This window comes from Pedobacter sp. (genome assembly GCF_965279535.1).
GTDB lineage: Bacteria > Bacteroidota > Bacteroidia > Sphingobacteriales > Sphingobacteriaceae > Pedobacter.
In genome coordinates, this window is the sequence record NZ_OZ257244.1 from 2,768,230 (window position 1) to 2,825,900 (window position 57,671).

The 57,671-nt window shown below is 37.5% G+C and carries 51 protein-coding genes and 1 pseudogene (1 of these 52 running past the window's edge); 9 read left to right on the plus strand and 43 right to left on the minus strand.

The genetic code is table 11. The annotated features are described in order from the left end of the window. Nucleotides 1-853 carry the 3' portion of an MFS transporter gene (locus ACQY77_RS11150; RefSeq protein ID WP_421942062.1) on the plus strand. It extends 587 nt beyond the left edge of the window, so the window shows 853 of its 1,440 coding nt (coding positions 588-1,440); its start codon lies beyond the left edge, outside the window; it ends in the stop codon at nucleotides 851-853. Between the two features lie 120 nt (nucleotides 854-973). Further along, nucleotides 974-2,599 (plus strand): NADP-dependent glyceraldehyde-3-phosphate dehydrogenase, encoded by a 1,626-nt coding sequence (locus ACQY77_RS11155; RefSeq protein ID WP_421942061.1) that lies wholly within the window; start codon nucleotides 974-976, stop codon nucleotides 2,597-2,599. A 167-nt stretch (nucleotides 2,600-2,766) separates the two neighbouring features. On the opposite strand, the gene ACQY77_RS11160 is transcribed toward ACQY77_RS11155, so the two are convergent. From ACQY77_RS11160 to ACQY77_RS11180, 5 genes are all read right to left on the minus strand, one after another. After that, nucleotides 2,767-3,507 carry a rhamnogalacturonan acetylesterase gene (locus tag ACQY77_RS11160; RefSeq protein ID WP_421942060.1) on the minus strand — a complete coding sequence of 247 codons (741 nt, stop codon included), beginning with the start codon at nucleotides 3,505-3,507 and terminating at the stop codon, nucleotides 2,767-2,769. 9 nt (nucleotides 3,508-3,516) lie between these two features. After that, nucleotides 3,517-4,536: a pectinesterase family protein gene (locus tag ACQY77_RS11165; protein WP_421942059.1), complete on the minus strand. Its 1,020-nt coding sequence runs from the start codon at nucleotides 4,534-4,536 to the stop codon at nucleotides 3,517-3,519. A 440-nt stretch (nucleotides 4,537-4,976) separates the two neighbouring features. After that, on the minus strand, nucleotides 4,977-6,542 hold the full coding sequence (locus tag ACQY77_RS11170) for a DUF4957 domain-containing protein (protein WP_421942058.1): 1,566 nt from the start codon (nucleotides 6,540-6,542) through the stop codon (nucleotides 4,977-4,979). 10 nt (nucleotides 6,543-6,552) lie between these two features. Continuing rightward, nucleotides 6,553-8,349: a RagB/SusD family nutrient uptake outer membrane protein gene (locus tag ACQY77_RS11175; protein WP_421942057.1), complete on the minus strand. Its 1,797-nt coding sequence runs from the start codon at nucleotides 8,347-8,349 to the stop codon at nucleotides 6,553-6,555. 22 nt (nucleotides 8,350-8,371) lie between these two features. Further along, complete coding sequence (locus tag ACQY77_RS11180; protein WP_421942056.1) at nucleotides 8,372-11,560, minus strand: SusC/RagA family TonB-linked outer membrane protein; 3,189 nt, start codon at nucleotides 11,558-11,560, stop codon at nucleotides 8,372-8,374. A gap of 264 nt (nucleotides 11,561-11,824) precedes the next feature. On the opposite strand from ACQY77_RS11180, the gene ACQY77_RS11185 reads away from it, so the two are divergent. Continuing rightward, nucleotides 11,825-12,859 (plus strand): LacI family DNA-binding transcriptional regulator, encoded by a 1,035-nt coding sequence (locus tag ACQY77_RS11185; protein WP_421942055.1) that lies wholly within the window; start codon nucleotides 11,825-11,827, stop codon nucleotides 12,857-12,859. A gap of 27 nt (nucleotides 12,860-12,886) precedes the next feature. On the opposite strand, the gene ACQY77_RS11190 is transcribed toward ACQY77_RS11185, so the two are convergent. Further along, the gene (locus ACQY77_RS11190) at nucleotides 12,887-13,117 is read right to left on the minus strand and encodes a hypothetical protein (protein WP_421942054.1); all 231 of its coding nucleotides are present in this window, start codon (nucleotides 13,115-13,117) and stop codon (nucleotides 12,887-12,889) included. A gap of 693 nt (nucleotides 13,118-13,810) precedes the next feature. Here ACQY77_RS11190 and ACQY77_RS11195 point away from each other — a divergent pair. After that, the gene (locus ACQY77_RS11195) at nucleotides 13,811-14,995 is read left to right on the plus strand and encodes a class I SAM-dependent rRNA methyltransferase (RefSeq protein ID WP_421942053.1); all 1,185 of its coding nucleotides are present in this window, start codon (nucleotides 13,811-13,813) and stop codon (nucleotides 14,993-14,995) included. Between the two features lie 143 nt (nucleotides 14,996-15,138). Here the strand turns inward: ACQY77_RS11195 and ACQY77_RS11200 are convergent, their stop codons facing one another. The 3 genes and pseudogenes from ACQY77_RS11200 to ACQY77_RS11210 form a co-directional block, all read right to left on the minus strand. Further along, nucleotides 15,139-15,390 carry a DUF6814 family protein gene (locus ACQY77_RS11200; protein WP_421942052.1) on the minus strand — a complete coding sequence of 84 codons (252 nt, stop codon included), beginning with the start codon at nucleotides 15,388-15,390 and terminating at the stop codon, nucleotides 15,139-15,141. A gap of 10 nt (nucleotides 15,391-15,400) precedes the next feature. Further along, a complete protein-coding gene (locus tag ACQY77_RS11205) occupies nucleotides 15,401-16,921 on the minus strand; it encodes an MFS transporter (RefSeq protein WP_421942051.1) in 1,521 nt (506 codons plus the stop codon). A 100-nt stretch (nucleotides 16,922-17,021) separates the two neighbouring features. After that, a pseudogene (locus tag ACQY77_RS11210) lies at nucleotides 17,022-17,653 on the minus strand (Pr6Pr family membrane protein). A 17-nt stretch (nucleotides 17,654-17,670) separates the two neighbouring features. On the opposite strand from ACQY77_RS11210, the gene ACQY77_RS11215 reads away from it, so the two are divergent. Then, nucleotides 17,671-18,630 carry a bestrophin family protein gene (locus ACQY77_RS11215; RefSeq protein ID WP_421942050.1) on the plus strand — a complete coding sequence of 320 codons (960 nt, stop codon included), beginning with the start codon at nucleotides 17,671-17,673 and terminating at the stop codon, nucleotides 18,628-18,630. 4 nt (nucleotides 18,631-18,634) lie between these two features. Here ACQY77_RS11215 and ACQY77_RS11220 read toward each other — a convergent pair whose 3' ends face one another. Next, nucleotides 18,635-19,423 carry a TerC family protein gene (locus ACQY77_RS11220; RefSeq protein WP_421942049.1) on the minus strand — a complete coding sequence of 263 codons (789 nt, stop codon included), beginning with the start codon at nucleotides 19,421-19,423 and terminating at the stop codon, nucleotides 18,635-18,637. Nucleotides 19,424-19,602: 179 nt separating this feature from the next. On the opposite strand from ACQY77_RS11220, the gene ACQY77_RS11225 reads away from it, so the two are divergent. Continuing rightward, nucleotides 19,603-23,013 (plus strand): glycosyltransferase, encoded by a 3,411-nt coding sequence (locus ACQY77_RS11225; RefSeq protein ID WP_421942048.1) that lies wholly within the window; start codon nucleotides 19,603-19,605, stop codon nucleotides 23,011-23,013. 126 nt (nucleotides 23,014-23,139) lie between these two features. Then, entirely contained in the window at nucleotides 23,140-23,640 is a 501-nt protein-coding gene (locus ACQY77_RS11230; RefSeq protein ID WP_421942047.1) for a hypothetical protein, read from the plus strand. Here ACQY77_RS11230 and ispF read toward each other — a convergent pair. Together ispF and porV are read right to left on the minus strand one after the other, a co-directional pair. Beyond that, nucleotides 23,637-24,116: a 2-C-methyl-D-erythritol 2,4-cyclodiphosphate synthase gene (ispF, locus tag ACQY77_RS11235; protein ID WP_421942046.1), complete on the minus strand. Its 480-nt coding sequence runs from the start codon at nucleotides 24,114-24,116 to the stop codon at nucleotides 23,637-23,639. The genes ACQY77_RS11230 and ispF overlap by 4 nt on opposite strands. Before the next feature lie 55 nt (nucleotides 24,117-24,171). Further along, nucleotides 24,172-25,362 carry a type IX secretion system outer membrane channel protein PorV gene (gene porV, locus ACQY77_RS11240; protein WP_421942045.1) on the minus strand — a complete coding sequence of 397 codons (1,191 nt, stop codon included), beginning with the start codon at nucleotides 25,360-25,362 and terminating at the stop codon, nucleotides 24,172-24,174. Nucleotides 25,363-25,999: 637 nt separating this feature from the next. Here porV and ACQY77_RS11245 point away from each other — a divergent pair. Then, entirely contained in the window at nucleotides 26,000-27,667 is a 1,668-nt protein-coding gene (locus ACQY77_RS11245; RefSeq protein WP_421942044.1) for an SUMF1/EgtB/PvdO family nonheme iron enzyme, read from the plus strand. Between the two features lie 183 nt (nucleotides 27,668-27,850). Here ACQY77_RS11245 and ACQY77_RS11250 read toward each other — a convergent pair whose 3' ends face one another. The 10 genes from ACQY77_RS11250 to ACQY77_RS11295 form a co-directional block, all read right to left on the minus strand. Next, nucleotides 27,851-28,351 (minus strand): biotin/lipoyl-containing protein, encoded by a 501-nt coding sequence (locus tag ACQY77_RS11250; protein WP_421942043.1) that lies wholly within the window; start codon nucleotides 28,349-28,351, stop codon nucleotides 27,851-27,853. Between the two features lie 2 nt (nucleotides 28,352-28,353). Next, nucleotides 28,354-28,938, minus strand: a complete 585-nt coding sequence (locus ACQY77_RS11255; RefSeq protein WP_421942042.1) for a DUF4159 domain-containing protein — start codon at nucleotides 28,936-28,938, stop codon at nucleotides 28,354-28,356. 130 nt (nucleotides 28,939-29,068) lie between these two features. Continuing rightward, nucleotides 29,069-29,773: a 16S rRNA (uracil(1498)-N(3))-methyltransferase gene (locus ACQY77_RS11260; protein ID WP_421942041.1), complete on the minus strand. Its 705-nt coding sequence runs from the start codon at nucleotides 29,771-29,773 to the stop codon at nucleotides 29,069-29,071. Nucleotides 29,774-29,781: 8 nt separating this feature from the next. Further along, entirely contained in the window at nucleotides 29,782-31,206 is a 1,425-nt protein-coding gene (locus ACQY77_RS11265; RefSeq protein WP_421942040.1) for a hemolysin family protein, read from the minus strand. Next, nucleotides 31,206-31,757, minus strand: a complete 552-nt coding sequence (locus ACQY77_RS11270) for an inorganic diphosphatase (protein ID WP_421942039.1) — start codon at nucleotides 31,755-31,757, stop codon at nucleotides 31,206-31,208. Before ACQY77_RS11270 ends, ACQY77_RS11265 begins: the two co-directional genes overlap by 1 nt. 8 nt (nucleotides 31,758-31,765) lie before the next feature. Further along, nucleotides 31,766-32,419, minus strand: coding sequence for a DedA family protein (locus tag ACQY77_RS11275; protein WP_421942038.1), 654 nt, complete (start codon nucleotides 32,417-32,419; stop codon nucleotides 31,766-31,768). A 288-nt stretch (nucleotides 32,420-32,707) separates the two neighbouring features. Continuing rightward, the gene (locus ACQY77_RS11280) at nucleotides 32,708-34,888 is read right to left on the minus strand and encodes a peptidase domain-containing ABC transporter (RefSeq protein ID WP_421942037.1); all 2,181 of its coding nucleotides are present in this window, start codon (nucleotides 34,886-34,888) and stop codon (nucleotides 32,708-32,710) included. Continuing rightward, nucleotides 34,885-35,349, minus strand: coding sequence for a hypothetical protein (locus tag ACQY77_RS11285; protein WP_428429903.1), 465 nt, complete (start codon nucleotides 35,347-35,349; stop codon nucleotides 34,885-34,887). The genes ACQY77_RS11280 and ACQY77_RS11285 overlap by 4 nt, the downstream gene beginning before the upstream one ends. A 37-nt stretch (nucleotides 35,350-35,386) precedes the next feature. Further along, nucleotides 35,387-36,652, minus strand: coding sequence for a radical SAM protein (locus ACQY77_RS11290; RefSeq protein ID WP_421942035.1), 1,266 nt, complete (start codon nucleotides 36,650-36,652; stop codon nucleotides 35,387-35,389). Between the two features lie 45 nt (nucleotides 36,653-36,697). Then, complete coding sequence (locus tag ACQY77_RS11295) at nucleotides 36,698-36,889, minus strand: hypothetical protein (protein ID WP_421942034.1); 192 nt, start codon at nucleotides 36,887-36,889, stop codon at nucleotides 36,698-36,700. 516 nt (nucleotides 36,890-37,405) lie between these two features. On the opposite strand from ACQY77_RS11295, the gene ACQY77_RS11300 reads away from it, so the two are divergent. After that, entirely contained in the window at nucleotides 37,406-38,101 is a 696-nt protein-coding gene (locus ACQY77_RS11300; protein ID WP_421942033.1) for a LytR/AlgR family response regulator transcription factor, read from the plus strand. Between the two features lie 18 nt (nucleotides 38,102-38,119). Here ACQY77_RS11300 and ACQY77_RS11305 read toward each other — a convergent pair whose 3' ends face one another. From ACQY77_RS11305 to ACQY77_RS11405, 21 genes are all read right to left on the minus strand, one after another. Continuing rightward, nucleotides 38,120-39,493 (minus strand): NADH-quinone oxidoreductase subunit N, encoded by a 1,374-nt coding sequence (locus ACQY77_RS11305; protein ID WP_421942032.1) that lies wholly within the window; start codon nucleotides 39,491-39,493, stop codon nucleotides 38,120-38,122. Nucleotides 39,494-39,496: 3 nt separating this feature from the next. Then, entirely contained in the window at nucleotides 39,497-40,960 is a 1,464-nt protein-coding gene (locus ACQY77_RS11310) for a complex I subunit 4 family protein (RefSeq protein ID WP_421942031.1), read from the minus strand. Nucleotides 40,961-40,980: 20 nt separating this feature from the next. Beyond that, nucleotides 40,981-42,873, minus strand: a complete 1,893-nt coding sequence (gene nuoL, locus ACQY77_RS11315; RefSeq protein ID WP_421942386.1) for an NADH-quinone oxidoreductase subunit L — start codon at nucleotides 42,871-42,873, stop codon at nucleotides 40,981-40,983. 19 nt (nucleotides 42,874-42,892) lie between these two features. After that, nucleotides 42,893-43,222 carry an NADH-quinone oxidoreductase subunit NuoK gene (gene nuoK / locus ACQY77_RS11320; RefSeq protein ID WP_090887400.1) on the minus strand — a complete coding sequence of 110 codons (330 nt, stop codon included), beginning with the start codon at nucleotides 43,220-43,222 and terminating at the stop codon, nucleotides 42,893-42,895. Then, complete coding sequence (locus ACQY77_RS11325; protein ID WP_421942030.1) at nucleotides 43,222-43,725, minus strand: NADH-quinone oxidoreductase subunit J; 504 nt, start codon at nucleotides 43,723-43,725, stop codon at nucleotides 43,222-43,224. The genes nuoK and ACQY77_RS11325 overlap by 1 nt, the downstream gene beginning before the upstream one ends. Nucleotides 43,726-43,832: 107 nt before the next feature. Further along, complete coding sequence (locus tag ACQY77_RS11330) at nucleotides 43,833-44,336, minus strand: NuoI/complex I 23 kDa subunit family protein (RefSeq protein WP_090887392.1); 504 nt, start codon at nucleotides 44,334-44,336, stop codon at nucleotides 43,833-43,835. A gap of 2 nt (nucleotides 44,337-44,338) precedes the next feature. After that, nucleotides 44,339-45,376, minus strand: a complete 1,038-nt coding sequence (gene nuoH, locus ACQY77_RS11335; protein ID WP_421942029.1) for an NADH-quinone oxidoreductase subunit NuoH — start codon at nucleotides 45,374-45,376, stop codon at nucleotides 44,339-44,341. Further along, nucleotides 45,376-46,386 (minus strand): 2Fe-2S iron-sulfur cluster-binding protein, encoded by a 1,011-nt coding sequence (locus ACQY77_RS11340; protein WP_421942028.1) that lies wholly within the window; start codon nucleotides 46,384-46,386, stop codon nucleotides 45,376-45,378. Before ACQY77_RS11340 ends, nuoH begins: the two co-directional genes overlap by 1 nt. A gap of 63 nt (nucleotides 46,387-46,449) precedes the next feature. Further along, nucleotides 46,450-46,701: a hypothetical protein gene (locus ACQY77_RS11345; RefSeq protein ID WP_421942027.1), complete on the minus strand. Its 252-nt coding sequence runs from the start codon at nucleotides 46,699-46,701 to the stop codon at nucleotides 46,450-46,452. 102 nt (nucleotides 46,702-46,803) lie between these two features. Continuing rightward, entirely contained in the window at nucleotides 46,804-48,171 is a 1,368-nt protein-coding gene (gene nuoF, locus ACQY77_RS11350) for an NADH-quinone oxidoreductase subunit NuoF (RefSeq protein WP_421942026.1), read from the minus strand. Between the two features lie 75 nt (nucleotides 48,172-48,246). Next, complete coding sequence (gene nuoE / locus ACQY77_RS11355) at nucleotides 48,247-48,762, minus strand: NADH-quinone oxidoreductase subunit NuoE (RefSeq protein ID WP_421942025.1); 516 nt, start codon at nucleotides 48,760-48,762, stop codon at nucleotides 48,247-48,249. Beyond that, the gene (locus ACQY77_RS11360; RefSeq protein ID WP_421942024.1) at nucleotides 48,755-49,969 is read right to left on the minus strand and encodes an NADH-quinone oxidoreductase subunit D; all 1,215 of its coding nucleotides are present in this window, start codon (nucleotides 49,967-49,969) and stop codon (nucleotides 48,755-48,757) included. Before ACQY77_RS11360 ends, nuoE begins: the two co-directional genes overlap by 8 nt. A 3-nt stretch (nucleotides 49,970-49,972) precedes the next feature. Further along, entirely contained in the window at nucleotides 49,973-50,473 is a 501-nt protein-coding gene (locus ACQY77_RS11365) for an NADH-quinone oxidoreductase subunit C (RefSeq protein ID WP_421942023.1), read from the minus strand. After that, on the minus strand, nucleotides 50,473-51,015 hold the full coding sequence (locus ACQY77_RS11370; RefSeq protein ID WP_090887371.1) for an NADH-quinone oxidoreductase subunit B: 543 nt from the start codon (nucleotides 51,013-51,015) through the stop codon (nucleotides 50,473-50,475). The genes ACQY77_RS11365 and ACQY77_RS11370 overlap by 1 nt, the downstream gene beginning before the upstream one ends. 205 nt (nucleotides 51,016-51,220) lie before the next feature. Then, complete coding sequence (locus ACQY77_RS11375) at nucleotides 51,221-51,592, minus strand: NADH-quinone oxidoreductase subunit A (RefSeq protein ID WP_421942022.1); 372 nt, start codon at nucleotides 51,590-51,592, stop codon at nucleotides 51,221-51,223. A gap of 81 nt (nucleotides 51,593-51,673) precedes the next feature. Continuing rightward, on the minus strand, nucleotides 51,674-53,392 hold the full coding sequence (locus ACQY77_RS11380) for a tetratricopeptide repeat protein (protein WP_421942021.1): 1,719 nt from the start codon (nucleotides 53,390-53,392) through the stop codon (nucleotides 51,674-51,676). Between the two features lie 147 nt (nucleotides 53,393-53,539). After that, complete coding sequence (locus ACQY77_RS11385) at nucleotides 53,540-54,448, minus strand: PstS family phosphate ABC transporter substrate-binding protein (protein ID WP_421942020.1); 909 nt, start codon at nucleotides 54,446-54,448, stop codon at nucleotides 53,540-53,542. A gap of 242 nt (nucleotides 54,449-54,690) precedes the next feature. Then, on the minus strand, nucleotides 54,691-55,512 hold the full coding sequence (locus ACQY77_RS11390; protein WP_421942019.1) for an energy transducer TonB: 822 nt from the start codon (nucleotides 55,510-55,512) through the stop codon (nucleotides 54,691-54,693). Between the two features lie 18 nt (nucleotides 55,513-55,530). Beyond that, a complete protein-coding gene (locus ACQY77_RS11395) occupies nucleotides 55,531-56,037 on the minus strand; it encodes an ExbD/TolR family protein (protein WP_421942018.1) in 507 nt (168 codons plus the stop codon). Between the two features lie 3 nt (nucleotides 56,038-56,040). Further along, entirely contained in the window at nucleotides 56,041-56,655 is a 615-nt protein-coding gene (locus tag ACQY77_RS11400; RefSeq protein WP_090887353.1) for a biopolymer transporter ExbD, read from the minus strand. 77 nt (nucleotides 56,656-56,732) lie between these two features. Next, entirely contained in the window at nucleotides 56,733-57,563 is an 831-nt protein-coding gene (locus ACQY77_RS11405) for a MotA/TolQ/ExbB proton channel family protein (protein ID WP_421942017.1), read from the minus strand. Nucleotides 57,564-57,671 lie beyond the last annotated feature (108 nt).

Here is a 57,671-nt window from a genome sequence, read left to right on the forward strand (position 1 = left end):
AGCATATGGATGGGAAATGTCATTTATCATTATCGGCGCCTTAGGTTTTATCTGGATGGGACTTTGGGTATTTGTTTATAACAAACCTGAATTGCACCCAAGGGTGAGCCCGGAAGAGTTAGCTTATATTCAGCAGGATTTAATTGCCGATCGAAAGCTTGCCGACTATGTTGAAGAAACCAAAGAAAAAGTATCTTTCATTGATTGTTTCAAGTATAAACAAACCTGGGCTTTTGCTTTCGGTAAATTCATGACTGATGGTGTATGGTGGTTTTTCCTATTTTGGACGCCTGCTTACTTAAAGTCTGTATATGGAATGGATTCTACTCAAAGCGCATTACCATTATTTGTATTGTATGTAATTACCTTATTATCTATTATTGGTGGATGGTTACCAACCTACTTTGTCGACAAAAAAGGTATGAATCCTTATGAAGGCAGAATGAGAGCGATGTTAATTTTTGCTTTTTTCCCATTATTGGCTTTAGCCGCGCAACCTTTAGGCCATATCACCTACTGGATTCCGGTATTGATTATCGGTATTGCAGGAGCTGCCCACCAGGCTTGGTCGGCAAATATTTTCTCTACAGTTGGCGATATGTTCCCCAAAAAAGCCATCGCAACCATTACCGGAATTGGCGGTATGGCTGGTGGTATCGGCTCTTTTATCATTAATAAAGGATCTGGTGTCTTGTTTGATTATACCGGAAAAAATCAAATTGTATTTATGGGCTTTAAAGGAGAAGAAGCTGGATATTTTATCATTTTCTCTATCTGTGCTGTGTGTTACCTCATCGGTTGGACAGTAATGAAAGCGCTTGTACCAAAATATAAAGTAATCGAATTAAAATAATTAAATGGAGAGCAGGATTCTGTAAATAATGCAGATTCCTGCTCCCTTTGTGAAAAGCAACACAACCAATCTATACTTAAACTATAGACTTACAATTATAAACCCTAACTACTACTAAAATTGAGTACCACGTTAAACCTCGAAAGTATTTTCGTTGAAGAAAGCCAGATTCCAGATGAATTTAGGCTGAAAGAAGAGATCAACCAAAAGGAATTTCTCTCCAATGGAGAAATGAAACCCTGGGCTGGTCCATTTAATGAGGTTTTTTCCCCTGTATGTGTAAAAACTGCAGACGGATATAAACGTAAACGCATTGGAAGTTTCCCTGTATGTACAGAAAAGGAGTCTACTGAAGCATTAGAAGCCGCTGTAGCAGCTTATGACAATGGCCGCGGGCAATGGCCGACCATGAGTGTAGCCGACCGGATTACCTGCGTAGAAAATTTCACCCGTAAAATGATTGAGCAAAAAGAGATTGTTGCCAAATTAATTATGTGGGAAATTGGAAAATCGTATGCCGATTCAGTTAAAGAATTCGATCGTACGGTAGAATATATCTATGCGACTATTGATGCTTTAAAAGATATCGACAGGCAATCATCCCGTTTTGAAATAGAACAAGGAATTGTGGCTCAGGTAAGACGCTCTCCTTTGGGAGTGGTACTTTGCATGGGACCATTCAATTATCCATTAAACGAGACCTTTACTACGTTAATCCCTGCCTTGATAATGGGCAACACACTTTTATTCAAACCACCTAAGCACGGCACCTTATTGCACTATCCTTTATTGGAGGCATTTCGTTCCAGCTTCCCTAAAGGTGTTGTAAATACCATTTATGGTCGTGGCAATAGCATCGTTCCGGGGTTAATGAAGTCAGGTAAAATCAATGTACTTACTTTAATCGGTTCTAGTAAGGTGGCCAATGAGTTGAAGAAACTTCACCCTAAAGTGAATCGCTTAAGGGCTATTTTAGGTTTAGATGCTAAAAATGCAGCAATTATCACTAAAGATGCAGACCTGGATTTAGCTGTTTCTGAAACCGTTTTAGGCTCGCTATCTTTTAACGGACAACGTTGTACAGCAATCAAAATTGTTTACGTACACCGCAGTTTGGCTCAGGAGTTCTTAAAACGATTGTCAGCCGAAGTTGAAAAGCTTAAATTCGGCATGCCTTGGGAAAAGGGCGTAAACCTTACTCCACTACCAGAGCTAAATAAACCAGAATACCTAAAAGAATGCATTGATGATGCTGTTGCTCATGGTGCTAAAGTGGTGAATAAAAACGGGGGACAAACCTTTGAAACCTTTGTTTATCCTGCCATTATGTATCCGGTAAACAGCAACATGAAATTGTATCGTGAAGAACAATTTGGTCCGGTTATCCCAGTAGTTCCTTTTGATGATTTAGAAGAGCCTATTGAATACCTGATTGGTTCACCACACGGCCAGCAGGTAAGTATTTTCAGCAATAATGCTGCTGTAATTTCTTCTTTGATTGATCCCCTGGTTAATCAGGTGAGTCGTGTAAATATCAATTGCCAGTGTCAACGCGGACCAGATGCATTTCCATTTACCGGCAGAAAAGACAGTGCAGAAGGAACACTTTCAGTTGTAGACGCATTACGTTCTTTCTCCATTCGTTCTTTGGTAGCTACTAAATTTACTGATGACAATAAAAAACTGTTAAATGAAATCGTGAAAGGCGATGATTCTAACTTCTTAAGTACGAAGTATATTTTCTAAGGATAAGTAACCAAAAAAGGCCTGAAAATTTAAATTTTCGGGCCTTTTAGGTTTAAAGGATTATGTTTTGAATTAAGAACAGGAACATGCCTTTGCCTAATAAACAAATGCCTAATGACTAGTGCCTAATGACCAATAAACCATAAAATCAACGGGACGATAGATTTTTACTTTAAGTTCTTAGCGATTCCTAATTTCCTTTCTTTAATTCCTTTAACCACTAATCCTGCTATTTGCTTTGCACCCTCCGGGCTTAAATGTGTATCATCCTTTTTCCCTTTCGGATAATTTACATCACCAGAATCTACGTAATTAAATAATTTAACAGATGGCACGTCTCCTAAACGGCTTAGCAAGCTCTCTGTTTTTGCCAGCATATCAATTAGTGGCACCTTCAATGAATCGGCTACTTCCCTTGTCATTCGCGGGTAATCACCATGAGTATCTATTAAAACGCCATTTTTAAAATTTCTTCTTGCAATTGGTGTTAACAATACCGGTATAGCTTTTTTGCTCCTGGCCTCTTTTACATAGTTAATCAGGTTAACCTTGAACTCTGTAAGAGAAACTCCAACTTTTGGTTTGTCTACTTTCTCATCATTATGCCCAAACTCAATAAAAACATAATCACCGGCTTCGAGCTTCTCCATTATTGGATCCCACCTTTTTTCTGCACGAAAAGATTTGGTACTTCTTCCATTTAACGCCCGGTTATCTACAATTACATCGCTTTTAAAAAAAGACTGCAATGCCATGCCCCAACCTGTTTCCGGATAAGCTTTCGCTTCCTTATTGGCCGCTGTAGAATCTCCAATGATGTATACAGTGGTTTTCTTTTGAACGACTGTAAAAGAGAGTAAAAGAATTAACACGAAAAAGGCTAAAAAGGGATAAAAGTATTTTTTCATAATTGCTATCTATTCATTAATCAGCGGATTCCAATTGTCTGTGCCAGACAATATATTTTTAAGGTTGTAGTTTTTTGCTTCCCGATCAGTTAATTGTTTTGTCCAGGGCAATCTGGTTTGGGCTGATGCACCTAAACCGGTACTTTTATATTCTGCGTAGAAAACTGTTTTCTCCTTTTCGGGGAACATCAAGTCACCTTTCCAGGGATTCCATCCAGCAGGGACAATGTGTTTCCCTAAATTACAGTTTAGGAATACTGTTTTGGCATATGGCCTCCAGGGTCTTCCCAGAAATACTTGTTTTACAGCGCTATCTGCAACAATTTTACAGTTGAAAAAGCTAAAACCAAATTTTTGTCTGCTCGAGGTAGAAGCGGCTGTAATATAAGAATTGCTTAAACTTTTAACGGTACAATCCTGAAATACTGCTGTGGCGGTGCCAAAGATAAAATCGGTTGTCCCTTCGATAAAACAATCTTTATAAAACTGTCTGCTATTCTCCGTCGCTGCATATAAAGTATCCTGATTGCCCAGTAAAGTACAGTTTTTGGCCACAAACCGATCTCCTTCTACATGTAAAGCTACTGCTTGCCCCACTCTGCCAGAGGTGTTGATGATTGTTAAATTTTCCAATACTGCATCATTTCCCTGCACCAGAAACGTATAAGAGGTATAGGTGCTAAACTTCTCTAGTCCGAATACATCTTGAGGTGTTTTATTCGGCTTGCCGGAATAATCATTATTCGTGATTATCGTCCCGGTTTTGCTTTCCCCGATTAATGAAATTTTGGTCTTCCAGGAAGGAATAATTAACTTCTCATGGTAAGTACCATTTTTAATGTAAATCTTAACCTGCTTTTCACCTAAATCACGTACAGAATTAATGGCTTCCTGTATGGTTTTATAGTTTCCAGACCCATCTTGCGCCACAGTTAATTCGGGTGGGTACTTACTGTCCTGCGCCCAGCTGTTAGTAAGAGAAAAAGCAAGTATAAGGAGTATTAAAAAGCTAAAAAAGGATGATCTCATGGTTAACGAAAGGTAAAAACTATTTACTATAGATTATTAAAAAGGCTGCATTATAAATTCAATTTCGATTCAATCTGTCATGTTTAGCCCGTCGAAACGCCATAATAGTACTTAATAAAGTCCTTCGACAAGCTCAGGATGACAATTAATCTTTACAGTTTCTCAGTTAGTTTATCCATCTGACATTATAAATTCAATTTAATCTGTCACGTTGAGCCTGTCGAAACGCCCTAATAGCAACTTAATAAGGTCCTTCGACAAGCTCAGGATGACAATTAATCTTTACAGTTTCTCAGTTCTAATTAGTTTCTCCATCTGGCATCATAAATTCAATTTCGATTCAATCTGTCACGTTGAGCCCGTCGAAACGCCATAATAGCATTTAATCAGTTCCTTCGACTAGCTCATCACAATCAATCTTTACAGTTTCTCAGTTCTAATTAGTTTCTCCATCTGGCATCACCAATTCCATTTGCTTTTAAGGTACTTTCGCTAATGGTAAAATTACCGGTAGCAGGAGCAGTAAAGCCTGGATTCAATGTGGTAAATGTTCCGGTATCGTATTTAGCGCCAGCTGTTACACTTCCAGCCATATAGGTTGGAGCATTGTAATAGTTATTGGCCGTAAAATTGGCAGGAACAATAATGGTTGAAGCCTGATTGGTTAAAATACCTCCGGAATTAGCCACGATATTTTTAGAAAAATAGATTTCATGCTTAGCTAAACGAATATATAACAACCTGTTAGCCGCTCCGTTACACATACCATTAAGGGTATTATTAGATACCGTAATAATAGAAGTTACTGCCGGGAAATTGGTAGAACCTCCGGCGTCCATTCTAAAAAAGTCTCTTGCCAGTGCAGAGGCATATACCGTATTATTTGAAAAGGTTAAAGTTTTTGCAATTCCGGTTCTAAAATCAATAAAATCGCCACCATTACATTCGATATTACTGATGATATTCCCTTTCATATTAACCGATTCGATTAAGGTTTTCACATTTACATAGACTAAACCTTTAACATAGTTTTTGATGTTGCAGTTTTCGATATTTAGATTTCCATAGGCATTGTCTGAAGCTTCATCGTATATAATGGTTTGATTGCCTCCGATAGCTCCTGTACCATCAATTTCCAAATCTTTTAAGCCTAAACCTGCGTTTCCTTTTAACCTGACAATCATCCCCTTAATAATGGGCTTATCTGTAGGTTTTGCTCCTTTTAAGGAAATACTTGCTGCAACGGTGACATCTGCATTGATGTTGTACGTTCCGGGAAAAAGGGCAAATACATCACCGGCTTTGGCATTGGCCATTAAACTGGCCAGGTTATCTGTTGGATAAACGGCAATTGCCCCGCCTAAATCAAGTAAGGTTGTAAAAGTTATTGTACCCCTAACTTTTGTTGCATTTAACAATTTAGCAGTATAAGTCGTTTCTCCGGTTAAACCTGTAATTGTTGCTTCTCCGGCAGCAATTTCTGCTGCTGTAACGGTACGCGTAATATTACCTGGAGCTAGTGTTATGGTGGTTGCTACTTCTCCGGGAGTCCAGTTTAACACCACTGTATTTGCCGTTAATTTAGCCGCATTTATAGCCTGGAAAATTTGCTCGGCATCTGTTTTTGCTGTGGCTGTAATCCACTTAGAATCTGTTACACCTTCACCTATAGCTTTAACCCTGATGGCATACTGTGTATCACCACTTAATCCGGTAACGGTATAAGGGAGTTGTGCAAATGTGATATTTTCAATTTTCTTAACCGGATTTCCTGAAAAATCTGCCGTTTCAAAAACTTCTATTGTATAGGTTTTAGCATTATTTACCGCCTTCCAGGTTAATCGTACTCCGGTTTTGTTCACTACCGTTGCACTTAATCCTGTTGGAGAAAAAGCACGATCAACCTCAAGCTTTGTAATTTCTTCTAAATCACTATCCTTGCACCCTGAAAACCCCACTAAGGTTATCAGAAAGAAAATGTAACTCAATAATATATTTCTGTTCATAACCAGCGATTTATAAATTCAAATTTTTATTATTTAACATGCCGTTCGATGAGTCGATAAACACCTGCCAAATCGGCCAAACTTGTTGTGCGTTCGGATCTTTAACCGCTAATGCATCCCAAAAGGTCGAAGCATCACCGGAAGCAACCATGGTCCAGGCCTTATTCGAAGTATAACCTAGCGCAACACCTTGTGCATCGGTATCGCCAAAGTTTAATCCGTAAATCTCTACTGTTTCCCCGTTTGCTGCTGTTCTGTAGTAAATTTTCGCAGGGAGGTTGGCATACTTTCCTTGTCTGGCTTCCAATTGTTGTAATTTGGTTTTTGCCTCTGCTATTTTGGTATTGAGCAGATTCCAGCGAATCAAATCACCCTTTCTCAACATTTCGCCGGTAAATTCTAAAGCACGTTCATTAACAATTGCATTAAAAAATGCGGTTTTAGAAGCGGTTGCTGTAGCCATAAACGCAGTAACTTTTGCTGCATTATTAGGGAAAGCGCGATCGCGGATCATTTTCAAATATGGGGCTGCTGCAGCCGGACCATCTATTTCATTAATTGCCTCCGCAGCCATTAAAAGAATATCCGCATAACGCATGTACATCCAGTTTAAACCGTCGTCGTTAGTAGAAGTAACCCTTCTCTTCATCCACTCGTAGCGATATTTACCGAAGTATAAACGTCCTAAACTTGAAGGTACCTGATATCCACCTGTATCACCTGTTCCGCCATCCCATTCGTAAGGTACTATGCTAACATCTCTTCTTACATCCCCGGCTTCATATTCATACAGCATAATCGGATTCGGGCCATTCGTACCGCCTTTATTCTGGCCGGTATATTTATCTGTTTTTAAGTGCTTTACACCCAAATCAAAAATTACCCTCCCACGGCCTTCGCTAAATGGTATTTCCCAGATCGATTCCAATCCTGCCGCTCCTGCTTCCTCGTTTAATTTTCTAAATACTTCTTCGAAGCCCAATAATCTAAGCTTATTGCTGTTAATGATATCCAGGCACTCCTTTTTAGCAATGGCATACATTTTGGCCGGTGCCAGGTCAGGATCGGCACTCAAATGCACTGTTCCATCTAAACGTTGGGCATATCCGCCGGCAGCGAGTGCTAAACGTGCTCTTAATCCTTTAGAGAAAGCTTTGCTTACGCGTTCTACCTTAGCCGTTGTGGCGTTATCGTTTGGCCAGGGTAAATAGCCCGATGCCTCCTCTAAATCAGCCAATAGCTGTTTATAAATAACATCGCGGTCATTTCTTGGCAAATAGGTTGTTGCGGTAGTAATAGGCTCAAAACGTGCCGGCACATCACCCCATCCTCTAATTAAATCATTGTATAAGACCGCCCTTAAGGTTAATATTTCACCCAATATTTGAGCCATTTGAGGGTTACTTTCTATCTTACCGTATGTCCTGATTCCTCTTATCGCCAGATTAGCACGTTCAATGCCTTCATAAAACTTTGCCCAGGCATTGTTATCTGTATTCATTTGACCATTGTTAACATTAGCATTGTAGTTAGATAACCTTGATTTGTCATCATTAACAGCTTTTAAGCCATTATTTATTTCAGTATCATTATTAATGCCGTAAAAAACCAGGAAACGGCCACGATAGGAGTTAGTTTCTCCAAAAGACTGGATGATTCCGGCAATTGCCCCTTCTGCCAAACCTGGTGTAGAAAAAATCACCGATTCGTCCAAAGAAGATTTGGTAGGTGCATCAAGTGCCTTTTTACAGCTGGTCACGAAGGTGAACCCTGTAAGGATGAATAATGTATATATAATCTTTTTCATTGCTTTAAAATTAAATTGTAGTCTAAAAATTAACATTCAAACCAAATACAAACGATTTACTTTTCGGATAAGCAGAATAATCTACTCCCGGAGTGAGATTAGTTCGGCGTCTTGTTGAAACCTCAGGATCAAATCCTGTATAATCGGTAAGTAACCATAAGTTATAGCCGGAAGCATAAATTCTCAGTTTTTTCATCTTTAGCTTACTTGCAATTTTCTCTGGTAAGGTATATCCTAAAGTGATGGTTGATAATCTTAAGAATGAGCCGTCTTCTACTGCCCAATCGCTCAATACAAAGGTTTTCATATACGGCGACCACAATGTAGTACCGGCATTCATAGCTGCAAGTTCAGTTGGATCATTACTAATGGTACCATCAGCACGGAGGTTATTCCAACGATTACCGGAAGCCATAATGTCAATCATGTTTCTGGAGCTGTATTTACTGGTAGAAGTATATTCAATCTTGTTGGCATTGTAGATGTCATTTCCATAGCTCCAGTTAAAATAAGCACCAATATCGAAGCCATAAATTCTGGAGTTAACAGAGAAACCGCCTGTATGTAATGGATTAGCGTTACCAATTACCGTTCGGTCTGAAAGATCAATTTTTCCATCACCAGAAAGATCTTCGATTTTCATCGTACCCGGACGGATTGTTCCTAAGAAGGAAGTTCCATCTACTACTCCAGGTTTAAGTGTCCAGTTACCCGTGGCAGCATTGTAGCCTGTGAAATCGGAAACTTCGTATCTGCCTGCATTACGATAACCGTAAATCCGGCCCAATGGTGCACCTTCCTCTACTAAATAATCAACACCGATTTCTGTAGATGCCCAACCTGATGAGCCATTAATATTTTTAATAGAGCCTAAAGACACTACTTTGTTGCGGTTGAAGTTGATATTTCCGCTAAAACTTAAATCAAAATTGGTCTTTTTGATAGCAGTCCAGTTTAATGAAAGTTCTATACCTTTATTTTGCGTTTCGCCAATGTTACGATATTGAAAATCATACCCCGTACCCGCAACAGGGAACTGAAGAAGTAAATCTTTTGTTCTATTCCGATAAAGATCAACAGTACCAGAAAGCTTTGAGTCGAGTAGGGTAAAATCTATACCGATGTTGTTTGTAACGGTAGTTTCCCATTTTAAATCCGGATTGGCCATTGTTTTAGAGGCTGCCCAATAGTTATTAAAACCATTCACCCAGGTGGTAACCGAATTTTGAAAGGTTTGATTCATTTGTCCGGGAGGAATGTTGTTATTTCCAACACTGCCATAACTGGCTCTGATTTTTAAATCCGTAATCCAGGATTTGGTTCCTGACATAAATTTCTCCTGCGAGATTCTCCATGCTGCAGAAAATGCCGGAAAGTAACCCCATTGGTTCCCAGGCGAAAATTTGGATGAACCATCCGCCCTAAATGCAGCGCTGAAAAGGTATTTACCCTGATAATCATAATTTGCTCTACCAAAAAAGGAAAGCAGCTTGTCGTCAGGAGAAAAATTATTGTCGATAGAATTAGCCTTTCCCTGCGTTGACAGTACCCTTGCATCCTGAAAGCCAAATGATTTAGGGAAACCATGCACAACGCTGGTGAGGATTCCGTTTTCTGTTTTAATAAATTCCTGACCGATTAATGCATTCAAATTATGATCCTTGCCCAGGATTTTACCAAAACTGTAATTCAAGGTATTGGCATTTCTAAAACTATTTCTATTGGTATTGGCTAAAATGATGGCCGGAAGATTTTGGTTTTCTGCAGAAGGAACATTTCTCACATAATAAGTTGTTGTTCCGTAAAACCGATCCTGATCATTCCGATAACCATCGTAACCTACTTCCGATCGCAATCTTAAATTATCGATGATATCATAATTAATGGCACCGTTAATGTTATAAGTTTTACGTTGAATATACTGATCGTTATCAGAAATGGCAATCATAGGATTGTACAAATTGAACTCATCATCTGTTTCGGTGGTGGTGGTTAAACCCGGTACAGGAAATGAGGGGTATAACATGGCATTTTTCAACCTTGAATCTGCTGAAGAAACTTCATTTTGCTCATTTGCTCCACCCCCTTTGATTTTCGTATTGGAATATCTTAAACCAAAGTCAAGTGTAAGTTTATCATAAAGCTTGTGGTTAATTTTGAAGTTAACATTTTGTCTTTCGAAGCCTGACAATTGCATAATGGCCTTATCTTTTACAAAAGTATGGCTGAGGCTATACTTCGTTTTATCTCCACCACCGCTGATATTTATATTTTGGTTGAAGGTTGTACCTGTACGTCCAAAAATGATTTCCTGCCAATCGTTAGCCGGAACGTTATCGTATAAGTCAATATCCTGGTAATTGCCAAAGTACTGGGTATAATCATTCGGAGAATTGTCTAATAACGAACGCTCATACTGCCACCTTACGTAATCAGATGGAGTTAATAAATCTAGTTTATTAGCCAGATTTCTTACGCCTGTAAAAACATTATAAGCAATGGCTGTTTTGCCCGTTTTACTATTTTTCGTACTTACCAATACCACACCATTTGCGCCTCTGGATCCATAAATAGCTGTAGAAGAGGCGTCTTTTAAAATGTCGATAGATTCTATATCCTGTGGTGCAATATCTGCAATCGATGCTACAGGAAAACCGTCAACAATGTAAAGTGGTGAGTTATCGCCGGTAATTGAACCGCCTCCTCTAACCCTCACCACCAGGTCGGCATCCGGAGAACCTTCTGTGGAAGCAATGCTAATGCCGGCAACTCTTCCCTGGATCGCCTCCAATGCAGAAGAAACAGGTGCTGCCGCAATAACCTCCGAACTCACAGATGAAACTGCCCCAGTTAAATCCTTTTTCTTTACTACACCATAACCCACATTAACCGTAACTTCCTGCAAGGTGTTTACATCTTCATCCAAAGTAACATCTACTTTGTTCTGATCGCCAACAACTACGGTTTTGGTTTTGTACCCCATATAGGTAAAAACTAGGGCCCCTCCTTTTTGAGGGATTGATATTTTGTACACCCCATTGGCATCAGTGCTTGTTCCTGATTTGGAATCTTTAATGGTTACGCTAACACCTATCAGTGGCGTTCCATCTGATTTGTCCTTCACAACTCCTGTAAGTTGCCTGTTTTGGCCATAGGAAAGGGGAAGAAATGAAAAAGATAGAAATACTAATAAAAGTAAAACTCTGCTCATAATTAATTGTATTTAGGATAATTTGGTTACTTAAGAACATGCAACCGCTTGCATGGAGAATATAATTCTATTTCAGAATGTTATAATTAGTTAATATTTGGTTACGTTATTGTAACAATTTTACAAACTTAAAACCATTTGAAAACAGATTTAACTAAAAAACTGTGCAAACGTTCCCAAAAACGTAGATATGACAGTTATTAAATAAGCCTTTTTCAGGGCTTAAAAGAGATATTTTTTGTAACTTGTACGCAACTGCATAAAATGAGATTTGAGACATCTACCATAAAAGATATTGCTAAAGCGCTAGGACTTTCTACTTCTACAGTTTCCAGGGCTTTAAGAGACCGTTACGAAATTAGTGAAGAAACAAAAAAACTGGTTCTGGCTTATGCTGAAAAAGTTAACTACCGGGCTAATCCTATCGCGAGAAGCTTAAAAGAAAGAAGAAGTTACTCTATAGGCATTATTGTGAGTGAAATTGCTAATAACTTTTTTTCGCAAGTGATAAATGGCATAGAATCAATCGCATACAATAAAGATTACCATGTCATTATTTCCCAAAGTCATGAATCTTTTGAACAGGAAAAACTCAACGTTGAGCATTTAGCATCAAGATCTATTGATGGTTTACTGATTGCCTTATCGTCAGAAACTCAAAACATTGACTACCTACGGGATTTATATGCAAAAGGTTTACCCATAGTTTTCTTTGATCGTGTTCCCGAAAATTTCGAAACCCATAAAGTGATTGCCAATAACTTTAAAGGCTCATTCGATGCTACTGAGCACTTGATATTATCGGGTAAACGAACGATTGCCCATTTAACCAATTCTGAGAATTTATCTATCACCAAAGAACGTTTAAAAGGATATCAGGCAGCACTTGCTAAATACCATATTGATTTTAATACAGATTTGGTAAAATATTGTCAGCATGGCGGAATGCATAGTGAAGAGCTGGAAACTGCAGTAAAAGAATTGTTGCCCCTAAAACCCGATGGTATTTTTATTGCCAGTGACAGGTTAACAACAGGTTGTATTATGGCCCTCAAAAATACCAATCCTGAATTTGCCCATAAAATTGCAATAGCTGGCTTTACCAATTCTAATCTGGTTGAACTTTTCTCTCCATCGCTAACGTCAGTTAGGCAACCTGCTTTCGAAATGGGACAAGTGGCTACAGAGTTATTGATTTCCATGATTGAGGCCAAACGACCAGTGGTAGATTTTGAAACAAAGATTTTAGACACCGAATTGATTAAGATTCAAAAGGGTATATCAAATAAATTTCTTTAATAAGATACAGTTCCAACTGGAAACCATTTAATTTTTTAAGAGTGCATTTGCTTGATTTATTTTCTTTTGAATATTGTTGAAGTATTCTGCGTAATCGCTTAGCGCTGGATTAATCCAATTCATCAAGTCATCAATATCAACTAAAACACCACTTGCTTCAGAAAAATCAATATTACCAGCTCTAAAACATATCGGTTCGTTATGATAAATACGATTTCTCAATATTCTTATTCTTGATAATTTTTGTTCTAAAATCATGCGGTTAACATTGGGGGGGTATTTGGAAATGCATTAATCGAACAACCTTTTGTCACCTTATAATGAGCCTTTTCAAAAAAAGTAGTCCAAAATCCGAACGTTTGTTAAGATATCAATTTGCTAGCTGTTACTCTACCGCCTAGCAAGATTATTTTATGATGTATCTTAAGCACCTGATTCTTCATCGCAAATCTACCCCTTGATAATGATGAATCACTCATAAACCCTTTCTGTTCGTTAATAATCCAATCCGGATCGTGAAATGCACAGGCAATTTCATTATAAATTGTGTTTCGCAAGAAGGTTTCGAACAGATTTAATATGGGGTAAAAAGCTTCTGAAGCTCTGATATTTATCCGATACAATTTTTGAGCTTTAGTTTTAGAATTACCGCAAGCCCTTAAAAACCGGTTGAGACTAGGTTCTGAAATATAATATTCGAGTTGAGCATATCTCATCAAAGGTTTTGGTTTATTTTATATTTTATATAAATTTGTGATGTTATGCTTAGTAAAGCCTCTTCTCTTATGAAAACGTAACTAAGTAAAGTCTTAAAGCCCTGGTCGCATCCAGGGCTTTCTTGTTCTAAAAATATCACAATTATGCGACTAACATTGTAGATTTCATTTCCCTTTTTGTGTCCCGAATTATCTACAGTTGATTCCAAATGAAACTTATTCTTACCTTTGCGCAATGGTAGAAATCATTTTAAAAAGAGGCAAAGAGAAAGCAGCTATTCAAAGACATCCATGGGTATTTTCCGGCGCTTTGGAAAAAGTAAAAGGCAAACCTGAAGATGGTGATGTAGTAAAAGTATTTGCCTTTGATGGTGAGTTTTTAGCTTATGGCTATTTTAACGGAAACTCCCGTGTTGCCGTACGTCTTTTAGAATGGAATGAAGACCAGATTATTAATCAATCCTGGTATCAAAACCGATTAAACCAGGCCATTGCCGCAAGGGTTTCAATTTTGAACGAACAAACCAATACCTGCAGATTGGTTTTCAGTGAAGCAGATTTCTTACCCGGACTAATCGTTGATAAATATGCAGACTTCCTATCCTTACAGATTTTAAGTTCTGGAATAGAAAAGGTTAAAACTGATCTTGTAGAAATGCTTCGTATAGCACTGAACCCTAAGGGGATTTTTGATAAAAGTGATGCTACAGCACGAGGCCATGAAGGTTTACCAATCGAAAATGGCTTGCTTTGGGGTGAAAATCCACCTGAATTTTTAGAAGTAAAGGAAAATGGTATCATTTACCATATCAATATCGCTGAAGGGCAAAAATCAGGCTTTTACTGCGATCAACGTGATAACAGAAAAATCCTCGCAAGCTACACTACGGATAAAAAAGTATTAGATTGCTTTAGCTATAGCGGAGGTTTTAGCTTAAACAGCTTAGCTAACCAGGCCAAACATGTTACGAGCGTAGACAGTTCTGCTTTAGCGATAGAAACGCTGAAACAAAACATTGTGCTTAACCACTTTGACAATGAAAAGGTTACTACCATTCAGTCTGATGTGAATAAACAACTAAGAGCCTTTGCTGCAGCAGGCGAATCCTTTGATGTCATTGTTTTAGATCCACCTAAATATGCACCCTCACGCTCTGCATTAGATCGTGCAGCACGCGCCTACAAAGACCTGAACCGCCTGGGCATGTTGTTGCTCGAAAAAGGAGGGTTACTGGCAACATTCTCCTGCTCAGGGGCTGTAGATATTGAAACCTTCAAGCAAATCATTGCCTGGGCTGCCTTAGATGCAGGTAAAGAAGTACAAATCATCAAGCAGTTTTGCCAACCTGAAGATCATCCGATTCGAATTTCCTTTTCAGAAGGAGAGTATTTGAAAGGATTACTCTTAAGGGTACTGTAGGTGCAAATAAAATAATATTTCTCCCGCAGATGTCGCAGATTCTTTAACCATTTATCTTTTCTAATTTCAAGCATAAAAATCGGCGTTAATCTGTTAAATCTGCGGGAGCTAAACACTCATGCTACGCAGGGCTGAGAACTTCACTAAAGTTCTTCTGAACGCTCTGGTAATCGCTCATACTCACCCTTCCAGGCATAAAAACCAAAAATCATTAAACCAAGACTAATTGGGAAAAAGATAAAAAGAATGATGCCCCATTGTAAAATGGTATTAGTTCTTTCAATAGAAGTATGCGTTAACCCTACTTTCTCAATGGCTTGAATAACTAAAAAGGTCATCGCTAAGGGGCCTAAAACCATCCATACCAATCCTAAAAATTTCTTTATCGTATTCATATCTATAACCTTAATCGTTAATATTTTCGTCTCTTTTATTAGAGAGGTAAACCGTACCTATAATTAAACTCAAAGCTGCAATCCCGATTGGATACCATAGTCCGGATAGTGGAGTGGAGCCCGAAAAACTCGCGATTAGTGTGGCAATAAAAGGCACTAATCCTCCAAACACACCGTTACCAATATGGTAGGGAAGTGACATAGAAGTATATCTGATCTTAGTTGGAAATAACTCCACCAAAAACGCGGCAATAGGCCCGTAAACCATAGTCACCAATAAAATCTGGAAAAAGATTAATCCGATAAACTTCCAGAAAACAGGCTTACTTAACACTTTATCTTTAATAATTTCTTTTGCAGGGGCAATTCCTTTTGCAATAGATAAAGTATCCTGCTGCACTTTAACAAAAGATGAGCCGTCTTTTAAAACGAACTTAGTAGATGTGGTTCTCAAACTATCCAGGCTCTGATGGATCAAAACGGTATGAACACCAGGTGTTGAGGAAACAATTTCTGTTTGGCTTATTGATGTAAAATCGGTATCATCCAAAAAAGTCTGATAGATTGGCCGATAGAAGATTATACCTAAAAGCATTCCGGTAAGCATAATCCACTTTCTGCCAATTTTATCACTCCAGGCACCAAAAACAACAAAAAATGGCGTTGCAAATGCAATTCCCCAAAGTAAAATGTATCGGGAATCATTAAAATCGAGCTTACAGGTATTTTCTAAGAAGGACTGTGCATAAAACTGACCGGTATACCAGATTACACCTTGCCCCATAGTAGCACCAAACAGCGCAAGCAATACCATCTTAAAGTTCGCTTTGTTATTAAAACTTTCCTTTAAAGGATTTTTGGATACTTTACCTTCCGATTTCAACTTAGAAAACATGGGCGATTCATGCATCTTCATCCGGATATAGATGGATACCACCACCAATAAAATAGAAAGTAAGAATGGAATCCTCCAGCCCCAATCGGCAAAAGTATCTGCACCAAGCACGTTTTTAGTAATGACAATAATCCCCAGTGAGAGAAACAAACCTAAAGTAGCGGTTGTCTGAATCCAACTGGTAAAAAAACCTCTTCTGTTTTTAGGGGCATGCTCAGCTACATAGGTTGCTGCCCCGCCATATTCACCACCTAAAGCTAAACCTTGTATCAATCGAAGAACCAACACTAAAATCGGAGCTGCATATCCGATTGTTTTATAGGATGGGATAAGACCGATCAAAAAAGTAGAGCCTCCCATGAGTACTAGCGTTAACAAGAAGGTATATTTCCTTCCAATCAAATCGCCAAGTCGACCAAAAACCAGCGCACCAAAAGGCCTTACAATAAAGCCGGCGGCAAAAATAGCCAGGGTATTAATTAATGCAGAAGCCCCTGCATCTTCCGGAAATAACTTGGAGCCAATGATAACGGCAAGGCTTCCAAAAATGTAAAAATCGTACCATTCAATTAATGTACCCAGGGAAGAGGCACCGATAACTTTGAAAATATTGTTCTTAGGTAATGTTTCACTCATAAGAAATTGGGATATTTGGTTTTCCGAATATAACTGATTTAAAACGTATTAAAAACGTTTATCACGAAATCTTCTTAAAAACACCTCCCCATTTCATTCATTACTTGGGATTATTGATCTTCTGACCTATCCAAACAAAGAACAATGAGCTTAACCAAAAGAGAAAGGAGAGTACCAGACAATTCATAGCCGTGTTGAGATAGCCCAGTTCATTTACATTTAAAAAAGGATATGGGTAAGTATTCATCAATACACCTCTAATCAAAGCGAACACCATATAAATAAAAGGATATAAGAGCCAGGGGTAAACATGCTTGTATTTTAATTCAGATTTATTCACATAAATGATCCAAAAGACTAAAAAACCACTGGATTAATAACGTGGAGCAGCTCATTGGCAACAACCCACCATCCAGTTAAATTTACAATGCCCCTTAACACTATATTGTATACCAAACCAACAATTACGATGTAAACCGTTAGCGCAGTTAGCGAACCCGGCTTAACAAGAAAATTTATTGCCCGGCTCCCTGAGAAAAATAATAATACGCCCAAAGCAATGCCGCAAATAATATTGGTAAGCACAGTAAAATACATTAAAAATCCATCCAGCGATTTTATCCAGTTATATTGATGATTTTGAAAAACCAATACAAACTGGAGTATAATGCCAAACCAAAAAAGAAGAAAGGACACCGGAAGAAATATTTTATACAAGATTGGTGATTTCATAAGTTTTTACAATTGCGATGATTAAATTTAAGGAGTTTAAAACATTTTTGGCTTCAGTTTGTATTTTCATCTCTAAAAAACAATTTATGCTTCTTGTTCAGAATATACGTTTAAGTAGAATTTTAAGAAATACCTGGCATGTAGATTTAATTATGATTGCCTCTTGTACCGCTTCTTACCTGGTTCGGGAATATCTAATTGCACATCATTTTGAAATCCCCTCTATCATTCCTACCCTCTTAGGTACTGCTATCGCATTTTTTATCGGTTTTAACAACAACCAGGCTTATGACAGGTGGTGGGAGGCAAGAAAAGTTTGGGGTGCATTGGTAAACGACTCCCGCTCTTTTACCCGTGCATTACTCAACTACGTTGATGGTGAAGAGGACACCGTAAAGCAAATGGTTTTCCGCCACATTGCTTTTTTGTATGCCTTAAAAGCCAATTTACGCGGTACCGTAGACGAGATTTACATTAAATATCTTTCGCAGGAAGATTTAAAAGAAATAGAAAACCACAACAACACGCATAATGCAATCTTAAACATTCAATCACGAGATTTGCAAAAACTATCTAAATCCAGTTCTGTAGATGGATTCAGGTTTATAGAGATAAATGAAATGCTTGTTCGATTCTCTGATTCGATGGGGATGAGCGAAAGGATCAAGAATACAATCTTCCCCACAACATATAGCTATTTAACAAAAGTATTTATCTGGCTTTTTGTTGTAACTTTTACCTTGGTAATCAGCCAGTCTGCAGGCATATACTCAATCTTTTTAGGTTGGTTAATTGGTTTTGTATTTGTTTCTACTCAAATTAACGGTATGAGTTTAGTTAACCCTTTTGAAAATAATTCGGCGGGCGTACCACTAAATCAGATTACCCGAACCATCGAAATCAACCTTTTGCAAATGCTGGGTGAAACCGATATTCCCGAGCCGGTAAAACCAATAAATGACGAATATGTACTCTAATTATCTATTTTTTTTCTTCTGATTCCATACGGGGTTCATTCAGCTTAACCACATTCTTTAACTGACGCTTTCTGAAAATCATGTTCAAAACTTCAACTGCAACCGAGAATGCCATACCGAAGTAGATGTAGTTTTTTAAGTGCATTTCATGTGCAGCTCTTGAATCCCAACCCTCTATAACTAAACTTAGGCCAATCATCACTAAAAAGGATAAAGCCAGCATCTTTAATGTAGGGTGTTGATGAATAAAACCCGCAATTTTAGGACTAAAAGTAAACATGATGAACATGGCAATTACAACTGCAACGATCATTACTTCAACATGTTTTGCAGTACCTCCGGCAGTAATTATACTATCAAAGGAGAAAACCGCATCAATAAGCATAATCTGAAAAACAGCTTGTCCAAAACCCAGCGGTTTTTTGCTGTTTGTATTTATTGTTGGGTCTTCACCTTCCAGTTTATGGTGAATTTCCATGACAGATTTATAGATCAGAAATAGTCCCCCCAAAAGCATCACTAAACTCGCTAAATCAAAACCTTTCCCAAACCAGCTTTCAGGAATAATAAATTTACCTTTTTGAGATAACAACCAGCTTAAGCCAAATAGCATCAAACAACGGGAAGCAATACCCGTAAGCATCCAAATCACACGCGCTGTTTTTTGCGATTTCTGCTGCACCCGATTAAGAATAATACTAACGAAAATTACATTATCTATACCGAGAACAATTTCTAAAAGGGTTAAAGTAAATAAGGATATCCAGGCCTCTGCGCTTGTTAGTAATTCCATAAAAGTTATAATCTGATAAAGCGAAGATATAAAAACGCCATAAATAAAAAATTCTTAAACACCAGAATACTAAAGAACCCATAAATATTCACAGCTAGCTGGATTTAAGCCATTTAATTAAAATTTCACACAATCTTCATCTGCGTTTTCAAAGTTTGCAATATCAAATCAGAACGAAAATGTCCGGAAAACAAATATTTCAAACTGAAACCAAAACACGCTGGCAAGCATTTACCTGGGTAAGTCGTGCCTTCTTCCTGGTTTTCATCACTGCCATTATATGCGTAGCCTTTACCTTATGGTCGGCACAAACGCCAAATCTTCCTTTTATTAATACCAATAGCCCCTTAACCCAAAAGCAACTCGAAAAACTTAAAAAATCTCAGTCCTATAAAGCCTTCACCATTGCGAAATCTAAGCTTCAAAAAATCAAGAAAGACAAGGAAAAAAGGGTTCTTCTGCATCGTGGCGATAGCAAGCGGATTAATATGGCTTTTTATGTGAGCTGGGCAGGTACTGCAGGAAAATCTCTTGCTGATTTAAAACGAAATATTGCGCATTTAGACATGGTTGCTACCGAATCCTTCTTCTTAAATGGCGATTCTATTATTGATAAAGCTGATACCGCAGCGCTTCAGGTTATACATAAAGCCCATAAATTGCCAATCGCAGTAGTTTCCAATTATAATCAGGATCATTGGGATGGCGCAGCAGTGAGCAGATTGCTCCATGACCTGCCTGCACAGGAAATGCTGATCTCCAACCTGCTTAAGCTGACTGAAAAACATCATTTTAAAGGTATAAACATTGATTTCGAAGAACTGAATTTAGAAAACAGGGCGGGTTTCAATGCCTTTATGAAAAATCTATATGCGCAGTTTCATGCCCGTAACCTTATCGTATCTCAGGACATTTCTCCAGAGAACGATGATTATAACCCGGCCATTCTACAAAATTATAATGACTATATCGTGCTTATGGCCTACGACCAGCATACCGATCAGAGTAATGCCGGAGACATCTCACACCAGGAATGGGTTGAAGATAAGCTGGATGATATTTGTAATGAAATGAATCCTAATAAGGTTATCCTAGCCCTCGCCTGCTATGGTTACGATTGGCCACAAAACAGCGTAGGCAAATCGGTAACCTATGAAGAAGCCATGACCACTGCCGTGAATTATAAAAGTCAGATTCACTACAACCCGATATCTGCCAATTTGCATTACAGTTATAAAGACGGCAGCAATATTTCACATCAGGTTTACTTTACCGATGCAGCTACTAATTTTAACCTTATCCGCAAAGCTGATGACTGGAATATTGCCGGGGTTGCCCTTTGGCGTTTAGGTTCAGAAGATAAACGTCTATGGAGTTTCATTTCGAACAACCTTAATTTAGATGCTTTGAAACAGAAGCCTGTTGATTTAAGAAAAATTTCAGCCCTAACGATGGGCGGTATCGCCTATATCGGTGATGGGGAAATTCTTGATCTTGTTTCCAGTCCGAAACCAGGTACTGCAAAAATTACCCTGGATAAAGATAATTTCAGTATTGCCGATCAGCAATATGTACGTATGCCCAGCCAGTATGTGATTAAAAGATTTGGAGAGGCCGATAAAAAAATTGCTTTGACCTTTGACGACGGGCCCGATCCAACCTACACACCCCAGGTAATCGATATTCTTAAAAAGGAAAAGGTGCCCGGTTGTTTCTTTGTAGTGGGCATTATGGCCGAAAAAAATATGGAACTGTTGAGGCAGGAATACAATGATGGCTACGAAATCGGCAATCATACCTTTTTTCATCCAGATATGTCGGCCATTGGCCCAAACCGGGTAAAATTTGAACTTAATGCTACGCGTAGGCTTATCGAAGCCGTAACCGGTCACAGTACAATATTATTCAGGGCACCTTTTAATGCAGATGCAGAACCTCAAAACATATCTGAAATTCTGCCAGTAGCACAAAGTCGTAAGGAAAATTACATTAACATCGGTGAATATATTGATCCGGAAGACTGGGAACCAGGAAAAACGGCAGATCAGATCTTTAATGAAGTGGTAAAACAGCAAAATAATGGTAACATTTTGCTGTTGCATGATGCGGGAGGAAACAGAGAAGCAACTGTAGCAGCATTGCCCCGAATTATTAAATTCTTTAAACAAAAAGGATATACCTTTACTACGGTAGGAGATTTAATGGGTAAAAATCGGGCCGAACTGATGCCTGCTGTAAAATCAACTGCCAACAGCGGTCTTATCGGTTCAGGTGATTTTTTCTTCATCAACTTCTTTTACTATGGCAACAGAGTATTAAATGTTATTTTCAGTGTAGCCATTGCTTTAGCCATTTTAAGAACTTTATTTATTGCCTACCTGGCTATTTTACAAAAGAGAAAAGCTAAAAAGAACGTCAATATCCTAATCAAAAATCCTTCAGCAAAGGTTAGTATTATTATCCCTGCCTACAATGAGGAGGTAACTGCTGTACAAACCATTAATAGTTTGTTAAATACAGATTATCCTGATTTCGAATTAATCTTTATTGATGATGGCTCTAAAGACCAAACATTTGCAAGGGTAGATGCTCAGTTTGGAAATCATCCGCAGGTTAAAATATTCAGTAAAGCCAATGGTGGCAAGGCATCAGCATTGAATTACGGAATTGCTCAGGCAACCGCCGATTACATCATCTGCATAGATGCAGATACACAGTTGAAATCGAATGCGGTAACTGAATTGATGCGTTATTTTTACGAACCTCAAATTGCGGCAGTTGCCGGTACCGTCAAAGTTGGCAATGCGCATAATATCTTAACCAAGTGGCAGTTGATAGAGTACATTACCGCTCAAAATATGGACAGGCGTGCCTTTGATCTCTTAGATACCATTACAGTTGTACCAGGAGCCATTGGTGCGTTTAGAAAAGAGATTGTAAATGCTGTAGGCGGTTTTAGTACAGACACATTGGCTGAAGATTGTGATTTAACCATGCGAATTTTAAGAGCGGGTTATACCGTTAAAAACTGCGATACAGCAGTAGCCTATACAGAAGCCCCTGAAACCGTCAATATGCTTTTAAAACAACGCTTCCGCTGGAGTTTCGGGGTAATACAAAGCTTCTGGAAAAACAGAAAAACACTCTTTAATAAAAAATATGGCTACTTTGGCATGATAGGTATGCCTAATATACTGGTGTATCAGATTATATTACCGCTATTTTCGCCGCTGGCCGATTTATTTATGTTGATTTCATTATTGAGTGGCCTGTTTTCGCTAAGCGCCATAAATAATTTAACATTAACAGGGTTTTCAGGTATTTTAAGTCTTCATAACGGTTTTGGCCAGGTGTTGTGCTATTATATTATTTTTATCCTGATAGATCTTCTTTTTGCAGCTGTAGCATTCAGCATGGAGAAAGAAAAGCTAAAAAGCCTGATTTACCTGTTACCTCAACGTTTCTTTTGGAGACAACTCATGTACCTTGTTTTATTCAGATCGTTTAGGAAGGCGATTAAAGGTGAGCTGGAAACATGGGGAACATTAAAGAGGACCGGAAATGTAAAGCAAGTAGCGGCATTACCATAATCAGAATTTATTTTCTGCAAATTTAAGTTGATTGGATTGTGGCGGCAGGCTGAATTAAATGCTCTCCTTAAATTTGCAGAATAATGCTGTTCATTATCAAACTATTGATCAATTAATTTAGTATTATTGTTTAAGAATAAGCCAATACTAACCAACGTTACGCTCATGAGGCATCCCACTACAAATCCCATTTCCTCGCAGCGCATCATAACTGTAGGGTTTATCGCCGGAACGCTTGACGGTGCAGCAGCAGTAATCATTCTCGCTAAGTTTAAATTCGCGGCAACTTTTAAGTACATTGCAAGTGCATTTTTTGGCAAAGCGGCTTTCGCTGGTGGAATGGAAATGATAATCGCAGGGATTTTCTTTCATTACCTTATTGCCTTTTCCTTCAGCTTATTTTATGCCATCCTGCTTAACAGATTGAGGTTTTTAAATACTAATAAACTAATCTACGGGATTTTATATGGCCTGTTCGTTTGGGTTATTATGAACCTGATTGTCGTTCCGCTAACCCTAATTCCATCAGTTAATTTTAATCTCGAAAAGGCTATAATAAATGCGGTAATCCTGATTTTTTGCATCGGTCTACCAATCTCTTTATTCCTCCCGAGATGGAAAAATTAAGCTTTTTCAATTAAACAAACTGCATAAGCCACTACACCTTCTTCTCGACCTATAAACCCCATCTGCTCATTGGTTGTCGCTTTTATGGAAATATCATCCGTAGAAATCCCGATAGCATCAGCAATATTTTGCTGCATTGCAGGAATATGGGGGTTAATTTTTGGGGCTTCTAAACAAAGCATTGCATCAATATTTCCAACGCTCCAGCCTTTCTCTGTTAAAAGTTTTACCGTCTCTTTTAATAAAATAAGACTACTAATCCCTTTCCACCTGTCGTCTGTGTTTTTAAAATGAAATCCTATATCGCGCAAATTCGCAGCACCTAGCAAGGCATCGCAAATGGCATGCAGCAATACATCAGCGTCAGAATGGCCATAAGCACCTTTATGATGTTCCAATGTTACTCCACCTACTACAAAAGGGTGCTGATCTTTCAGTTGATGCACATCAAACCCAAAGCCTACTCTTATTTTCATTTGTTTTTAATTAAAGGATGATTATTTGTTAATCTGAGAACAGCGGCCATTAAAACTACTTTTTAACCGCTGATTTTTCGCCAAAGTTAAACAAAAGACCAAAACGAAGGGTATTGGCTAAAGGACTGGTTTGCGCATTTGCCAATAAATAAGAGAAATCTATATTAAAAACGTTGTATTTTAAGCCTAAACCCAAAGTAAAGTAGCGACTATCGCCCTTCATCGGACTCTGGTAATTGTATCCTGCCCGCAGGGCAAATTGTTGATTATACCAATATTCTATGCCTGTCGAAATCCCAACTTCCTTAAGTTCTTCGCTAAAGCCTCCTGGTGCATCGCCAAATGAGCCAAAAATACCTGCAGGAACAGAGCGATTAGGATCTTTTCCACTAACGATTTGGCCGTTTGCATCATATATCGGTTGTGTGGGCACCAAGAGTTTATTAAAATCCAAAGCAAAAGTGAAGCTGCTATACTCATCGACAGCAATGGTAGATGCACCACCCAATTTAAAGTTAGTAGGTAAGAAGAAACTCGGGCCATCATCAGAATAACTCATCTTCGTTCCGATATTAGAGATGTTGGCTCCGGCAGATAGCACAGCTGGTTTTCCAAAGAAAGTTGTTGAGGTTTTGTATAATCCAGATACATCTACAGCAATTGCCTTGCCTCCCCGCACCTGTCCGGTTGAAGAAAACTGGCCTGAAGCCAGGTTAGAGTAAATATATCTTAACGATGAGCCTAAAGAAAACTCTTCACCAAAGCTCCTTGCAAAAGTTACATCAAAAGCCAGTTCATTTGGATTAGCTATACCTAAATCCTGCTGATTAACATCGGTAAGTTGAATAGAACCTAATGAGAAATATCGCAACGATGCGCCAATGGTATTCCGCTCATCCAATTTATAAAAGCCACTTAAATAAGCTAAATTGATATCAGGAACAAGACTCTTTAACCAGGGACTGTATGACACCGCAAAACCATATGGTTTTTCTAAAAAAGCCAGCTTAGATGGATTGATGCTTGCTGAATTAACATCACCGGTAATGGCTACGCCAGCATCGCCCATAGCGCCTGCACGGGCATCAGGCGTGATCAGCATGAAAGGAACGGCAGTAATGATATTGTTCGCCTCACTTCCATTGGTTTGTGTATTTCCGATTGTAACCTGGGCATTCGATTCGCCAAATACCAATGCCATAGAAATCGCAGAAAAAGCAAGTTTACTAATGTACTTGAAATTCATCCTTTAAGGTACGTAATTTTAGATTGTTGGTATTTAGCTCTCTTGAGATATGTTTTGTAAACGTAAAACCAAAAATTATATTTTACCAAATTACGAATTTTAAGAGTGTTTACTAATTAAACCTACGTTTTTTACATTACTCTAAAAATTCAAAAAACATAACCCATAAATAATGAGACACTTAATCTTTTTCGCATATCAAAACAACACATTATTTACTTTCAAAAATTTAACACCAGCCACTACACATACTGCATTAAATTTTATAGTTGGTTATGTTTAGTTTACATCATAATATATACTCAATTTATAAGTAAGATACTTATTCATATTGGTACGCACATATTAATGTGAAAATCATAAAATCGAATTAAAAAAATGTAAACGCATCCGCATTACATTCTTAAATAAATTTAACCCTCAAGACATTATACAGAAGCCTTCCTGCTATATACCTTATTTATAATATTTTAAGACTTCAATTAAAGAAAAATAAAACATACACAATACGTAATAAAATAATACGTTATGGTTCAAAAATATATTCAAATAATTGTTGCCCCGAAGCTTATAAATCATTTAAATTTGTGTAATTTTATCGTTGGATTACTAGTGGGCGATATTTCTCTTGCATTATATGAAAAAACTGATACTATATTCTTTTGCTTGTTTATCATTGGTGGGACTACTTTCGGGCTGTAGCTCAAAGGGTGGAAACAGTTCAAGTAAAACAGGAATCCCTTATGCGGATAAGAAAAACAAAACATCTGGAGCCTTTGCCGTGGCTACAAAGTACAAGCGTGCACCAGGACCTGGCTTAATTCCAATTGAAGGCGGTGTGCTTGTAGTTGGTGGTAGCGCCATTGAAGTGGCAGGTGTTGAACCAAACATTTATAATTATAAAAGACAGGTTACTGTACCTTCTTTTTATATGGATGAAACTGAAGTATCGAACACCGATTGGTTAGAATACTTACACTGGATCAGGTACAACTATCCTGAAGATCGCGAATATTATTACAATGAGCTTCCTGACACTTTAGTGTGGAGACGTGCGCTTTCTTACAATGAACCTTACGTAGATAACTACCTGAGACACCCTGCTTACCGTGATTATCCGGTTGTTGGTGTTACCTGGGAGCAGGCTTCACGCTATTGCGAATGGAGAACTTCAAGAGCCAATGAGTTTATTTTACGTGAGAAAGGTATCTTAACAGATTATAAAACTTTAGCTCAGGGTACTTCCGGCCGTGGAAACAACAATAACACCACTGCAGCGGCCACTCCAAAACCAGATAAACCTTTCAATACCGACGCCTATTTGAACGGTCAGTATAGCGATGTTGGTAAAAATGCCCCTATCGATTATAATGTTAAATCTGGTGCAGCCACCACTACTGCCGGAGCAACAGCAGCTCCTGCCAGAGGAGGTCAGCCCAGAAGAACCGCAACATTAGAAGACGGTGTAATCATGCAACCTTATCGCTTACCTACAGAAGCTGAATGGGAATACGCAGCATTGGGCTTAATTGGCAATACAGAATACGAAAACATCAATCAAAATAAAATCTATCCATGGAATGGTTTAGGTGTAAGCTCTGCAAGTAAAAAAACCAGAGGTTTAATTCAGGCCAACTTTAAAAGAGCTCCCGGAGATTACATGGGTGTTGGTGGTTCATTAAATGATAAGGGTGATTTAACCGTACCAGTGCTTTACTATAAACCAAACGATTTTGGTTTGTATAATATGGCTGGAAACGTTAACGAGTGGGTAAATGACGTTTACAGAACCGGAACATTTACTGATGCTGATGCCTTTAACCCTTATCGCGGTAACTATTTCACTAACAAACAGTTGGCAGATGCTCAAAATGGAAAAATTGCGCTTGATAAATACGGCAATCCAATTAAGGAGAATGCTTATTCTGGAAAAAAATTAACCTGGGCCGAAAAACAGGCATTGGCAAAAAGAGCTGATTCTATTTCTAAATCAACTGAGCCTGGCACCCCTGTTACGGCATATCAGGCGGATGAAAGGGGTCATAGAGACAGACAAAATAAATTATTAAATGATGAGGGTGTAAGCCTGGTTAACGATAAATCAAGGGTTTATAAAGGCGGTTCATGGAACGATATGGCTTACTGGTTAAACCCGGCAACACGTCGTTTCTTGCAACAAGATGATGCTTCAGCAGAAATAGGTTTCCGTTGTGCAATGACCATGCTTGGTGCTCCGGAAATCAGCACAGCCGGTAAAAGAAACTTTAAGCAAGCTTCGCCTAAAGCTTTCAATCCAAAACGCTAATAAAACTGATATCAAAAAAAGGCATCTTTCTGAAGGGAAAGATGCCTTTTTTGTTTAACCGTGTAAGAAATTTTAAATGGCTATTGTATTCATATCTCTCAAAAAATCATCTTAAGTCTGTCTGTATACCTGAAATACACCATCACTATGACCGCCGATAATGAATGAGCCTTGAATAATAGACTATTTAAATTGGATTAAAATCTGATTCTTTTCTACCTTATCACCCTGCTGAACAAATATCTTTTTCACAATGCCTGTGCTGGTTGATTTTAGAATATTCTCCATTTTCATGGCTTCCAATACCAATAAATTATCGCCCTTATTTACTTCCTGACCGGCAGATATCAGTACATTCAATACCAAACCTGGCATTGGCGCTTTGATCTCCAAAATTTTGTTAGTGGCTAAGCTATCAAGTCCTAATTGCTTTAAGAGCTGATCATATTGATCCTTAACTTCAATATGGTATATATTTCCATTTACTTTAATAATAGCGGTCTTCGCATTCGCATCAAAACCCACCAGCTCTGTATTAAAAGACTGGTTGTTATAGATAACATGAGTAGATCCTTCATTCAGTCTGCTAAAATCTACCTCGAGCTTTCTTCCGTCAACAGTAAGCTCTGGCTCATTCTGGGAGATTTCAAACTGAAATTGATTGTTAACTTTTACCTGATACATATTTATTGAGTTAAAGCATACTGAATCAAATTTGCACCCATTTTAAGGGCTTTAGATCGTGTTTCCGGCGTATCTTCAGGATAGGTGCCCAAATCTTCCCAACCATTCCCTAAATCGCATTCAAACGTGTAGTAACAAACTACCCTCCCTTTATAAATAAGAGCGAAACCTTGTGGCCGCTTACCATCATGCTCATGGATTTTGGGTAATCCGTTAGGAAACTTAAATTTTTGATTATATAACGCATGATTGGCTGGCAATTCAACGAAACTCAGCTCAGGGAATACCTTTTTCATTTGGGGCCTGATAAACTTATCCAGGCCATAGTTATCATCAATATGCAGGAAACCTCCACCAATCAAATATCTGCGCAAGTTACCTACTTCCTGATCGCTAAATACCACATTTCCATGTCCGGTCATGTACACAAAAGGATAGTTAAAAAGCTCTTTGCTCCCTACTTCAACAATGCTTTCTTCCGGATAGAAATTCGTTTTAAGGTTGGCGTTGCAAAATGCGATCAAGTTAGGGAGCGCCGTTCGATCCGCATACCAATCGCCACCACCATTATATTTAAGCTTAGCCATCCGATACGATGGAGCTGAAAAACTGTAGACTAAGCATAAAGCTACCAAACAAAGGCTTAAATACAAAAGCCTAAAACTAAAAGCAGCAGGTATCCTGGAATAAAAATGATTGATTGAAAATTTCAAATGCTTAACGATTTAGGTAATTAACCTCAAAACACACAGCTAAAGCAGCCGTTTCAGTTCTGAGTCTGTTATTACCTAAAGTTAAAGGTTTGAAGCCTTTATTCAAAGCTTTTGTAACTTCTTCTGGTGTAAAATCGCCTTCGGGGCCGATTAAAATTAAGTATTGGCCTTGAGGCTGAATCAAATCGCTGATGTAGGCCTTACCTTCATTGTCGATACAATGTGCAATTAACTTATCTCCTGTAAAGGGTTGCTTTAAAAAGTTATCGAGCGAGATTGCCTCGTTAAGTTTAGGGTGATAAGCTTTTATAGATTGTTTAACCGCAGAGGTGATTACCTTGTTTAAACGGTCATCCTTCACTACTTTTCTTTCCGAACGGTCAGCAATAATCGGAGTGATTTCGTCAATACCCAATTCTGTAGCCTTTTCCAGAAACCATTCGATACGATCGATATTTTTAGTAGGGGCTACTGCGATATGAAGATAATGGTTTCTTTTACCAAACGCTTCCTCAACCTTTAAAATCTTTAAACCTACTTTTTTAGGATTATCAGCAATAATTTCTGCAGTATAAAAACCGCCTTTTCCATCAACCAAATAAACCAGTGCACCTACAGATAAGCGCAATACCCTTACACAGTGTTTGCTTTCTTCCTCGTTTAGCGTATAAGAATCAGCTGTAATATCCGGAGTATAAAAAATATGCATAGTTGAAATTAGTGATTATCAACCATATCTGCTTTATTGATAACGAGTTCTAATTTTATGGTTTCGATGTTCTGCTCTGTTTTCTTTAAAATGGTAAACAGATAACCATAAGATTCATTATTTTCTCCAACCTCTGGGATACGGCCGAAAATGTGAGATACTAAGCCCCCCATGGTATCAAAATCTTCATCTTCAGGTAAATCATGCGGAAGATGTTCGTTTACATCGTATACAGTGGCTGAGGCGTTTACAATAAACTCATGATCAGAAACTTTTTCTACCAGTGGTTTTTCCTCATCATATTCATCCTGAATTTCACCTACCAGCTCTTCTACAATGTCTTCTAGTGTAACCATACCTGCGGTTCCACCAAATTCATCTAAAACAATAGCAATTTGAATCCGGTTGCTCTGGAGCTCGCTCATCAAATCGTTAATTTTCTTAGTTTCTGTTACAAAGTAAGGCTTTCGGATAATGTCGTTCAGGGTCCAGGTTTGATTACCTGAAGCCACCAATGGTAAAATATCTTTAGCGTGGATGATCCCGACAATTTTGTCCATACTATCATCATAAACAGGTAACCTCGAATAACCTTCTTTGATGATGATATCAATTACTTCTTCTTTAGGCGAAGTTAATTCAACGCCAGAAATTTTGGTTCTGGGAACCATAATGTTTTTAACCACACGTTCATTAAAATCGAAAACGTTTTTAATTAATTCGTGTTCGTTATTATCCAATGCACCGCTTTCCTTACCTTGATCTAAAAGATACTGCAATTCTTCTGTACTGTGAATAGATTCATGGCCTGCAGAAGCGTCGATACCAAGCGGCTTCAGAATAATGGCCGCCAAGCTGTTTAATGTCCAGATGAATGGCTTAAACACCACATAAAATACCTGTAATGGAAAAGAAACAAAGAGTGTTGTGGCTACCGGGCGCTGAATTGCGAAAGATTTTGGTGCAAGTTCACCAAACACAATATGCATGATGGTGATAAGGGAGAAGGCTACAATTGTAGATGCAGTATGGATAGTTGCATCGCTAAGTCCCCATTCTAAACTATCAAAAAGATTTTTAAAAATGGTGTGCATCACGTCTTCACCTACCCAACCCAGGCCAAGAGAGGCAAGGGTAATTCCCAGCTGCGTGGCGGCAAGATAGCCATCCAGATTATGAATAATCCCTTTAGCCATTTTGCCGACACGACTGCCTGTTTTTGCTTTAATTTCTATTTGTGATGCCCGAACCTTAACGATTGCAAACTCTGCTGCAACAAAAAAACCGTTCAACAGCACCAAAAACAATGCTAAGAATAAGCGCCAACCTACCCCTCCAGACTCTTGCTGAACTTCAGCGAGTAAAAGTGGTGTTGAAGGCAATACTGCGCCTAACTTTAAATTTAAAAACAAACAGACCGAGGGTAAATCCATTAAGCTAATTCTCTAAAGGTTGTGTTGTAAAGTTCAATACTTTCCTTAATCACTTTATGTGCATAACGAACGCCCAATAAGTGTTCGATAGTTACATTTTTCTCTTCTAATGCTTTATAATCCTGGAAGAAACGAACAATTTCTTTCATGGTATGTGGAGGTAACTCATCTAAATCGTTGATATAGTTTACAGACATATCATTTTTCGCTACTGCGATGATTTTATCGTCTTGCTCGCCATTATCTACCATATGCATAACACCTACAACTTTGGCTTCGATAACCGTCATAGGATATACATCAACAGAACAAAGTACCAGGATATCCAGCGGATCTTTATCATCACAATAAGTTTGTGGAATAAAGCCATAGTTAGCGGGGTACATAACTGATGAAAAAAGAACCCTATCTAATTTGATTAAACCTGATTCTTTATCTATTTCGTATTTTGCTTTTGAACCTTTTGGAATTTCAATAATTGCGTTAACAATTTCAGGTACGTTTGTACCAGGAGATACGCTATGCCACGCGTGATGTTCGTCTTTTGCCATTTCTAATTTTAAATCTGTTTATCCTCGTCAGGACTTTTCACTACTTTTCTTTTTACAAAGGTAATTAATAATGGAATAGTTGTGATAACGATAAACCCAATAATAATATATAATAAATAATCGTTAATTTCTTGTTCAAATCTTTTGCCTAAAAAATACCCTAAAAGGGTAAGTGAGCTAATCCAAAGCAAGGCACCTGCAATATTATATAATGCAAACCTTTTAAACTCCAGTTTAACAACACCAGCAAAAATCGGTGCAAAAGTTCTTACTATCGGAACAAATCTTCCCATAATAAGTGCAAAAGCCCCCTGTTTGTTATAATATTCTTCTGCAGCCTTCAAATATTTCTTCTTAAAAAAGAAGCTGTCCTTTCTGGTGTACAATACAGGCCCCGTTTTTCTACCAAACCAATACCCCGTAAAATTCCCCATTATGGCTGCAATAATTAAACCTGCAAGCAAAACTGCGATATTTACATCAAGTTTTCCGGTAGCTACAAACATACCCGCCAAAAACAGCAGATAATCGCCGGGAAGAAAAAAGCCAAAAAAGAGACCGGTTTCGGCATAGATTACGAATACGACAAGATAGAAACCGCCCTCCCTCAATAATTTCTCGGGATCGATTAAATGGTGAAGGCTATTCCAGAAATCCTGCATATTTCAATTGTTCGTAAAACTACAAATAATTATTTAACAATGAAGATTAGTTTTAAAAACTAATAAAATGGAATTTCTGTTAAAGTTGGTCTTAGAATTTAAAATAAAGATATGACTAGATTCAGCTTTACCAAAGTTCTTTACTTAAAAAATAAAAGCTCTAACTGTTAGTTTCTTACATACAAAAAAGGACAAAAATCGTAAAACTGAGTCCAAGTATACAAAACAAAAACACAGCAAAACAAAGCCTTTTTAACATCAATGGGATATCACCTAATAGGAACATATCTATTTATTTATTTCAAGCTGGTTTTTAACTAAATCGAAGTATTTACCTCTACATCTTAAGAGTTCTTCATGGGTACCAATTTCAATAATCCTTCCTTTATCAAGAACAATAATTTGATCCGCCTCCCTTACAGTACTTAACCGGTGAGCAATTATAAACATTGTTTTCCCTCTAAAGTAATTTGCAATATTAGAGACGATCAATTTTTCGTTCTCGGTATCTAAGGAATTTGTAGCTTCATCAAAGAATAAATAGTCGGGATCCTTATAGATCGCACGGGCAATTAGTATTCGTTGCTTTTGCCCCTGACTAATTCCTACCCCCACGTTGCCAATAATGGTATTAATTTTCAGAGGAAGTTCTTCTATAAAGGTGGTTAAATTGGCTAAATGTACCGCTGTTTGAATTCTGTCAAAATCAGGAGTGGCTGTCAATGAGATATTATAGCCGATTGATTCAGAAAATATGAAGCTATCCTGAAAGATTACGCCACATTTATCCCTCCAGCATTTATTGTCAATTTTTGACAGTTTTGACGAACCAATCAATATATCGCCAGACTGGGGACTATAGAATTTCAAAATTAACTTTAATAAAGATGTTTTACCACTGCCACTAACGCCAACGAGGGCAGTGGTTTTGCCAAAGGGTATTATTAAATTAATATTTTGCAGAACAAAATTGAAGTTATCATAAGCAAATGAAAGATCAGAAATACAGATATTACAGGACGCTAAATTATTGATTGCTTTATCCTCATTGGTCTCACTTGATAGATTATAAACTTCATCTAGTCTATCAAGGCTAACCCTTACCAATTGAAAATTTAGAATGAAATTAATTAATTGCGTAATTGGTACATTCATTGCCCCTAAAACAAATACTATCGCCATCATTGAGCCTATTGTCAGCTCTCCTTTGATTACTGAAATAGAAGCTATATATGTAGTAAAAAGTGAAATGAAAAAGCTAATAAACCTATAACTTTCATATTTTTGATTAACTTCTAACTTATTAATATTATTGTTGAAGATTTCAGCTTGGTGTTGCTCCCAAACAGTTTTCCGTTGATATTCAAGGTTATTAAGTTTAATTTCTTGGATGCCATTAATAATTTCTAAAGTCTTATTCTGTTCTTTTGTTAGTAAAAAAAAATGCCTTTTTTCAATTATTCTGATTTTTTTAAGAAAAATAAAGATCCATGATAATTGAAATATGTTGCCAATAAAAAAAACAAGGAATATATTAACATCATAAAATAGAAGAATGAACCCATAAACAAGTATACTAAAAAGAGCAAAAATACTCCTTAAAAGATCATTTGTAAGGAAACTTTCCAAGCGTTTATGATCTGCTATTCGTTCCAATAAATCACCTACATTTTTTGAAGAAAAAAACTTTAAAGGAAGGCTCAAAAGTTTCAAAATAAAGTCTGAGACTAAATGAAATCCTACTCTTGAGCTAACATGGATAAACAGCCATGAGCGATAAAATTCATTAACAATTTTACTTACGAAAAGAATAATTTGGCTAAATAATACCATTTCCACAAACGAAATATTCCTTAATCTAACACCTTTATCTATAATTTTCTGAGTAAAGAACGGAAACATGAACTCTATAACAGATGCGAACAAAAAACTTATCGAAATTATAGATATTTCTGTTTTATAGCTTAACATGTATTTTAGGATATGGTGAAAACTATTCTTACTAGCAGGTGAGTTACATCTTGCATTTCCTCTAAATTCTTCCGTTGGAAGTAGTATTAGCACTAGCCCTTTGCTATTGCGTTGTAACCATCCCTTTAAGAATTCTTTTTTAGTATACTTAACTCTACCAATAGCAGGATCAGATAGACAAATCATATCTTTTTTAATCTTGTAAACCACTACATAGTGATTAGATTCCCAAAATAAAATTGATGGAGTAGGGACATTTTCGATCAAATTATCAAAATCCAATTCCACAACCATTGTCTTAAAACCCAGGTTTAATGCAAGACGATTTAATTCTGCAATTTGTATGCCTTGTTTAGTAATGTTTACATTGCCTAAAACTTCCTCATTTGCTTCGTGAGAATAGAATTTACAGATTGTTTTTAAGCAAGCTATTCCGCAATCTGTACTATCCAATTGATGGATAAAAGGAAAAGAATTAAAAAGACTAGATAATCTCATTCCTTAGATTTTTTTTCGATTTTTATTTCTCCATTTTCGCGCCCATTTACGAAAAATCGTATAAATTCTAAGTCACCTTGGTCATCAAAATATTTCCATTGGCCAATATAATACCACCGTAGTTTATCTCCTCCACTTCTATCAGTTATAGTTTTACCACTGGAAACAACGGTGCCATTAGTCCGATAATTAGTAGTGTGGCATGTGTCATTAATGTAAATCTCCTTACTAACTAATACATTGTTCGCATAATTTCGCCAAACCCCCTTTTCATACCCATTCATTTTATAGTGACCAACAAACTTATATTTAACTCCATCAACTTCCCTTGTTTCAATCCATTTTCCAACTCTGTTCCAATTCCTATACTGATTTATTTTACAGCTCAAAAGAAATTGAATAAAAAATAAAACAAATATTGTTATGATTTTAGAATCAAATTTTTTGAAAATAAATTTCATTCTCATGTTCTCTATAATTGTAGCTTTATAATTCTTGCTATATAATTCCCGTATTCAATACGGGAAGGCATTTCGATTTTTTAAAACTCTCCAACTTACTAACATACTCAGGATCAGAAACAAATAACATATTCTCTTCAATAAGGGAGACTGCCTCGTGATAAGTTAATTTCTCCAATCCTGATTCCTCGACAAGTTTTGTAGGAATTGTATCAAAAACAGCATTTTGTATATGCGTAATTATACGTAATAAATCATCACAGTAAATTGATGGATTATTGAAACCATTTTCTGAACTATATCGATGAGGAAGATACCCACCACCACAAATATTTACAATCGGACATGCTAAACATTTTTTAGCCAAATATTTACCACTATTGTAATAAATGTTTATGAGATCAGAATTTTTGACATCCTCGATTAAATCTTTATTTATGTTTAGTTCATTTTTCGTAAAAGAATCACCACACATTTTAAGAACATCAACAGCTTCCAATCCACCATTAGTTTCTAGAACTAAAATATTATTTTCCGAAACTCCCAAAGCATCAAGCGTTTGCTTTTCACCTAGAATTTCTCTTATCAGAGTATCAAAAAGTCTTAATTTTATCTTAGCATCTTTATCTCGATACCATGCCTCAAATAATTTAATGTACCATTCCGCAACACTTACATCAGACGTTGTTCGACTAAATTTAGTGTCGTGGTTCATTTCCAAAAAAAGAACATCTAGTGAGGTAATATTTATTGATTTGAAATTTTCATAATAATCTAAGGGGTCAGCAGCTAAGTTTAGGACTGATAAAACTCCGAATGGCACCTTATTTTTGCGTAACACATCCATACCTTTCATTACATCGTCAAAGGTGCCTTTACCATTTTTATCAAGTCTGTAAGTATCGTTCAGTTCTTTCTTGCCGTCTAAGCTTACACCTATGTGAATATTATAAGTTTTAAAAATTTCACACCATTCATCCGTTATCAATATCCCGTTAGTCTGTAAAGCAAAAATTACATTGATCTCATGATCTTTGAAATGATTAAATGAATTGATAAATCTGAGAAAGCGTTTTTTACTCAAGAGAAGTGGTTCCCCTCCGTGAATGATAATCGAGATAATCTTCATATTATTTTCTTTTGCATGTATCAACATTTTACATGCAAAATTCACTATTGTATGATCTTCAATAAATTTCGGTTGAATTTTATATGATAAGTCACCCAAATTGTACATATAGCAGTACTTGCAATTTATATTACATCTACTCGCCACTTTTACCACTACTTTATCTATTTTCATTGAAAATATTTGTAAAAAAGCTGCCTTATGACAGCTTTTTGTGCGTTAGTCATTTACTACTTGTCCAAATGTTATTTGCACATAAGAAATTTGAGCAAAATCTGAATTATTGGTACCACCAACGGTATTATTAGAGATCACATCTACTGCTGATTTTTTCAGCATCGCATTATCAAACAAATCTAAGTTTTGACTTAATGCTTCAACATCCATTTTACTTAATTGAAATTTTTTCATGTTTTTAATTAAATTTAGTTTCTAATCGAAGTTTAAAGTCTTTAGATTTATGTTGGACTACACCTGCAAGTAGTATCTTAATTTTTCTTTCTGCACAATTACGGGCCAATTTTAAACAACTTTAATACTTACCCAAAGAAGTAAACGTCAGTGATATTATATCCCTTTGAGTATCCATAGTTATATTTGAGTTGGAAAATATTATGTGTTTAGCGATGAGTACCATCAACCGTCTTTCAATACAAAAAGCTTACAAACACCGATTAACAAAAGCTTATTCACACAACCCTGATAAACTATGACACATAGGCCATTTTTTTAGCTTATTTCAGAGTTAGTGACATAAATTTGAATAGAAATACCATAACAATTTTATTTTAAGGCCGAAATCATGCTTTTTAAGGATAAAATTTGTAAAAGGCTTCGATTTTTACTGCGAAGTATACTATGTTTGTATAAGAGCAACAGGCTTACCCTCATCCTTAAATAATATTATTATAATTAAAATTAGGATTGATGGCTTTTACCTGCATAATTATTGATGACGAACCACTTGTTTGCGAACAACTTACCGAATATATCGGCGAGATTTCTTTACTAACTTTAATTAAAAGTTACACCAATTCGACCACTGCATTACGAGAAATATTGTTATTGAAAGAGCCGGTGGATATTGTCTTCACCGATATTGAGATGCCAGACCTTTCAGGACTGGATTTAGCATTTAAAATTCGCAACAAGATGAAATATCTGATTCTGATAAGTGGACACCTGCATTATGCATTAGAGGGATATAAACTAAAGGCGCATGACTTCATCCCTAAGCCATTTGGTTTTCAGAAATTTAGGTCGGTTGTAATGTCCATCATAAATCAGTCTAAAGCTGAAAATCCCTTTATTTTTGTAAAAACAAAGGAAGATAAAGAGTTAGTAAAAGTTTTATTGGAGGAAATTATTTTTATTGAGGCCAAGGGAAACTATACCCAGGTAAACATGAAGAATAAGGCAATAACCGTGATCTTAAATCTATCACACATGGAAGAAAGACTAAAAAACCACCCTAACTTCGTGAGAATTCACAAATCTTTTATTGCATCTACGATGCACATCGAAAAATTTAAAAACGATTTTATTTATTTAAGTAATGGTAACACGCTATCTGTGAGCCTTACCTACAGGAGTAAACTTGCTGCCTACATTGATCCAATATAAGCAGCAAATTTGAAATATCTATATCAGGTTTAAAAGAACCGCAGGATACACACCTAAAAGGATGGTTACAATAACTGAAACTACCAAAACAACTTTGTATTGTACTGGCGTGCTCAATTCAACCTCTGCGCCATCTTTGAAATACATGGCCACAATTACCTTAAAATAGTAGTAAAAACCTACAAGGGCATTTAAAATGGCAAATGCAACCAATATGGTTTGATACTCTTGCATCACATTTAAGAACATCAGGTACTTACCAATAAAACCAGCAGTTAAAGGAATACCGGCTAAAGAAAGCATGGCTACGGTTAAAGATAATGCAACAAGGGGATTCTTTTTACCTAAGCCGTTAAAACTTTCAAAGCTATCGCTGCCAGTTTTTTGTTTTACCAGAATCAGTACGGCAAAAGCAATGATTGATGCAAAAGTATATGCAGCAGCATAAACCAATACATTATTGTTTGAATACTGCGATAAAACAATTAGTGAAAACAATAAATATCCGGCGTGCGAAATACTCGAATAGGCCAGCATACGCTTGAAGTTCTTTTGGAATAGAGCCGTAACATTACCAATAAACAAGGTTAAGCAAACAATAACCATTAATGGCATTACCCAGAAATCATGAAGTGGTGCTAAAGCACCGGCAAATAACCTCAGGAACGCAGCGAAACCTGCGGTCTTTACCACTGTACTCATAAAGGTAGTGATTAAACTTGGGGCGCCTTCGTAAACATCTGGAGTCCAGAAATGAAAAGGTGCAGCACCAACCTTAAAGCACAAACCAATCATCATTAATATTACACCAGGGTAAAAAATTGGAGAGATTGTTTGGTTGTTTGCAACTAAATAGGCCTGGATTTTATCCAGGTCAAAAGATCCGGTTGCACCATAAATAAGGGCAATACCAAATAACAGGAAGCCTGTTGAAAAGGCGCCCATTAAAAAATATTTCAATGAAGCCTCATTGGAAGCAAAGTCTTTTTTACGAATACCTGCAAGGATATACAAACTCACAGACATAATTTCCAGACCAACGAAAAGCATAGCCATATTTTTATAAGACACCATCATAATCATCCCTGCAAGTGCAAAGAGAATTAAGGTATAGTATTCGGCAATGTTATCGCTTTTAGCGTGGAAATAGTTCTGGGTTAATAAAAAGATAAGCAATGTACCAACAATACAAACCGATGAAAATGCAAGTGCAAAATTATCAGTCTGCATCATTCCGTAATGTACGGCATTACCACCCCATGCAAGGAAAGTAAATCCTAGAGCAGTAAGTAAGCCAACGATGGTAAGCGGTAATAATGCCTTATTCGCCTTAAACAAGCCTGCATAAAGCACTAAAAAAGCTGTTATACTAATGGTTATAATAATATTCATTGCTTAATTTACTGTAGTTAATTTTTGATTTACCTGTTCTAATAAATGTTGTACAGATGCCTCTGTTAAGTGCAACAATGGTTTCGGATAAACACCCAAAATGATAATCAATGCACAAATGGTATAGAGAACCAATTTCTCAGTTCCTTTAATATCGGTAAAAGTGATGGTTAATTCATTTGTTTTGCCAAGCATTACATTCTGGTAGGTGCGTAACATGTAAACTGCACCGAAAATAATGGTTAAGCCTGAAATTGCTGCTGCCCAGATGCTATATTGATAAACACCTAACAACAATAAAAATTCTCCAATGAAACCATTGGTTCCAGGTAAAGCCACTGTTCCTAAAACAATGATCAGGAAAGTAATGGCTAACTGAGGGGCTACTTTAGCAATACCACCAAGATCTTCTATTTTATTCGTTTTAACGCGCGAGAAGATGATGTCTAAAATAAAGAATAAGCCTACCACATTGATACCATGGCTTAACATTTGTATCATTGCACCTTGTAAACCTTGTTGGTTTAATGCAAAAATTCCTGCAGCAATCAGTCCAACGTGGGCTATAGAAGAATAGGCTACTAAGCGCTTGGCATCTTTTTGTGTAAAAGCTATTAGAGAGGCATAAACCACACCAATAACAGACAACACCATCGCTAAACAAGACCAATCCTGTACTCCGGTTGGTACAATGGGTAATAACCATCTGATTACGCCATAGATACCCATTTTTAGCATGATACCAGATAAAAGCATGGTTCCTTGTGTTGGAGCTGCCGTATAGGTATCGGGTTGCCAGGTATGGAAAGGAAAAATTGGCATTTTAATCGCGAAAGCAATAAAGAAGGCCCAGAAAACCCATCCTTGTTGCACGCTGTCCAAGTTCAAAGCATAAAAAGCCTGAATGTCAAAATTGTGTGCAGGGTTTTGCAGGTATAGGTAAATAATTCCCATCAACATGAATAATGAACCTGCAATGGTATAAACGAAGAACTTCATGTTGATGCGGATGCGGTCCTTTCCACCCCAAACTGCACAGATAAAATAAATTGGAATTAATGCCGCTTCCCAGCCTATGTAGAAAAGGAAAGCATCCATTGCAGTAAAAACCAATAACAATCCGGTTTGCATAAACAAAATCAATCCGTAGAAAGCACCTGGATTTTTATAATCATGGTTATAGCTGGACAGGATAATAACTGGAATCAGAATATTCGTTAACAAAACAGTTAGCATACTGATGCCATCAATTCCAGCATGGAAACTGATGCCTAAATCCTGTATCCAAGGTAAATTTACCAGAAACTGTGTACTGGCATCTGGGATAAAATTAGCCGCCAGAATTAAAGCCAATACCAAAGAAGCTACTGCAAAAACAGTAGAAATTAATTTCGCCGATTTCCCTGCAAATGCTGAAACAACAGCACCTACAAGCGGGAGAAATATGAGTAATAAAAGTTGTTCCATTATTTAATTCTGAACCCTTTTTAGATGTATAAAAATGTATATAGCAACAATGCGATGATACCAAATACCATCATGAAAATATAGAAACCTACATTTCCACTTTGTAATAAGCGGATACCTTTACTCGCTTCGTTTGTACTCCAACCTAATCCGTTTACAATTCCATCGATGAATTTACTATCCAGAATTTTATAGAAAAATTTAGATAAAGCATTTAATGGTTTCGTAAATAAGAAATCGTAAATCTCATCCAGATAGAATTTATTGTAGGATAGTTTAGCCAGGGCTGTTCTTGGTGCTTCATCAGCGACAGGAACATGAGCACCTTTAACATATTTACTATAAGCGTAAATAGTAGCTACCACCGCTGCCAAAACAGAAACACCCATTAAGGCAAATTCTGTGCTATGGCTCAACTCTAATTCGTGTTGTGCAACCACTGGCGATAACCAGTGTGCTAACCATTCATTGCCACCGAAAACATGAGGGATGTTGATGGCTCCACCAACAGCGGCCAACACTGCAAGAATGATCAATGGAAGCGTCATCGCTCCTGGAGATTCATGAATATGGCTTTCTGCATGATGCGTTCCCCTGTATTTACCAGAGAAGGTTAAAAACATCATACGAAACATATAGAATGCAGTTAAGAAAGCAGTAAGTACACCTATTCCCCACAATATCGGACTAGCCTGATAAGCGTGTGCTAATATTTCATCTTTAGAAAAGAAACCGGAGAATGGAGGAAGACCTGCAATAGCAATCGTTCCAATCATCATGGTAGCAAATGTTGTTTTAAGTTTGCCTCTTAAACCACCCATGTGACGCATATCTTGTTCGTGATGCATGGCGTGAATAACTGAACCCGCGCCCAGGAATAACAACGCTTTGAAGAATGCATGCGTTAATACGTGGAAGAATGAACCTGTATAAGCACCAACTCCTAAGCCTAAGAACATATAACCCAATTGAGATACAGTTGAATAAGCCAATACTTTCTTAATGTCAGTTTGTGTTAAAGCAATGATTGCTGCGATCAAAGCAGTAGCTATTCCCACAACAGCAATGATATGTTGCGTTAATGGTGCAAGGTCAAATAAAACACTTGAGCGGGCAATCATATAAATACCAGCTGTTACCATGGTAGCAGCATGAATCAAAGCCGAAACAGGTGTTGGTCCTGCCATCGCATCAGGTAACCAGGTAAATAATGGTAGCTGAGCTGATTTACCGCAGGCTCCGATAAATAATAAGATAGTGATCAAAACCATCGTGTTATTTCCCGGTAACATTGTAGCCGCCTGAGGGAAAATTTTCGCGAATTCTACACTTCCGAAGAAGTTAAATAATAAGAAGACCCCCAATAAAAAGCCTAAGTCGCCAATACGGTTCATTACAAAAGCTTTCTTAGCTGCCGATGCATAGGCTGTATTGGTATACCAAAATCCAATTAAAAGGTATGAACATAAACCAACTCCTTCCCAACCAATAAACATTACGATATAGTTCGAGCCCAACACCAATAAAAGCATGAAGAACACAAACAAGTTCAGGTAACTAAAGAATTTACCAAATCCTTCGTCATCATGCATGTAGCTGGTAGAGTAAAGGTGAATCAGGAAACCAATCCCGGTGATGATCAAAAGCATGATTGAACTTAATGGATCAACCAAAAACGATAGCGGTATGTGCAAAGTTCCGGCACTAATCCAATCAAATAAAAATACTTCGTGAGATTTCTGCGTATCGCCTTGTAAACTAAAGAAAATAACTACGCTAATGATAAACGAAGCAAGGATTACTCCACTTCCAATAACACCAACAAGTCCTTTAGATAAAGATTTTCTGCCCAGTCCGTTAATTACAAAACCTAAAAAAGGAAGTAAAGGAACCAACCAAATCAATTGTTCTATTGTCATTCTTAATATATATTTACCACTTAAGGCGATTTAAAACATTAATATCTATCGATTTCGTATTTCTATACACCATTACAATTATACTTAGCCCAACAGCTACTTCTGCTGCTGCCAATGCCATAATAAAGAATACGAAAACCTGACCTGATGGGTCGTTACTGTGTACAGAGAAAGCCGTTAAAAGCAGGTTTACCGCATTTAACATTAATTCTACCGACATGAAAATTACGATTGCGTTTCTACGGGTTAACACTCCAATTACACCAATAGTGAAAATAATTGCACTTAACCAGATGTAATGGTTTAACGGAACGCCTTGAAGTTGTGTAGTTAAATTTTCCATTATGCTTCTACCTCATCTCTTTTAGATAATAAAACAGCTCCAACCATTGCTGCCAACAGTAATAGAGATGATAATTCGAATGGCAATAAGAATGGTCCGAAAAGTTCCTTACCTAAATTCTCTACCAAGCCTAATTCCTGATTTTTTAAAATAAGTGGGCTTGTAATGCTGGCAGATTTTAACGAACCGATTAAAGTTACAGCTAAACAACCACCCGCAATAACACCAATGATCTTAATTAATGGTGATTTGGACGGCTCCGTTTCTTTATTTAAGTTAAGGAGCATCAATACGAAGAGGAATAATACCATGATAGCCCCCATGTAAACAATAAAGTTTACAACTGCCAAAAACTGTGCGTTTAACAGCACGTAATGAACCGTGAAGGTAAAAAAGGTCAGAATTAAGTACAATACACTGTGGATAGGATTTTTTGCAAAAATCACCATCAGCGAAAAGATGATACTTAATGTAGCTACGAAATAGAATACTTGTGTACTCATTAATTTGTTTATTTATTCAGCCCTTATTCAGGGCTTGAAGCAATCTTATTGTTTAGTCTATTGCCTTAGGATTGCTTCGTTCCTCGCAATGACGATAATATTGTTTATTACTTTTTCATTTCCAAAGGAGCCTCTACCAATTTATCTTTCCCGTAAATAAAATCCTTACGCAGATAATCAGCAGGAACGATAGGTCCATCTAAATAAATGGCCTCTTTCGGACAAGCTTCTTCGCATAAACCACAGAAAATACAACGCAACATATTGATTTCATAAGTTGCAGCATATTTTTCCTCGCGGTACAAATGCTTTTCTTCATTTTTACGTTCTGCCGCAATCATGGTAATGGCTTCAGCAGGGCATGATAGTGCACATAAGCCACAGGCGGTACAACGCTCACGTCCTTGTTCATCACGCTTAAGCGAGTGCATTCCTCTAAAATTAGTAGAGAATTCTCGCTCTACCTCAGGGTAACGTACTGTAGCCGTTTTCTTAAACAAGTGGCTAAAAGTAATGGCCATTCCTTTACCAATAGCAGGAAGATATAACCGCTCTGCCAGGTTTAAAGGTTTTTGCTCTAATACTTTTTTCTTATTACTTAATGATTCCATAATTAAAACTTCTCAATAACCGCAATCACAATTCCTGTTACAATAATATTGGCAATAGCCAATGGGATTAATCCTTTCCAACCCAAGTTCATCAACTGGTCATAACGGAAACGAGGGATTGTCCAACGTACCCACATGAAGAAAAAGATGAAAGCAAAGATTTTCAGGAAGAAAATACCTGTTCCAAATAATGGAGCCCAGGTAGGCCCTAATAATTCCGCCATTGAATCCATTCCCGGATAGTTGTATCCGCCAAAATATAATGCTGCCATTACTGCAGACGAAACAAACATGTTGATGTATTCTGCAAACAGGTAAAAACCTAATTTCATAGAGGAATACTCGGTGTGGTAACCACCAATTAATTCGGTTTCACACTCTGGCAAATCGAAAGGAGCACGGTTGGTTTCTGCGAAAGAACATACCATAAAAATGATAAACCCTAATGGCTGATATAACACGTTCCATCTCCAGCCATGTTGCTGATCTACGATTTCCTTTAAACTGAGTGTATTCGTTATCAGCAGTAATGCAATGATTGATAATCCCATCGCGATTTCATAACTGATATTTTGTGATGCCGCACGAATAGCACTTAACAAGGAATACTTGTTATTAGATGCCCAGCCACCGATCATTACACCGTAAACACCTAAAGATACTACACCAAAGATGTATAATACACCTACGTTGATATCAGATACTTGTAATGGAATAACTTTATCGCCAATAACCATTGGGCTTCCCCAGGGAATTACAGCCGTACCAATACAGGCACAAAGCAATGCCAAACCAGGGCCTACAACAAATAGCCATCTGTTGGATGTAGTAGGAATAATTTCTTCCTTCATAAACATCTTAATACCATCGGCTAAAGGTTGTAAAATACCAAAAGGACCAGCTCTATCCGGGCCTAAACGATCTTGTAAATATGCAGCAACTTTACGTTCTGCATAAGTAGAATACATGGCAATAAGTAAACTGATGCCGAAAATTACAGCAACCAGAAGGAATTTTTCTATAATAAAACCGCTATCCATTAGTATTTTACTGTTTTATGTAATTCAATTTCATTTGCTGCCTGTAATGCCGGGTTAGGGTTAATTACTGGTAATGGCTTTAATGTTTCGTAATGATTTGATGCAATTACAGATGTATCATCAATATGAGTTGGCTGTTCAATCACCCAATCAGAAGTAGCTTTTTTATCAAAACGGCAAGTGTTACAAATAAACTCTTCTACTTCTCCAAACTGATCTTTACGTGCTGTAACCCTCAATACGTCTTCGCCTTTATACCATAAAGTCACTTTCCCATTGCATTTTTCATGATCACAGTTGCGGTGAGCATCAACTGGTTTAGTAAACCAAACCCTGTTTTTGAAACGGAAAGTTCTATCGGTTAAGGCACCTACCGGACAAACGTCAATTACGTTTCCAGAGAAGTCGTTATCAACAGCTGTTTGAATATAAGTAGAGATTTCTGAGTGATCGCCGCGGTTCAAAATACCATGAACGCGCTTATTGGTAATCTGGTCAGCAGTGAAAACACAACGATAGCACAAGATACAACGGTTCATATGCAATTGAATTTTATCACCAATGTCAATACGATCGAAAGTACGACGCTCAAACTCGTAGCGTGTTTTTTGCAAACCGTGCTCATAGCCTAAATTTTGTAAATCGCACTCTCCAGCCTGATCACAAACCGGACAATCCAATGGGTGGTTGATCAATAAGATCTCTACAACACCAGCACGTGCTTCCAAAACTTCAGGTGAAGTGATATTTAACACTTCCATACCATCCATTACCGTTGTACGGCAAGATGCAACCAGTTTCGGCATTGGGCGAGGATCTTTCTCAGAACCTTTAGTAACCTTTACAATGCAGGTACGACATTTACCACCGCTGCCTTGTAATTTGGAATAATAACACATTGCCGGCGGCACGATATCCCCTCCGATTTGCCTTGCAGCATTCAGAATGGTTGTTCCGTTATCAACCTCCACTGTTATTCCATCTATCGTAACCTTAATTTTTTCACTCATGGTTAATGATATTCATTTATATTCAATGCTTTGTACCATATTGTGAGATACACAGCAATCTTTTTATTTATACTTCCCTTTTGAAATCTCGTAACCAATTTTTATTCTTGGCTCAGCCTGCTTTTCCAAGAGCTCATCAAAATACCTGAAAATAATTTCAATATTTCGATCCTGGCTGTCTACTTTCTTTCTTATTTTCTCAACCTCTAATTTTATCTCAGTATTACTCAAAACCATCGTTCTAAGCTGCAAAATCCCATGTTCGCTAAAGGCAAACGGCAGATATTTGGAGTATTTTCCTTGTTCTAAGGTCACAAATTGTGACCTTAGAACTTCATTTTATACGATCTCTTTTAATTTATCTCCTAAGGTTGCAATTTGCGATCTTAGAATTATTTTGTTTCTTACTCTTGATGGTTATTTTTCTTCCGTTACCGGAGCTTTTTCTATTGGTTTCGCATAATTTGCAATACCATAATTTTGCTGCTGGCTCTTAACCGGCTCTTTAATGTGCCACTCAAATTCATCTCTAAAGTGACGGATCGCGCTGGCAACCGGCCATGCAGCCGCATCTCCTAAAGGACAAATCGTATTACCCTCGATTTTGCGCTGAACATCCCACAATAAATCAACATCATCCATTGTTCCATGACCATGCTCAATTTTATGAAGAATTTTCTCCATCCAACCTGTACCCTCACGGCAAGGAGAACACTGACCACAGCTTTCATGGTGATAAAACCTGGAGAAGTTCCAGGTGTTGCGCACAATACACTGGTCTTCATCAAAAGCAATGAATCCACCTGAACCTAACATCGTTCCGGTAGCAAAACCACCTTCCGATAAAGATTCATAGCTCATTAAGCGTGGCTCACCATTAGCTAACTTAAGTGTTAAGTTTGCAGGTAAAACTGGTACAGAAGAACCACCTGCAACAGTAGCTTTCAATCTTTTTCCATTAGCAATACCACCACAATATTCATCAGAGTAGATAAATTCTTCTACTGGTAAGCCCAATTCGATTTCATAAACACCTGGTTTAGCTAAGTTACCAGATGCAGATATTAATTTTGTACCTGTACTTCTACCGATACCTATTTTAGCATACTCATCGCCACCATCGTTAATAATTGGCACAACTGCAGCAATTGATTCCACGTTGTTTACTACTGTAGGGCAGCCATACAAACCTGCAATTGCAGGGAAAGGTGGTTTAATTCTGGGGTTACCTCTTTTTCCTTCTAATGATTCTAACAAAGCGGTTTCTTCACCACAAATGTAAGCACCACCACCAGGCTGAACATAAAGTTCCAAATCGTAACCTGTTCCCAATATGTTTTTACCCAACCATCCGGCAGCTTTAGCTTCAGCTATTGCTCTTTCCAGGATACGGATCTGTGGCATCATTTCGCCACGAACATAGATGTAGGAAACTTTTGCCCCTAAGGCAAAACTCGATACAATCATTCCTTCAATTAAAGCATGAGGAATGTAAGTCATCAAATAACGGTCTTTAAATGTTCCCGGCTCAGACTCATCAGCATTACAAACCAAATAGCGTGCAACACCTTCAGGTTTAGCCAAAAAGCTCCATTTCATTCCCGTTGGGAAACCCGCACCACCACGGCCACGTAAGCCTGATTTCTTAACTTCTTCAACAATCTCTTCAGGTGTTAAAGTTTTAAGGGCTTTTTCCACGGCACGGTACCCGCCTTTTTGGCGGTAGACTTCAAGCGTGTTGATGCCTGGTACGTTTATATGCTCAAGTAACAGTTTTCGAGACATTTTAATTAGTCTATAGTTTGTAGTCTTTAGTCTTTAGTCTCAAGTCAAAACAACTCTCAACTTTAGACGCTCGACTTAGGACTTATTTTTTAAATCTTCAATCAATTTATCTACGCTATCTGTTGTCAGGTTTTCGTAGAAAGTATATTCCGGGCTGATTTGCAATACCGGGCCGAAACCACAAGCAGCAAGGCATTCAACACCTCTGAAACTAAATAATCCATCGGGAGTTACTTCCCCTTCTTTTACACCTAGTTTATCTTCCAGATGGCTCAATATCTTTTCAGCACCTACCAGGCAACAAGGCCCTGTACGACATACCTCCAAAGCATATTTACCTTGAGGTTTTAAAAAGTACATGGTGTAAAAAGTAGCTACTTCATAAACTTCGATAGACTGAATGTTTAAGTATTCAGCTACCTGATCCATTGCTGAAGTGCTAACCCATAAATATTCTGCCTGTACCAAATGTAATAGTGGTAACAAGGCCGATTTTTGTTTTCCCTCTGGATAACGGCTTTTGATTTCATCAAATTTGGCCAGCAATTCTGATGAAAACACTACAGGTGTTTGTTCTTCTACTTTAAGCATCTAATTCTCCTGCAATAATATTCATACTACTCATGTTGATAATGGCATCAGACAATAACATGCCTTCGCTCATTGGTGCAAACATCTGGTAATTTATAAAACTTGGTCTGCGGAAGTGTAAACGGTAAGGTGTACGTCCGCCATCATTAATCAGGTAAAAACCTAACTCGCCGTTTCCACCCTCTACAGCATGATAAACTTCAGCCTTTGGTGCATCAATTTCACCCATCACAATTTTAAAGTGATAAATTAATGCTTCCATGTTGTTGTAAACTTCTTGTTTCGGAGGCAGATAAAATTCAGGAACATCAGCATGGAAGATGCCTTTTTCCTCAGATTTTAATTTTTCCATGGCTTGCTCAATGATGCGCAAACTCTGCCACATTTCCTCATTACGTACTAAATAGCGATCATAAATATCACCACTTGTCCCAACCGGAACCTCAAAATCGAAATCCTGGTAAGAAGAATATGGATCACTTACACGAACATCATAATCTACACCTGTTGCACGCAAAAGGGGGCCTGTCCAGCTATACTCTAAAGCCGCTTCCTTGGTTACCTCAGCAACGCCGGCAGTTCTGTCAATAAAGATTCTGTTTCTATTTAATAGTGCTTCAAATTCCTTTAAAGCCTTTGGAAACTCTTTTAAAAACTTATTGATTTTAGCAAAGGCGATATCATTGAAATCGCGTTCAAAACCACCTATACGACCAATATTAGTAGTTAAACGTGCGCCGCAAACCTCTTCGAAAATTTCGTAGATATGCTCACGGAATTGGAAAAGGTACAAGAAAGTGGTAGTTGCCCCAGTATCCTGGCCAATAATCGTATTACAGATAATGTGATCGGCAATGCGAGAAAGCTCCATTACGATTACCCTTAAGTAATCTACCCTTTTAGGCAATTTAATGTTTAACAACTTCTCAACCGTCATGTGCCAGCCCATGTTATTGATTGGCGATGAACAATAGTTCAAACGATCGGTTAAAGGTGTAATCTGATAAAAAGGGCGGTGTTCGGCAATCTTTTCGAATGCACGGTGGATGTACCCAATTGTAGAAACGCCGCTTACAATACGTTCGCCATCTAATTGCAAAACGTTTTGAAAAACACCGTGTGTTGCAGGGTGGGTTGGACCTAAGTTTAGGGTTACCAATTCACTCTGTGGATCATTATCTGTAAATACCGGATGGTTATGATTCATAATTTACCTTCCAAAAAATTCGTCTTTTTTATCAACCCTGTTCGGATCTTCTAATGGATACTGCTTCAACATCGGATGCACTCCTAAATCGTCCATATTTAAAATGCGGCGAAGGTCAGGATGCCCCTCGAACTTAACGCCAAAAAGGTCATAAGTTTCGCGCTCCATCCAATTCGCACCCTTCCAAATGGTAGTGGCCGTTGGGATTGTCGGGTTTTGCTCTGAAATAAAAACTTTTACTCTGATTCTTAAGCGTTCCACCATATTATTCAAATGGTAAACCACTGCAATACCGTGTTCCTTTTCAGGATAATGAACTGCAGTTATATCAGTTAAGAAATTGAACTTAAGATCGGTCTTTAAATAAGAAAGCACATTAACAATCACATCTTTTGTGGTTACAAATGTTAGCAAACCATAGGGTTCAGAAACACCCGTCACTTTCTCTCCAAACCTTTCACCCAGTTTAGTTAGAATTTCGCTATTCAGTGTAGTTTCTTCCATTATTTAATGCCGTATTGACCTAAAAGATTTTTATAATATTCTGAATTTCTTCTTCTACCGGATTCGTTTTTAACCAAATCCTGAATTCGTTGAAAGCCATCAAGAATAGCTTCCGGCCTTGGCGGGCATCCGGGAACATAAACGTCTACCGGGATTACCTCATCAATACCCTGTAAAACAGAATAGGTATCAAAAATACCACCGCTACTGGCACAGGCACCAACAGCCATTACCCAACGTGGCTCAGCCATTTGAATATAAACCTGTTTTAAAACCGGAGCCATTTTTTTTGCGATAGTGCCCATCACCATTAGCACATCGGCCTGACGAGGAGAAAAGCTCAAACGTTCAGCGCCGAAACGACCTAAATCATAATGAGAACCCATGGTCGCCATAAATTCAATCCCACAGCAAGAAGTAGCGAATGGAAGCGGCCATAATGAATTTGAACGGGCCAAACCGATCACTTTATCCAAAGAAGTGGCAAAATAACCAGGTCCTTCAGTTCCCGGCGGCGCATCAACTATATTAATTTCACTCATGTCTTTAAACAAAAAATGCTCATCCCTTTGCAGAATGAGCAACAAATTTACGATATTTTAAAGGCAATTAAACTAGAACTACTCGATTTAGAACCTTTCTAAATAATGAAAAACCCCTGCTGTTAGTGTAAGCTATACACTTGTAGTTTCTAGCTAAAAATTTACAATTGACAAGTCTCAACTATAAATTAAAACTACAAACAATCTAGTTCCAGTCTAAAACTTTTTTCTTGATTACGTAGATAAAACCCAACAGTAGCGTACCCATGAAAATGAACATTTCAATCATACCGTCCATTTTTAAAGCCCTGAAATTAACAGCCCAGGGGTACATAAAGATAACCTCCACATCAAAAAGTACGAATAAAATAGCGACTACGAAATACTTAATGGAGAAAGGCTGACGGGCATTACCCACAGACTTAATCCCAGCCTCAAAGGTTTCTAATTTATCGCTTGTTTTGCGTTTAGGACCTAAAAGGTGGGTTGCTACTAATGTAGTTACCACAAAACCTAATGCTACAATAACCTGAAATATAATGGGAAGAAAATCTATAGGGGCACTTTGCGCTTGCATAATAAGTATAATTTGATTGCAAAAGTAAAAGAAAAAGGCAGGATAACAAAACCCTGCCTTTTCTAAATGATTTTAAATTGATTATTTTTTTCCTTTAGTAGCTGCTGCCGGAGCACTCAACTCCTTCAATTTTGCAGGAGCAAATGTACCTGCCGGATTTACAGCGATACTCTTGTTAAAATATTCTTTCGCTTTTTCTTTATCCTTGTAGTAATAGAAACCACCTAATGAATCATAAGCTTCAGAAAGCTTTTTACCGTTAGCAGATGCAACTTCTGGTTTCTCTGTTACTTTTTGAATGAACTGCTCAAAGAATGGGTTAGCTAAACCTTTAGGATCTTTTTCATCATCCATTAAGTTATTGATACGTGCTCTCCATAAATAAGCATCATAAGTATCAGGAGCCAATTGGGTTACTTTTGCGATAGAAGAATCAGCTTTTACCAAACCATCTTTTGTTGGGTTTTGCTTAGCGCTATATTTCCCTGCATAATCAAAGTAGTAAGCTAAGGCATTATAATAATAGTTATATAATGATCCTTTACCATTCGGGTTAGCTTTAATTGCCTTTCCGTAAATCTCTGCAGATTTCTCATATTTCTTTGCATCAAAATAGCTTTTTGCAATCTCAGCCAAAGCATCAGCATTGGTAGAATCTTTCTCAACAGCCTTGCTGATATTGATTAAAGCCAAGCTATCCTGACCAGCTCTCAACTGAGATTTTCCTAAGTAAAGGTAATCGTTAGCCAAAATTCTAGACTGATCTTTTTCTTTTGCAAAGAAATCAGTCATATCTGTTAAAGCCTGAGGATATTGTGCATTTTCATACGCAGACCAACCTTTCATCCTTGCTACTACTGCTGCTTTAGGATTATTTGCAGGAACCTGAATAGTCGAAGCTACCTGTTGTAAAGTTTTGAAATCTTTAGCATAGAACAAGAAAGTCATATAGCGTAATTGAGACTCTAAAGACTTATCTGTTAAATCGATATACTTTTTATAATTTTCGATTCCTTTAGCAGCTTTTTCTTTATCTGTACCGAAATTACTCCACTGTAAATATAACTCACCTAATTCGCGGTAAGCAGGACCATAATTGGCGTCTGCAGCAATTACATCTTGTAATTCTTTTTCGCCTTCAGGAAATGCACGAGATTCTTTATACATTTTACCGATCTGCGTTTTTGCTCTTCTGTTGTTTGGATCAACATCATTAACACGCATATAAGGGCCTAATGCTTCTGAGTTCTTCTTTTGCAATGCATAAGCATCACCTAATGCTAAAAACACCTCAGCATCTTTATCTTTCGAATCTAATTCATCTGCTTTAGTGATATTGGCAATTGCATTAGTGAAATCAGGCTTAGAAACATCCTCACTTGGTTTATCCTGAGCTAAATAAGCTCTACCGATTTGCAAGTAAGTTTGGTAGTCTTTTTTACCCAATTCTATTGCTTTATCGAAATTGGTTTTTGCTGAAGCTGCATTGTTTGACAATAGATCTGCTTCACCTAAACCGATCAGGTTTAAAGCATTTTTTGGATCAGCAGTTACACCTTTGGTGAACACGGCTCTTGCTGAATCGATGTAACCAGTTTTTAGGTAAACCAAACCCAGGTTATAATAGTTTGCGCCATCTGAGGCTTTAGAGCTAACCAACGATTTAAGCATCGATGAAGCTTTTTGATACTGTTCTGCGTCAATGGCTTTTTTCGCATCACTTAAACTTTGAGCAAAAACTGCAGAACCCATCAACACCAAACCTACATTTAAGGTTATTGCTTTCTTTGAAATTTTCATTGGATCAATTTTTTGTTTTTAAATGTTTTGTAAATCTGGTCGGAGCGAGTTCTACTTTATCCAAAATCTCCAACCGAAACCTAGCCAACATTGGTTTTAACAATTATGAAGCATTATCTCTAAATACTTCGTGGTTCAATTTATAATTTATTTATTACTTTCCTTAGTTAAATTTATTTCTCTTGGCATTAGCTTATGCGGGCCAAGTCCAGATTTAAGTACAATCAGCTGTCCTCTCTGGCTTCTTAACCATGTTGCAAATCCTGTGCCTAAACCATCTCTACCTTCGCACTCAATTATATTTACGTTTCTTAGAAAAGGATAGACTCCGTTAATAAGATTTTCTTGCGTGGGCTTATAAAACTTATCACTCCCTACTTTTCCTTTTTCATTTTTAACCCCCAGCATTTTAACCTGAGCCAGGTATTGAGCCATTTCGGTATTCTGATCAGAAATCCAATTTACGCCCAAAATACCAATAAAATTTTTATCCTGCGCAACAAGTTTGATAACTTCATTGCTTGATTTTTTTGAATAAACGTTTTTTGCGGGAAACTGGCTGATATTAGCCAAGTGTTTAAAGTATTGAAAGGTACTTGAATAAGCGTTATCAAAGACCAATTTCTTATCTGAATTTCTCCCCTGTAATACATCAATCACTTCCTTAACGGTAATAGTGCTATCAATATTGTCCTTATTGGTAATTAATGCGATTCCATCAATGGCGAAACGTACTGAATTGATTTTGATACCACGTTGTTTGTAATACTTTTCCTCCTGTTTATTGAGTAATCGGGGCATTACGATTACGCGGACACTATCATTTAGAAACGCAGCGATAATCTTTTCTTCAGGTTTTACTGTAGTTTCAAACTTTGCTTCAGGATAATCCAGACTAAAGATATCGATTTGTTTCTGAACAATTGGACTCACGCTTTCATCAACGAGCATTTTCATTGTGCCGCTGGTTCTGGTTTCTTTAACACTTGCTGTTTTATCCTTTCTTTTACATGAAAATAAAGCAAGTACCATAAAAATGAAGAGAATATTTTTCATTATTGGCTTGAGTCTCGCCTTCCAAGACTTAACAATCTTACAAAAGCATAAAAAATTAAAAAGATTCCTATCGCGATGCGTCCCCAGTTTGGGATGAAATTAAAACGCAAAGCAAGTGGAGGCCAAAAGATGAAGGCAAGCCCCATTACGAGATATAACAGGAAGGCCGCTAGCCCTAAAATGAGCAAAAACCGCTGTTTAGGCGATTTTTGCTTAAAGATATCAAAATTTAACATCTACAATTAGTTCAATGTAAAGTTAACGTTGATGTTGTATTTTACCCTTACTGGTTTACCATTTTGAATACCTGGATTCCAACGTGGGCTGGCTTTTAATACGCGGATGGCCTCTTCATCTGTACCACTTCCTAATCCACGTGTAACTGTAATATCGGTTAATTTACCATCTTTTTCTACCACGAAAGATAAAAACACTTTACCTTGTACGTTGTTTTCCTGAGCCATTGGTGGATATTTAATCGCACCACTTAAGTACTTGTAGAACTTAGGTAAGCCTCCCGGAAACTCTGGTTGTTTCTCGATACTAACGAAGTCATAAACCTGGTTATCATCAACAGCAACCGCTGCTTCTTTTTTAGGGCCTTCACCAACTGGAGCAGCGATTACAATATCTGCTGTTGGATCACCTTTAATATCTCTTTGACCTGGATCTGCCTCTTTCAACTTTTCAACGGTTGGAGGTTCCTCATCACGTACCTGCTCATCTGGCTTTACGATTGGAGGTGGCATTTTTACCTGATCTACCTTTGGTGGAGGTGGCTCTACCGGAGGTGGAGGTGGTGTTTCTGGATTAACTGGGGGCGGAGGTGCAATAATTACTTCCTGTGCTTTTTCAATTGGCTCGTCCTCTTTTAAAGAACCTTTAATTAATCCGTAGATTTTTGGAGCAAAGAAAAGCGCTAGAAATACTAATGAACCAATAATTAATGCCCGAGTGGTATTGGCCCCATTGGTTTTACGCAACTGGTAGGCGCCGTAGTTTTTGTTTTTTTCAGCAAAAACTACATCAATCCACTGCCTTCTTAATATATCTAATTTTGACATGATTACTGATTTAACAAATTATAAAATACCCTGAGATCTCATTGACTCTTTTTCACTATCCAAGATATTGTCGTCATCAATCTGACGAACTTTTATCTTTAATATTTCCAATTCATCCATTATATCTACAAAGTTCTTGAAGTTTGAGCCGCTTGTAGGTTTAACTAAAACCACAAACTCGCCCTTCACTCCAGATGCATCTGCTTTTTTTCTGTTTTCGATAATCGACTTTTCAACTTGAGATAAGCTTTCATATGTTGGAGCTGTTGCACCAGCTTCTCCCATGTACCAGGCTACTTTATCGTTTTTACCTAATAAAATAGTCATCGTTTTAGAAGCTTTCAGTTCCAACCTGTTATCCTTGTTGTTTTCGTCTTTATCTGGCTTAACAATATCCATTGCCTGTGGCGTAGATATCGATGTGGTTAAGATAAAGAATGTTACCAAAAGGAACATCAAATCTACCATCGGCGTCATATCTACTCTTGGGGTGGCTTTCTTCCCACCTGTGTTTAATTCTGCCATCTCTTATTTTTTTCTAGCTTCAGCGTTAGTAACCAATAAAAATTTGTTCACTTTTTGCTTCTGCAAAACATCTACGATTTTTTTAACTACAGGATATTCCTCTTTAGAATCGCCCTTGATACTTACACGCATAGGTTGCTGATTTACTTCAGCTGTTGCTGTACGTGCCTGTAAAACCCAAGAGTTTAACTGATTATCTGTAGAATCTGTAGGAATACCGGTTTGAACACCTGGTTTCATACGATCTGCTCCAGACATGGCTAAGAACGATTTTAAACTTGAAACCGGAACACCAAATGTAGATACTACAGAGAATTTTTTAATTTCCTCAGGAGTAAAATTGATTTTGTATTGTTGTCCGATCAATTCTAAGGTTCTCGCCCTAACTTTCTGGCCTGCTACTTCGAAGAAAACCTTACCCTGACCAATGGTTAACGTTGCATTGTTTTCAGCTGGAACCTTAAATTCATACGTAGATGAAGGTGTTGATACCGCTAGTGGTTCTGGTTGTCTTGCCGTAGCAGTTAATATGAAGAACGTAAGTAACAGTGCAGCTACGTCGCACATGGCGGTCATATCTGTTACTGTACTGGTTCTTTTAACTTTAATTCTAGGCATAATTTTAAGTACTTTTTAATAATGATGATCTTTTTCCCGGTTTTCCATAAAGCCGGTAAAAATTTTTTCAAAATTTATTATTTATGCGAACTAGCGTAAGTTTGAACGATGCTAAATCCAGCTTCATCGATAGCGTAAGTTAACTTATCAATTTTTGAAGTTAAGATGTTGTACATGATAATCGCTAAAGTAGAAACCGCGATACCAGTCATCGTGTTGATTAGGGCCTCAGAGATACCTACCGCTAATGCAGCTTGATCTGGAGCACCAGAGTTTGCTAAACCGGCGAATGCACGGATCATACCTGTTACTGTACCTAATAAACCAATTAACGTACCGATAGATACCAAGGTAGCGATGATGGTTAAGTTTTGCTCTAACATAGGCATTTCCAATGCAGTAGCTTCTTCAACTTCTTTTTGAATGGCAACGATTGATTGCTCAACATCTAAGTTAGTGTCAGCCTCAACTTCGCTGTATTTTTTCAAACCTGATTTAATTACGTTAGCAACAGATCCTTGTTGTTTATCACACTCAGCTTTAGCAGCCTCGATGTTACCAGCGTTTAATAAACCTTTTACTTTGATGATGAAAACATCTAAGCTAGATTTACCACTTGCTTTGCTGATTACGATTAAACGCTCGATAGAGAAAACGATAGTAGTTAATAACAAACCGATTAATACCGCTACGATTGGACCACCTTTGTAAGCTGTACCAGGATAGTTATTTGGCAAAGGTAAGTTTTCGTTGTTGTTATCGATAAAGTTAGAAGGATCCCCTAATACGTATCTCCAAATAACGAAGCCAATTACAATACAGATAGGGATTACCAATGTTGCGAAAACGTTAGATGCACTTGAAGAGCTCTCTTTTTTAACAGTTGTTGGTTTTGGTGCGTTTGCCATTTTTTTTTGAATTTTAGTTTTAGTTCTTGTTTTTAATTTTTAGCTGTTTTTTTCTTTTGTAATACACACAACGTTTATTACCCGATTTTGTTGCGAAAAACAAATTTA

Coding starts and splice junctions, on each gene's coding strand:
- ACQY77_RS11160 (WP_421942060.1), bottom strand. CDS start 3,507: ATGAAAAAATACTTTTATCCCTTTTTAGCCTTTTTCGTGTTAATTCTT.
- ACQY77_RS11165 (WP_421942059.1), bottom strand. CDS start 4,536: ATGAGATCATCCTTTTTTAGCTTTTTAATACTCCTTATACTTGCTTTT.
- ACQY77_RS11170 (WP_421942058.1), bottom strand. CDS start 6,542: ATGAACAGAAATATATTATTGAGTTACATTTTCTTTCTGATAACCTTA.
- ACQY77_RS11175 (WP_421942057.1), bottom strand. CDS start 8,349: ATGAAAAAGATTATATATACATTATTCATCCTTACAGGGTTCACCTTC.
- ACQY77_RS11180 (WP_421942056.1), bottom strand. CDS start 11,560: ATGAGCAGAGTTTTACTTTTATTAGTATTTCTATCTTTTTCATTTCTT.
- ACQY77_RS11185 (WP_421942055.1), top strand. CDS start 11,825: ATGAGATTTGAGACATCTACCATAAAAGATATTGCTAAAGCGCTAGGA.
- ACQY77_RS11190 (WP_421942054.1), bottom strand. CDS start 13,117: ATGATTTTAGAACAAAAATTATCAAGAATAAGAATATTGAGAAATCGT.
- ACQY77_RS11195 (WP_421942053.1), top strand. CDS start 13,811: ATGGTAGAAATCATTTTAAAAAGAGGCAAAGAGAAAGCAGCTATTCAA.
- ACQY77_RS11200 (WP_421942052.1), bottom strand. CDS start 15,390: ATGAATACGATAAAGAAATTTTTAGGATTGGTATGGATGGTTTTAGGC.
- ACQY77_RS11205 (WP_421942051.1), bottom strand. CDS start 16,921: ATGAGTGAAACATTACCTAAGAACAATATTTTCAAAGTTATCGGTGCC.
- ACQY77_RS11215 (WP_421942050.1), top strand. CDS start 17,671: ATGATTAAATTTAAGGAGTTTAAAACATTTTTGGCTTCAGTTTGTATT.
- ACQY77_RS11220 (WP_421942049.1), bottom strand. CDS start 19,423: ATGGAATTACTAACAAGCGCAGAGGCCTGGATATCCTTATTTACTTTA.
- ACQY77_RS11225 (WP_421942048.1), top strand. CDS start 19,603: ATGTCCGGAAAACAAATATTTCAAACTGAAACCAAAACACGCTGGCAA.
- ispF (WP_421942046.1), bottom strand. CDS start 24,116: ATGAAAATAAGAGTAGGCTTTGGGTTTGATGTGCATCAACTGAAAGAT.
- porV (WP_421942045.1), bottom strand. CDS start 25,362: ATGAATTTCAAGTACATTAGTAAACTTGCTTTTTCTGCGATTTCTATG.
- ACQY77_RS11245 (WP_421942044.1), top strand. CDS start 26,000: ATGAAAAAACTGATACTATATTCTTTTGCTTGTTTATCATTGGTGGGA.
- ACQY77_RS11250 (WP_421942043.1), bottom strand. CDS start 28,351: ATGTATCAGGTAAAAGTTAACAATCAATTTCAGTTTGAAATCTCCCAG.
- ACQY77_RS11255 (WP_421942042.1), bottom strand. CDS start 28,938: ATGGCTAAGCTTAAATATAATGGTGGTGGCGATTGGTATGCGGATCGA.
- ACQY77_RS11260 (WP_421942041.1), bottom strand. CDS start 29,773: ATGCATATTTTTTATACTCCGGATATTACAGCTGATTCTTATACGCTA.
- ACQY77_RS11265 (WP_421942040.1), bottom strand. CDS start 31,206: ATGGATTTACCCTCGGTCTGTTTGTTTTTAAATTTAAAGTTAGGCGCA.
- ACQY77_RS11270 (WP_421942039.1), bottom strand. CDS start 31,757: ATGGCAAAAGACGAACATCACGCGTGGCATAGCGTATCTCCTGGTACA.
- ACQY77_RS11275 (WP_421942038.1), bottom strand. CDS start 32,419: ATGCAGGATTTCTGGAATAGCCTTCACCATTTAATCGATCCCGAGAAA.
- ACQY77_RS11280 (WP_421942037.1), bottom strand. CDS start 34,888: ATGAGATTATCTAGTCTTTTTAATTCTTTTCCTTTTATCCATCAATTG.
- ACQY77_RS11285 (WP_428429903.1), bottom strand. CDS start 35,349: ATGAAATTTATTTTCAAAAAATTTGATTCTAAAATCATAACAATATTT.
- ACQY77_RS11290 (WP_421942035.1), bottom strand. CDS start 36,652: ATGAAAATAGATAAAGTAGTGGTAAAAGTGGCGAGTAGATGTAATATA.
- ACQY77_RS11295 (WP_421942034.1), bottom strand. CDS start 36,889: ATGAAAAAATTTCAATTAAGTAAAATGGATGTTGAAGCATTAAGTCAA.
- ACQY77_RS11300 (WP_421942033.1), top strand. CDS start 37,406: ATGGCTTTTACCTGCATAATTATTGATGACGAACCACTTGTTTGCGAA.
- ACQY77_RS11305 (WP_421942032.1), bottom strand. CDS start 39,493: ATGAATATTATTATAACCATTAGTATAACAGCTTTTTTAGTGCTTTAT.
- ACQY77_RS11310 (WP_421942031.1), bottom strand. CDS start 40,960: ATGGAACAACTTTTATTACTCATATTTCTCCCGCTTGTAGGTGCTGTT.
- nuoK (WP_090887400.1), bottom strand. CDS start 43,222: ATGGAAAATTTAACTACACAACTTCAAGGCGTTCCGTTAAACCATTAC.
- ACQY77_RS11325 (WP_421942030.1), bottom strand. CDS start 43,725: ATGAGTACACAAGTATTCTATTTCGTAGCTACATTAAGTATCATCTTT.
- ACQY77_RS11330 (WP_090887392.1), bottom strand. CDS start 44,336: ATGGAATCATTAAGTAATAAGAAAAAAGTATTAGAGCAAAAACCTTTA.
- nuoH (WP_421942029.1), bottom strand. CDS start 45,376: ATGGATAGCGGTTTTATTATAGAAAAATTCCTTCTGGTTGCTGTAATT.
- ACQY77_RS11340 (WP_421942028.1), bottom strand. CDS start 46,386: ATGAGTGAAAAAATTAAGGTTACGATAGATGGAATAACAGTGGAGGTT.
- nuoF (WP_421942026.1), bottom strand. CDS start 48,171: ATGTCTCGAAAACTGTTACTTGAGCATATAAACGTACCAGGCATCAAC.
- nuoE (WP_421942025.1), bottom strand. CDS start 48,762: ATGCTTAAAGTAGAAGAACAAACACCTGTAGTGTTTTCATCAGAATTG.
- ACQY77_RS11360 (WP_421942024.1), bottom strand. CDS start 49,969: ATGAATCATAACCATCCGGTATTTACAGATAATGATCCACAGAGTGAA.
- ACQY77_RS11365 (WP_421942023.1), bottom strand. CDS start 50,473: ATGGAAGAAACTACACTGAATAGCGAAATTCTAACTAAACTGGGTGAA.
- ACQY77_RS11370 (WP_090887371.1), bottom strand. CDS start 51,015: ATGAGTGAAATTAATATAGTTGATGCGCCGCCGGGAACTGAAGGACCT.
- ACQY77_RS11375 (WP_421942022.1), bottom strand. CDS start 51,592: ATGCAAGCGCAAAGTGCCCCTATAGATTTTCTTCCCATTATATTTCAG.
- ACQY77_RS11380 (WP_421942021.1), bottom strand. CDS start 53,392: ATGAAAATTTCAAAGAAAGCAATAACCTTAAATGTAGGTTTGGTGTTG.
- ACQY77_RS11385 (WP_421942020.1), bottom strand. CDS start 54,448: ATGAAAAATATTCTCTTCATTTTTATGGTACTTGCTTTATTTTCATGT.
- ACQY77_RS11390 (WP_421942019.1), bottom strand. CDS start 55,512: ATGTCAAAATTAGATATATTAAGAAGGCAGTGGATTGATGTAGTTTTT.
- ACQY77_RS11395 (WP_421942018.1), bottom strand. CDS start 56,037: ATGGCAGAATTAAACACAGGTGGGAAGAAAGCCACCCCAAGAGTAGAT.
- ACQY77_RS11400 (WP_090887353.1), bottom strand. CDS start 56,655: ATGCCTAGAATTAAAGTTAAAAGAACCAGTACAGTAACAGATATGACC.
- ACQY77_RS11405 (WP_421942017.1), bottom strand. CDS start 57,563: ATGGCAAACGCACCAAAACCAACAACTGTTAAAAAAGAGAGCTCTTCA.